The following is a 57671-nucleotide window of genomic DNA, read 5'->3' as shown; positions in this document are numbered from 1 at the left end:
TAAGTTCGGCTCGCGTGGAATCTAAAGATCAGATACCACGCCAGAGCATCATTCAAACTGGACTAGTACTTACGGTCATCCGAAAAGCGTGTGAAGAAAAATATCGGTTGTCAATTGTCGATTTTAAACGACGCAGAAAACACGCCCGTCACAAGCACAATCTTGCCGTGCGTATAGACGTCAAAACTGCTGAGCTTATTCTTAAACAACATGCGCACCAAGGGACTTGACAGTAAGTACTTGGCGAATCCCCGAACACGTGAAAAAATTTCACTCACAAACCGCACGCACCCTCTTCCTTGCAGGCTAGAAGGCGCGGCTTTTCTTAAAACTTCAGCTGCAGCCCCACATCAATCGACCTGCCCTCGGCCGGCAGCGCCTGCAGCGCGCCGCCGTTCGCCTTCAGGCCCGACAGGTAGACGCCGCCCAGCGGGTCCGCATACGCGCGGTTGAACAGGTTGCTGACGCCCGCGCTCAGGCTGGCCATCTTGCCCAGCGCGACGCTGCTGCGCAGGTTGACGAGCGCGTAGCCGCCCGTCTCCGGTTCCAGACGGCGCGCATCGACCTTGTCCTTGCGGGCAACGATCTTCGTTTCGATGCGGCTGCTCCAGGCGCCCAGCTTGTGTTCGAGGGCCAGCACGGCGTTGAGCGGCATCATGCGGTACAGGTCGCCGCCATCGCTGCGCTTGCCCCGCGTGTAGGCCGCATTGCCGCTGGCAATCAAGCTGCCCCACTGGCTGCTGCGCGCCAGCGGCAGCTGCCACGCCAGGTTCACGCCGTACAACCTGGCGTCATGGTTGGCAAAACGCAGCAAGTTGCCGTTGGCGCCCATCTTCATGTACGGATGGAAAGACGCCAGCACATCGGCATCGATGTAATTGTCGACCTTGCTGTAGTAGGGGTTGACGCGCAGGAACCAGCCCTCCTCGCCGCCGCCATGCCAGTCGGCCGTCAATGCCGCCGTGTAAGCCGTCTCGGGCTTGAGGTCGATATCGCCCACATAGCCGTTGCCGTCGCCAAACCAGTTGGTCATCGTCATGGCCATCGAGCCGCGGCCCCACGAGTAGCGCTCATACAGGTTGGGCGAACGCACCTTGCGCGCCAGTGCGAATTCATAGCTGCTGGCAGTGTCCGGCGTGAAAGTGGCTTGCGCCGAGGCGTCGATATTCGTGTCGCGCCGGCTGCGGCTGCGCGCATTGAAGGCGGCGGCCGCCATGGAATCGGCCATGTTCATCATGTTGGTACCGTACGATTGCACGGCGCCCGTGTCCATGCGCACGGATTCGCCACGCAAGCCCAGCACGCTGGTCCAGCGCGCATCGTGGCGCGTTTCCAGTTCACCAAACAGCACGGTGCGGTCACGCTTGCCGTCATTGATGTTCAGATAGGTGCGCGGCCCCATCATCATGGAACCGGGCACGGCCGGCCAGTAATCGTCGAGGTGGAAGCCGTGCCATTCCTGGCCCAGGCGCAACTCGCCCGCAGCCATCGGCAGGCTGGCCATCAGCGCATAGCCCGTATTGCGCCCGTGCGTGAGCATCGGCATCGTGCCCGTGCGCTCGCTGCTGAAAAAGCCCATTTCATGGTCCGTCTGCTGCCAGTAGGCACGCGCGTCGAGCACACCCCAGCCAAACTCGCCCCGGTAAGCGAGATTGGCGAACTGGCCGTGGTTGTCCGTCATGTCCATGTACTGGTTGGGAAAGCCCTGGTACGGGATGTACTGCACGCCCGCGCGTAAGGTCAGCTGCTGGCCCTGGCCTTTTGCCGCCAGCACGATGGCCTGGTTGATGCTCTCAAACATGCTGCCCAGCACCTTGTTGCCGTGGCCATCTTCATAGCTGTGCCCCCGCGTGTAGGCGCCGCTGTAGCCGATGCTGAACATGGCGCTGGCGGCCGACGCGTTCACGCTGGTCGCCACGCTGTTGTTGACGCTGCGTCCCGACACGGCAATGCTGCCTTGCGTCAGCAGCCCCGCGCCGGACTGGGCGAACACGGGCGCGTTGGATTGCACTTCGATGGTGCCGGCGATGCTGTCGCCGCCCGCGCTGACGGGTGTCACGCCCGCGATCAGGCGGATGCGCTGCACCTGTTGCGGGTCGATGTACGACAGGGGCGCATTCATGTGATTGGCGCAGGCCGACGTCAGTTCCATGCCATCGATGCGGATCTTGATGCGGTCATCCGCAAAGCCATTGACCACTGGCAAACCGGACACGCCGCCGCCGGCCGCCACGCTGTAGCCGGGCGTGCTCGACAGCATCAGCGCCGTGTCGGCGGCGGGACGGTAGCCGTCGCCTATGGCCGTGACGATGACTTTCATTTCGGGCAGGACATCTTCGCTGCGCGTTTGGGCTACGGCGGGCATGGCGATGGCGAGGGACATCAATAAGGAGATATGTTTCATGGTGCTGCTTTCAGATTCTGTATGGGCAAGACGAACGGCCGCCAGCGCACGACGGGTGCGACGCAAGGCAGTTCAGGGAATGGACAGGTCAGAAAGCGGCAGGCGGTCCGCGGGGCTGGACGGGCGTCCAGGCAAACAGGGGCGTGGCGGACTGGTAGAACAGCAGGGGCAGCAAGCCGGTGATCAGCTCGCCGGAAGCCAGCACGAGGGTCGTGGGCGCAATATCGAGGGTGGCCGCATGCATGCTGCAGCACGGGCAATCGCCCATGCGCATGCCGCCCTTGGCGGGATCGGACGCATCCGTGGACAACTTCACGGGCAGCATGTTCATGCCGCCCGCCACGGAACAGATCTCGAAGCTGGGCACGGCCTGGCCGCTGGCGACCGTGAACGCGCGCGACAGGGTGGGGGCGAGCGCAGCCATGAGGATGGCGAGGCACGCGATCCACAGGACGACGACGGCGCGGCCTTGGCGAATAAACATGGCGGCATTATAGCGGCCGCCCTGCCCTGCAGCCAGCCATGCGGTCAAAGAAACTTTACAAGGCGTCCAGTTTCTTGAGCTCGGCCTGCAAATCCTGTTCGCTGAGCGGCAAGTAGCCTTCTTCGCTATCCTGCTGGGCCAGAATGATCGCTTGTCCCTGCGGCGACAGGGCCAGTTGCAGGTACGCTTTCACCAGCGGATCGAGCCCCTTGCCCGGCGCGCGGTTCACGTACAGCTGCACGGGCATGGTCAGCGGGTAGTTGCCTGCGCGCACGGTCGCCTTGTCGGGACCGTAATATGGCGCGCCCTGGGCCGCCGCCAGCGGCAGCACGCGCACCTGGTCCGAAATGGGTGCCGCATTGACCCAGCCCAGCACGGCAATGCCGTAGCGGTCGGCGGCCACGGCGCGGATCACGGCTTCGCGCGAGGCCAGCGCTTCGTACCTGGCGGCAAACGGACGCTTGCCGAAACGCGCATGGCGCAAGCCCGTGGCGAAGCCGCCATCGTCGCGCAAGCCGTAGGCGTGGATGCGGCGCGGCGCCCAGTCCCCTGTCGCGCCCAGCTGCGACCACAGGTTGACGTCGCCTCTCGGTGCGCCTGCCGTGAATACCTGGCCCAGCTGCTCCATCGTCAAGCCCGCCAACGGGTTGTCGCGGTGCACGTACACGGCGGGCGGCGTCTTGGCCGGCGCACGGGGACCGTGGCCGTTGTAGCCGATGCGCACGGGCGTGGCGTCGTAGCCAAAGACTTGCCGGAAGGCAGCCTGGTCGCCCGGCCACATGTCGCGCGTCAGCGGCGCGAATGCCGTGGCGCCCGCCGTCAGCGCGGGCATGCCGGCCGACGAACCTTCCATGCGCAAGCTGAAGCGCACCTGCGGATGCTGGCGCGTAAACAGCGCGTTCAACTGCGTAATCACTTCTTCCAGGCCATCGTTGCCGACGATGGCCACCGTGCCGTCACGGTTCACATAGGTTTGCGCCGGATCAACGGCCAGGGGCGCGGCCTGCGCGGCGGCCGCCAGCACGCAGCAAGCGGCCAGCGCGGTCTTGTTCAACAGCGTCATTCGAGTTTCTCCAGTTCAGCCCTGGCTTGCGCGGCCGTCAGGGGCAGGTAGCCGCCCGGCTGCGCGGCGATGATCGCCTGTCCTTCGCGCGACAGCACCAGGCGCAGGTATTCCTTTGCCAGCGGATCGACGGCCTGGCCCGGCAAGCGGCGCACATACAAGTACACGTAGCGGCCGTACGGATAGCGGCCGGATACCACTTCCTCGTCCGTGCCCGTCGCCGGCTGGCCGTCCGCGCCCACGATGGCCAGCTGGCGCAGTTGCGGGTGCCGCACGCCGAGCGCGGCCACGCCGATGCCGGCCGGGTCTTGCGCGATGCGGCCCGTGATGGCGGCCGTGTTGCCCAGCTCTTCGTGATTGGGTGTCAGCGCGCGGCCCTGGAAATGTTCGCGCTGCAAGTAGTCGCCAAAGCCCGTCCAGGCAGCCGTGCCGTACGGGTGGATCGCGCGCTCGCGCCATTCGCCGCTCAAGCCCAGCTGTCCCCAGCGGCTGACATCGCCGCCGGGATTGCCGACAGATAGAATTTGCGACACTTGCCCCGCCGTCAGCTGCGTCAGGGGATTGGCCCGGTTCACGTACACGGCCAGGGACGTGGCCAAGCTGCCGTCCGGCGTGGACGCCGTGTGCGCGATGCGGATTTCCAGCGCGTCGCGCCCCACGATCTTCCGGTACGGCACCAGTTCAATGGCATTGATGGCGCGGCCCATGGCGCCGAACAGCACCTTGTCGTGCATCAATAGCGGCACGGCGCTGCTCGTGCCCTTGCCCTCGAAACCGAGGACGATGCCCGGATGGCTGGCCGCAAACAAGGCATTCCATTGGCCGACGACGGTGGCCACGTGCTCGGCGCCGCCTATCATGGCCGCGCCCGTCTTGCGGTCCAGGTAGCCAGCCGCGGCCGGCACCTTGACGGCCTGCGGCACGTAGGCGGGCAAGGCGGGATCGAGCGTGGCTGCGGCCGCCGCAGTTGCAGATGCGGACATGGCCAGCATCAATGCGGCCAGCGATGGCAAGAATGGACTACTTGCCATCGCTGGCCCAGTCCACGGCCGCGTCGAACAGGCGCAAGCCGGCCGGCGACAGATTCGTAAACGTTTCATTGTCGAGGAAGAAGCTGACCCGGCGCGCGGGTGCCAGGCTTTCGTAATCCATGGTGGCGCCCTTTTCATAGCCGAAGATCGCCGCTTTTTCCGGTTCGCCATAGATGGTGGCAATGGTCGTCGCGCCCAGGCCAGGCTTGCCCCAGCTCATGGTGGCTTGTTTCTGATAGATATCCACCGTGCCGGCCGGCAATCCGCCCGCCAGCGCATGGGGCGCATTGACCAGCCACACATAGCGCGACTTTTCCACCGTGCCATAGTCCACGCCGGCCCGCTTGCCCGTCATCGACATGTCGTCATACAAATCGTTTTCCCACGTCAGCACGGGCACGGTGACGTTGCGGTAAGCGCCCAGCAAGTCGCGGCCGCGGATGGTGGACGACAGGATCACCAGGTCCTTGCCCTGCGCGCCGGCCACGGGCGCATACTGGCTGTGCATGGTGACGGCATAGCCGCGCGATTCCAGGTGTTCCTTGATTTTCTGGTCGAAAGGCAGGCTCTTGCCTTCCAGACGCACCACCAGCAGCACTTGCTTGCCGGAGGCAGGCTCCGCCGCCTGCACGTGCATCGTTCCCGCCAGCAGGGCCGCCGCCAGCGCGGTCTTGGCCAAGCGCATCACAGATCCACCTTCATGCTCAGCTTGATGGCGCGCGGCGCGCCGGACGCCAGGCGCGTGCCGGCGCCAGCCCAGTAGCGCTTGTCCGCCGCGTTTTCCACGTTCAGCTGCCAGACGACGGATTTCTGCATCACCGTGCTCGCATAGCGGGCGCCGGCGCTGAACAAGGTCACGCCGCCGAGGAAGGCCTGGTTCAGGTCGTTGACGGGACGGGCGCTGTAGTAATACGCGCCGCCATTGACGGACAGGCCCGGCACGGCGTCAAACGCGTAGGCGAGGAAGGCGCTGCCCGTGCGCTTGGAAGCGTTTTCCGGCGCCTTGCCATTGTAGTCGGCGTTGATGTGCTCGAATTTCGGGTCGAGGAACTGGGCCGAGGTTTGCCACGACAGCTGGCGCGTGAGCTTGCCCTGGGTCGACAATTCCAGGCCACGGTAGCGCTGCTCGCCATCCGAGGTGAACACATTGCTGCTGTTCGTGTAGTAGCCGGGACGCGTGATATCGAACAGCGCGGCCGACACCAGGGTGCCGCCCGGCGTCAGCCAGCGCGCGCCCAGTTCCTTTTGTTTACTGACGCCGGGCGCCATCTTGACGTTCTGGTTGACGGTGCCCGTCGGGCCCGTTTCGCCCTCTTCCAGGCCCCGTGCCGACGAGGCATAGAACGAGATGGCCGGCGTCAGCTTGTAGACCAGCGACACCATGGGCGTCGTCTTGCTGACGTCGTAGTGGCTGGCGCCCTGGTCGCTTTGATAGCTGGTGCGGCGCACGCCGATGACGCTTTGCCATTGCGGGCTGAAGACCATGCGGTCGAGCGCATACAGGCCCGTGTCGCGCGTATCGAGCGCCGCCGTCGTGGGCGTGGTGGGCTTGGGACCGAACACGACATTCGTCACCGGCACGGGGTTGTACAGGTTTTGCGCGGCGATCGTGTAGTTGCTCTGGTAGATAGGATCTTGCGACTTGTCCGTGCGCGAGGCGCCCAGGGTCAGTTCATGGGCGATGAAGCCCGTGTTGAAATTGCCGGCCAGTTCCGCGCGCAGCAAGTCCGACGCCGTCACATGGTGCTGCATATTGCCCGTGATGCGGCCCGCGCCCGTTTCCACGGCGGCCGCATTGTTCAGGCGGAAGATCGCTAGGCGGCGGTCGCGCGCCGTTTCCGAGTGGCCAGCCTCGACCGTCAGGGCCCAGCCATCCGTGATGGCGTAGTCGGCGCGCAATTGCGCGTTTTTCGTCTGCGCTTCGAAGTTCGACCAGTCCGGGCCGATCAGCTTGCGGGGATCGACGGCGCGCGGCAAGGTGATCACGCCCTTCACGGCCGTGGGCAAGGCCACGCCCGCCTGCTCCGTCACCCGGCGGCGGTCGTATTCCAGGTCCGCTTTCAGCAGCAGCTTGTTCGTCACGCGCCAGTCCAGCGCGGCGGACACGAAGCTGCGGTTGCCGTTGCCCACCTTATCCAGGTAGGAGCCCAGGGTGCCGCCAGCGGCGTTGATGCGCACGCCGAATTCCTGTTCCGCGCCAAAGCGGCGGCCCAGGTCGATATTGGCCACGGCACTGCCCCGGTCATCGAGGCTCAAGCCCATGCTGGTGACGGGCTTGCTGCCGGCCCGCTTGGTGACGAAGTTGACCACGCCGGCTGGCGACGTAAAACCGTAGTACAGGGCCGAGGCGCCCTTCAGCACTTCCACCCGTTCCTTGTTTTCCATGGGCACTTGCGAGAAGTTCATGATAGGCATGGAACCGTTCAGGCGGTAATTCGTGCGGTTTTCCACGGCGATGCCGCGTATCACCAATTGATCCCAGGTTTCGCCGCCGTTTTGCTGGCGCGTCACGCCGGCCGTGTTACGCACGGCATCGTACAGGCCAGACACGGCTTGCTGTTCCAGCAACTCGCGCGTGATCACGTTGACGGTCGATGGCACGTCCATGATGTTAGCGCCACGGAAACTGCCCGCCTCCGTCGTGGTGGGCACCAGGCCTTGCGCACGCGCGCCCGTCACCTGCACGGCTTGCATGACTTTCTCATCGCCAGCCGTCAGGTCATCCTGGCCATTGGCCCCATTGGCGGCGCTGGCCGCGTGGGAAGCGAAGGCCAGTGACAAGGCGGCTGCCACTGGAAGTAGTTGCAAGGAAGGAAAAGTTGCGCGCATAAAGACCGGGCTTTCAACAGAAAATAGTAATAAAAGGAAACTCCAAGTTACGCGGCATGATATCCGTAACGAGAATCATTCGCAATGAATAAGTGATAATTGGTGAGAATATGCAAGTTTTCACCAAAGAAACAGTCTGCTGGGCGGCCTGTTATCACATGAACACGTTTGGATTTTGCAGACGAGGCCGCAAAGAGGCATACTGACAGTCACGGCGTGCAAGATGTGCCGCCCAACAAGATCAAAAGGTAAGTTCGTGAACACAATCGACAACAAAAGCGTGCAGACGAAAACATTTCGCTGGAAACGCTGGCAGCGCTGGGCCCTGGGCACAGGCTGCGCGCTGGCCGCCTACAGTGCGGCCGGCTTCTGGCTGGTGCCCTACGTCATCAAAAACCAGTTACCCAAATTTGCAGAGAAAGAACTCGCGCGCCAGGCCAGCATCGCGGACGTGCGCTTCAACCCGTTCACCTTGCGCCTGGAAGCAGACCAGATCGCCTTGAAGGAAGCGGCCAGCGCAGATGGCAAGGGCGGCGCGCCGCTGCTGTCCATCGGCGCGCTGGCCGTGCAGCTGGAATGGAAATCCATCGTGCGCCGCGCCTGGAGCCTGGCGGAAATCCGCATCACGGCACCGCAAGCGCAGCTGACCATTACGCCGGACGGCAAGTTCAACCTGGCCGAAGTGCTGGCCACCTGGCAACGCAATCACCCGGAAAAAAGCGACGGCGGCATGCCGCGCCTGATCATTGCCCACTTTGCGCTGGAGCAAGGCAAAGTGGACTGGCAAGACCAGAAGGCGGGCTATGCGGACAACTTCACGCCGATCAACTTTACGCTCGATAACATCTCGACCCTGCCCGACGCCAACGGCAGCTACAGCCTCAGCGCCGATGCGGCGCGCGGCGGCAAGCTGCACTGGCGCGGCACGGCCTCGCTCAGTCCGATCCGGGGCGAAGGCGAACTGATACTGAACGACGCTTCCCTGCCCGGCCTGGCCGCCTATCTGAAAGCCTACGCGCGCGCGCAAGTGACCAGCGGCAAGCTGTCGGCGCGCCTGCCCTACGCCTTCTCCTATGCGGACGGCAAACTGGAAGCCACGGTCAAGGGCGCGGGCCTGGCCTTGCGCGACCTGGCGCTGGTGCAAGATGGCAAGGGTGCACCGTTTACCGCGCTGAGCACCCTGGGCATCGCCGGCGTCAACGTGGATCTGGCGCACCAGAGCGTCACCGTGGATAAAGTCAATCTGTACGGCGGCAAGGTGGCCGTGCGCCGCGATGCCAAGGGCGAGATCGACGTGGCCAACCTGATGCGGACGGGCAATCCCACAGCGCCAGCGGCCGCACCTGCCGCAGCGGCTACGCCGGGCAAGTGGAAAGTGGACTTGCATCAGCTGGCCCTGGCCAACGTGGACGTGTCTGCCATCGATGAAACCGTCTCGCCGGCGCTGCAACTGAGCGCCAGGCAGCTGCAGCTGAACTTGCAACTGGCCTTGCAGCAAGGGCCATCGGGCATGGCCACCGTGATCGACGGCGCCAACTTCAGCCTGGCCGACCTGGCCATGCAGCGGGGCGCGCAAACGCCGTTCAAGCTGGCCCAATTGGGCTTTACGGAAGGCAAGATCGACCTGGCCGCGCGCAGCGTGCACCTGGGCGCCGTGACGGCCAGCGGCGCGCAGATCGACCTGGCGCGCAACCGCCAGGGCGATTTTGCGATTGCGCAAAAGCTGCCCGTGTTTGCGTCCGGCAAGGCTGATCCGGCCAAGGATGCGCCAGCCGCGCCCTGGTCCACCAAGGTAGACAAGGTAGAACTGAGCAAGTTCGGCGCCCGTTTCGACGATGCGGGCACCGGCATCAAGGGCAATCTGCAGGATGCCAGATTGTCCCTGCAAAACGTCAGCAACGATATGCAGCAGGCGCTGCCGTTCGAGCTGGGCGTGGGTTTGCGCGAAGGCGGCTTGCTCACTGCCAACGGCAAGTTCGTGCCGGGCACGGGCGCCGTGGATACGCAATTGAACTTGAAACAGCTGACCCTGGCGCCCGTGCAGCCCTTGCTGGCGCAGCATCTGAAACTGAAGCTGGCGGGCGGCGCGCTCTCCGGCAGCGGCCGCCTGACGACGGGCGGCGGCGCGCCGAAGGCGCCGAAAGTGCGCTATGTGGGCGGCATCGACATCGCGGGCCTCGTGCTCAATGAAACGGATGGCAAGCGCTTTGCCTCGTGGAAAAGCGTGCGCGCCGACAAGCTGACGGCCAGCGTGGGCCCCGATTTCGTCGACATTCCCGAACTGCGCGTGGTGGAACCGAACGCCCAGCTGATCATCGAAAACGACCGCAGCCTGAACGCGCAGCGCCTGCTGGTGAAAGCGCCCGAGCCGGCCGCCGCCCCTGCGCCATCGGCCGCCGCCACGCCGGCCGCCGACGCCGCCTTCCCCGTGCGGGTGCGCCGCGTGCGCCTGCAGAATGCCAAGCTGGACTTTGCCGACCTCAGCTTGCGACCCCAGTTCGCCGCCAAAATCTATGAATTGAATGGCGTCGTCACGGGCCTGTCGACGAAACGCGATGCGCGCAGCCAGATCGAGCTGGACGGCCGCATCGACGAGTTCGGCCTGGCCCGCGTGCGGGGACAACTGAATCCGTTCGCGCCCACGGACAATACGGACTTGAACGTGGTGTTCAAGAACGTCGACATGGTGTCCGCCTCGCCGTACACGATGAAGTTTGCCGGCTACAAAGTGGCTGAAGGCAAGATTTCGCTGGACTTGCAATACAAGGTGCGCAACCGCCAGCTCGACGGCACCAACCAGATCGTGCTCGACAAGCTAACCCTGGGCGAGCGCATCGACAGCCCCGACGCCTTGAAGCTGCCGCTGGAACTGGCGCTGGCCATCCTCAAGGATAGCGACGGGCGCATCGACCTGGGCTTGCCCGTGTCGGGCGACATGAACGACCCGCAATTCAGCTATGGCGCCCTGATCTGGAAAGCCGTGGGCAATGTGCTGACGAAAATCGTCACGGCGCCATTCCGCGCGCTGGGCAACCTGCTGGGCATCAGCGCCGACAAGCTCGAAGCCATCGACTTCGATGCGGGCAGCGCCGTGCTGCTGCCGCCGGAACGGGAAAAGCTCAAGCAAGTGGCGCAAATCCTCGCCAAGCGCGAACAGCTGAAGCTGGCCGTGCCGGGCCAGTACAGCGACACGGATGCGGCCGCCCTGCGCGCCCAGGCCGTGCGCCGCGCCGTGGCCGCCAAGGCCGGCATCAAGCTGGAAGCGGGCGAAGAACCGGGACCCTTGAACCTGGGCGAACGCAAGGTACGGGGCGCCCTGCGCGACCTGTATGGCGAACGCTTCGGCAAGGCCGAGCTGGACAAACAGAAGAAGGCGGCGGAGTCGGCAGCGCCTGCGGCCGCGGCAGCCTCGTCGGCCAGCGCCTCCGCTGCGGCGGCAGCCAAGATTCCTGTCTGGCAGCGCCTGGGCAAGCTGATCGAAGGCGAACCGCAAGTGGCCGATACGGGCGCCTTCTACAACGGCTTGCGCGAGCAGCTGGAAGCGAAGCAACCGCTGCCTGCCGATGCCTTGAGCAAACTGGGCAGCCAGCGCAGCGCAGCGATTCTGGCGGCATTGCAGCAGGACGGCACGCCGGCAGCCAGGGTCAGCGCGGGCGCGCCGGAAAAAACGCAGGCCGCACCGGGCAAGCTGGTGGGACTGAAGCTGGGATTGGCGGCGCAATAAAAGAGGCGTTGTCCGCAACAAACTTGCGGACAACGCCTTTCATCAGAAAACAACTTTATTTGAATTTATTTCTTGGGCAAGAATTTTTTCAGATCGAATGTGCCTACATCAAATTCAAATACAGGCGATCCTTCCTGATACATTTCCGCTGAAATGCGCAGTCTTTTTGCCTTTTGCAATTCCTTGAAAAATTTATCTCCATCGCGAAAATGGATCGTTGTCGTGCTTTGATCAGAGGAGCCAACGGCCTTGTAATAACCCGGCGGACTGTCGTCGAATCTCACCTGTACCAGGCAATCCTGATAGGATTGGCACAATATCTGGCCCTTCTCGATCGAGAACATCACACTCTTCTTCGGCCGGCTATCACTCGTCAGCGTCAGACTGGCAGTCTGCTCACCGTTATACGGGAAAGCAAAATCGACAGTATTACTACTATGCACATTGGCAAAGTAGACCATATCGCCGCTCATTTTATCTTCGTTGGTGAAGTAATACCATGGACTTTCCGGCTTGACTTCCGCAGCATCGGCAACAGGGCTGCTATTTGCCGCGGCCTGCGTATTGGCATCAGGTGCTTTGGGAGAACAGGCGATCAAGGAAAGGAGAATTGCTGTTATTGCGGAAAGCCGTTTCTTTGTCATTGAAATCATTCACACATTATTTAAAGTGAAATACCGAGTTGCAGTCTAACAAATGGCATCCCCACAAGCAACATGCAAATATAAAAACCTGCAGCGTCAATTAATCCCAGAAACGCTCGCCGATACAATGTGCGGCACCGTCAATTGACAGTGCCGCACCGGACTTGCTTACTTCCCTTTCCCCGCCTCCTTCACCGCCTCGTCCGGCAAGGCAAACGCCACCAGGCTATCGCCCATCTTCGTGCCCAGCGAACCATGGCCGCCGGCCATCACCACCACATATTGCTTGCCCGTCTTGTCGGAGACATAGCTCATCGGCGTCGCCTGGCCGCCGGCCGGCAGGCGGGCTTTCCACACGGTCTTGCCGTTGCGCACGTCGTAGCCGCGGATGTAGTAGTCGAGCGTGCTGCTGAGGAAGGCCACGCCGCCGCCCGTGGTGCTGATGCCGCCCAGGCTGGGCACTCCCAGCGGCAAGGCGATGGGCACGGGAGCGCTGTCGCGCGTGGTGCCGTTCTTGTGCATCCACACTTTTTTCATGGTGCGCAAGTCGACGGCGGCGATATAGCCCCACGGCGGCGCCTGGCATGGGAAGCCCAGCGGCGACAGGAAAGGCTTGATTTCCACGGCAAACGGTACGCCCGTCTGCGGCTGCAAGCCCATTTCCGTGCCCGTGCCGCCCGGCGCATTGGCTTGCGCGCGCGGCACGAGGCGTTCCAGGAAGCCCATGTAGTCGGGGTTGACCAGCAGCAATTGCCGGCCCGGATCGACGGCCGCCCCGCCCCACTCGAAGATGCCCAGCGGGCCCGGCGAGATGATGGCGCCCTTGATCTTGCCTTCGGCCACCGTTTGCGGCGTGAACGGCCCTTCATAGCGGTGCTGGCGGAAGATGATGCGGCAAGCCAGCTGGTCGAACGGCGTCGTGCCCCACATATCCGTTTCGCTGATGTTTTTCTCGGGCAGGAAAGTCAATGCCGAGAACGGCTGCGTGGGCGACAGGGTGTCGCCGGGGGCGGCATTGGCCGTCGGCACGGGTTTTTCCGGCGCCGGCACCACCAGGCTGCCATCGCGGCGGTCGATCACATAGATATCGCCCCGCTTGGTGGTGGCCACCACGGAGGGCACCTTGCCTTTCGGCGTGTCGATATCGACCAGGGTGGGCTGGCCGCCGATATCCATGTCCCAGATATCGTGGTGCACGGTCTGGTACACCCAGCGCACCTTGCCCGTCGCCAAGTCCAGCGCCACGATGGCGCTATTGTATTTCTCGCCATGGGGATTGCGGTTGCCGCCCCAGGTATCGGGGGTTTCATTGCCCATCGGGATATACACCATGCCCAGCTTTTCATCCACGCTGGACACGCCCCAGGAATTGGGCGAATTGTTGGTGTAGGTCTTGCCATCGGCGATAGGCGCCGTGTCGTCCGGATTCGACGCATCCCAGTTCCACATCAGCTTGCCGGTGACGGGATCGTAGCCGCGGATCACGCCCGACGGTTCTTCCGTGGAAAAGTTGTCGGTCACACTGGCAGCCATCACCACCACGTTCTGCGCCACGGCCGGCGGCGACGTGGGCATCAAAAAGCCCCGCTTTTTCATGCCCATGCCGTGGTACAGGCCGATCACGCCATTTTCGCCAAAGCTTTTGCACGCCTCGCCCGTATCGGCATTGACGGCGATCAGGGTCGCATCCATGGTGGGCGCGAAGATGCGGCGCGGACACTCCATGCTGGTCGCTTCCGGCAGCGGATTGTCCTTGGCACGGCCCGCGTTCACGTCCCAGTAGGCGACGCCGCGGCAAATCATGTGCTGGTAACTGGAGGCGTCGCGGTTGATCTTCGGATCGTGGCGCCAGAGTTCCTTGCCCGTGTCCGGGTCCAGCGCGATGACGATGTTATGGGGCGTGCACAGGTACAGCATGCCGTTGACCTTCAGCGGCGTGACTTCGTTGGCGATCTCGCCCGGGTCGCTCGGCCCCTTGAAGTCGCCCGTGTTGTACACCCACGCCTGTTTCAGCTGCGAGGCGTTGGCCGGCGTGATCTGCGCGGCCGGCGCGTAGCGGTCGCCATAGCCGGAACGCCCGTACGCGGCCCAGTCGTTGGGCGCCACGCCCGGCGCGTAGTCGCCTTGCGGCGCGGCAGCCATGTTTTCCGCCGGTACTTCGCCGTGCAGGGTGTAGTAATCCTGGAACAGCGAGAACACGCCCACGGCGGCCGTCAGCACCACGGCGGCAAGCAAGGCGCTCTTGCCCGCATCGCGCGGTTTCGCCCCGGCGGCCAGGGGCGGATCGAGGCGGCGGTCGATGAACGGCAGCAGCAGCCAGACGGCGGCGGCGAACCAGATATCGAGGCGCGGCAGCAATTGCCACCAGTCGAACTTCACTTCGATGACGGACCAGATCAGGGTGGCAAACAGCAGCAGCGCAAGAAACAGCTGGGCGCTGCGCCGTCCTTTCCACACGAGCGCACCGGCAACTATCATGCCGATACCCGCCACGACGTAATACCAGGAGCCGCCAAGGCTGATGAGCCAGGCGCCGCCGCCGGCAAGCGCCAGGCCCAGCAAGATGAAAATGACTGCGGTGATCGTAAGCAAGGGTCCAGGCCGGGCAGAGGCAGTCATGATGCTCCTTTACAAGAGTCAGTCGGCGGCACGCGCCAGCGCACCGTATTTGAGGGCGATCAAGGAAATTGCATTTTTTCACTAATTGCCAAAGCGTGGCACACGCGAGAGCGCAATATTTTTGCCGTGTTGCTTTTCGGGCCACATGTCAGGCGCAGCCGCCTGCCGAAAAAAACAAATTTCCCAAATAAAATAAATATTGATCTAAAATGAAGCAATCGTGATTTTTGTTAAAAACGTTTCCCAGGTTGCAAGAAAACCGCAGCCGGACGTATTGAACAGGAGTTCCACCATGCCGCACGCCCCCATCCGCCGCATCCGCCATTGGCAGCCGCTGCCATGAGCGCCTTCATCTACACCTACCTGCTGGCCCGCAGCGACGGCATGACGCTCGTGCGGCCGGGACTGGCCTTGACGGGCTTGCTGTTGCTGCTGGCCGCCCTGCTGTGGCGCCATCCGCGCCGGCAACGGCGCAACGGCGGCGAAGCGGCCGCTGCCGGCCTGTTTGAACTGTTGCAGGCGCGCAGTGCCGCCCCCACGGCGCCGGCAGCCACCGGCGACCGCGCCCCGCCGCCCATGCCCGCCGCCCCCGAGCGGCGCACGCCGCCCTTCGAGCAAGCGCGTCTCGATGCCCTGTTTGGCGAAGACCGCGTGGTGCAAGGCGAAATCCTGGCCCTGTTCGTGGCCGAGACGCGCGACCGCCTGGCCGGCATCGCGCATGCGCTGCGCTGCGGCCGCACTGCCCCGGCCCGCGTGCTGGCGCAAGAGATATTCGACGCCAGCACGGCCCTGGGACTGGTGCCGCTCAGGCGCTTGTCGGGCGCGGCCGTCCATGCCAGCTTCAGCAATGACATCGAGGCGCAGCGGTCCCTACATGCGGACCTGCTGGTGGCGCTGGAGGTGCTGTCGAGCGCCGTCACGCAGCTGCAGCAGCCCCAGTGGCGCGCGGAGCGGCGCAGGGGCGCGGAGAGCCTGCCCTGAATCAGATTCGCCAGATTTGATTAATTTGATTTACTGGCAGGCTCTGCGTATGATGCCCTCATCCCCAGCGACCTTGATCCCCCATGCAAGCAGCCGACGTCTGTACCACGCAAAAAGCCGCCGAGATCCTCGGCATTTCCGTCACCTCCGTGCAGCAGCTGGTGGAGGCAGGCGTGATCGAGGCGTGGAAAACCAAGGGCGGCCACCGGCGCATTCCCCTTGCCGCGGTGCATGCCTACAAGAGTAACTACGCACAACATAGCCAGGATGCACGCGCGCCACGCCCTGCCAGGCAGTCGGGCGCCATGCTTCCCGCCTCCATCCTCGTGATCGAGGATAATCCCATGGAACGCGCGCTGTATCAAAAACAGATCACGTCCTGGGGCTTGCAGGTGAGCCTGCGCTTTTGCGAAAATGGCTACCAGGCCTTGATGGAAATTGCCCGCGACCAACCCGACATCTTGCTGGCAGATATCATCATGGAAGGCATCGACGGTTACGAAGTCATCCGCACCATCCTGGACGACCCGCTGCTGGCTGACATGCATATCGCCATGCTGTCGAGCCTGTCGCCGGAAGAACTCGATGCGCGCGGCGGCGTGCCGCAGGGCGTGGTCTTCTTTGCCAAGCCCGTCAACTACGACGAACTGCGCGGCTACCTGCGGGCCTGTTGCGCGACCCACGCGCGGCGCGGCGCACCCGCCTGAGGCCATGCAGCCCTACCGCCACATCGACCCGCCCCAGCTGCTGCGCGCTGCCTGCCAGGACTTGCCGCTGTTCCGCTCGCTGTGCCAGACGTATCTCGATATGGCGCCCGCCATGCTCGCGCATCTGGCGCAAGCCGTGCGCAGCGGCACGCCGCAAGCCATCCTGCGCAGCAGCCATGACTTGCGCGGCAGCGTGGCGCTGCTGGGTGCCACGGCATTGGTGGCGCGCCTGACGGCGCTGGAACAGCTGGCGCGCCAGCAGGAACGGCCCGCGCCGGACTGGCTCGACGGCACCATGCACCTGCTGGCCCAGGTGGAAGCGGAAGTGCGGCGCGGCATGGCCGAGTATGCGGCGCCTGCCCCACAGGAACAACAAATTCCTGTGAGCAAGTGTTAAAATTACATCTAATCAAATTTGGGGAATGGGATGATCTGGTGCCGTGATCTGCTGCTGAAAGCCCTCATGCTGGGCATGCTGATCTTTATCGTCGGCGAATCGCTGTCCTACTGGCTACCCGACCTCAAGAAACTGCTGCTCTGGTGGCGCGCCTGAGGCGCGTCAGCCTTCGCGCCCGTCCACCCTGGCGCGCCACAGATAGGGCGCGTACACGACCGCATACAGGATAAAGGCCAGGGCCCAGCACAGCCCTGCCGCCAGCAAAAACGGCGGCACCAGCGATGCGGGACCGATGGCCGCCAGCAGGCGCGCCAGCGCCCCCAGCTGTATCAGCCAGTACATCGCCGCTTCCGCCCTGCCCGCCTTGAGCGGACGGCCCGTGTGGCCCAGGGTGGTGCGCGTCATCATGCCGATGATCAGGCCCGCCATCGAACCCACCGTCAGCGCGTGAAATGCGGCGCTGGCCGGCAGCAGGTCCAGGCTGGCCAGCGCCAGCAGCGCAAAGCCCACGCCTATCCACGCATACGACAGGTGCAAGATCCACAGCAACGGCACGCGCACGGTGCGCTGCGGCTGCCAGGCTAGCAAATTGGCCAGCGACACGCCTGCCGCGCAGCAGGCCAGCGGCGCCGTCAGCCAGGCCGGCGCGCCGGCCAGCCATGCGATGGCGGCCGCCGCCATGCAGGCCACGGCGGCCAGCGCCCGCTTCGGACTGGCCACGGGCGTGCTGCCCGGCGCGCCATTGCGGGTAAACATGGGGATCACGCGCGCGCCGATCACCGACTCGATCAGCACGATGATGAAGATGGCCGCCTGCACGGGCACGAACAGCGACAGCGGCAGCCAGCCCAGCACGGCCGCGTGGAACAGGCCGTTGGCCAGCGCCAGCAAGGCCAGCAGGCCGACGAGGAACAGGTTGCGCGTGTTGCCCGAGCGGCGCAGCACACTGTACAGTGGCCAGGCGGCCAGCGGCAGGAACAGCCACTCGACCAGCGCCGCCATGAAGCCCGGCCCGCACAGCATGGCGACGCGCCCCGCCAGCCACAGGCCCGCCAGCGCCATCAGCAGGACGCCGTGCGGCGTGGGCAAGCCCGTCCAGTTGCGCCCCGCCGTGTATAGGAATCCCACGACGACGGCCAGCGCAAAGCCGAACACCATCTCGTGCATATGCCAGCCCAGCCCCACCTGCAGGCCGCCCGTCAGCATGCCCGTATAGCTGGCCAGCCACAGGGGGATGCTGATGGCCGCAAACACGGCCGCCAGCAGGTAGAACGGGCGGAAGCCCAGTTGCCAGACGGCGTGACCGGCATGCCAGGGCGCGGCGCCGGAGGAAGCAGCCCGGGTGGATGGTTCGCTGATGGGAGTGATGGCCATGATGGACTCGCCTTTAAAGATATATTCAATATACTACTTTAAAAGTACAAATCTCACCATCGGCAAAAAGGACTAGAAGAATACATGGAGATGGCTGTGGGGTCTGGCCCGGCGGCCAGACCCCGGAAGGCTACTTGCCCTGGCGGTGCTCGACCGCGTACACAGCCGCCTGCACGCGGCTGGTGAGGTTGAGTTTTTTCAGCACGTTCTGCACGTGGATCTTGACCGTGCTTTCGGCCAGGTCGAGGGTGCGCGCGATGCCCTTGTTGCTCTCGCCGCGCGACAGGCAGTCGATGATTTCCTTTTCGCGCGGCGTCAGCTTGTCGAGTTCCGACACGGGTTCCTCGCGCCGCGTGCCCGCCTGCAGCTGCGCCACCAGCTTGCCCGTCATCGCCTCGGCGATGACCACTTCGCCGGCGGCCGCGCGGCGGATGGCGCGCACCAGGTAGTCGGCGTCGATATTCTTGATCAGGTAGCCGCAGGCGCCCGCGCGCAGGGCCGTCGCCAGGTCTTCCGCGTCTTCCGAGACGGTCAGCATGACGATGGCCGTGTCGGGACAGTCGTGCTGCATCAGCTGCAGCGCTTCCACGCCCGACATGCCGGCCATGTTCAGGTCCAGCAGCACCACGTCGGGCTGCAGCTGGATGGCGCGCTTGATGCCTTCCACGCCATCGGCCGCCTCGCCCACGACGGAAAAATCGGTATGCCGCTGCAGCAGCGAACGTATGCCGCTGCGGAACAGCGCGTGGTCGTCCACCAGCATGACGGTGATCGGTTTGACGGGAGTCTCCATTTTTATACTTTCAGGTAGTTGCTTAGGCGGCGCGGCGCTGCTCGCGCGACAGGTGCAGTTCGACCGTGGTGCCGCCGCCAGGACAGGCGTGCACGTCGAACGTGGCCTCGATGCGCTGCGCGCGCTCGCGCATGATATGGATGCCGACATGGCTGTCGCCCTTTTCCAGCACGGCCGCGGCGTCGAAGCCCACGCCATTGTCGCTGATCGTCAGGGTGAAATCCTGGTGGTCGGCCAGGCGCACCTCGACATGGCTGGCCTGGGCGTGCTTGCGGATGTTCGACAGCGCTTCCTGCACGATGAATAATAGCTGCAATTGCTGCTCGCGGGGGAATGGCGCGCCATCGACGTCGGCCAGCAGCTCCGCATCGATGCCCGTCTGGCGGCGAAACTTGTCCAGCGCCGCGCGCAGGGAGCCGATCAGGTCGTCCTCCATCAGGCGGCTGCGGAAGTTGGCCAGCAGTTCGCGCACGTCTTCATAGCTTTCCTTCACGCCCGCGTGCAGGGCCGGCACGATGCCCGCCACTTCCTCGAAACGGGCATGGCGCACGGAGTCGTCCAGCATCTGCACCTGCAGGTTGAGGAAATTGAGGCTTTGCGCAATGCTGTCGTGCAGACCCTGCGCCACCAGGTTGCGCTCTTCGGAGACGGCCATTTCGCGTTCGCGCTCAGCCAGGCGCAGGTTTTCCAGCGCAATGCCCAGCAGCTGGCCCAGGGTTTCCAGCAAGGCCAGCTCGCGCGCCGAGAACACGCGGGCCAGGCGGAAATGCAGGTTGAAAAAGCCCATGTGCTGTTCGTGCGCGTGAATCTGGAACACGGAGACGGTGGCAAAGCCCTCGCGGTGGCAGCGCAGCTCGTGCGCCTTGTCGATGCGGCGCATGTCGTGCACCTTCGCCACCTTCATCTCGACGGCCGTGCCGCACAGGCAGTCGCCCACCTTCAGGCAGTGCTCGGACGCCACCAGTTCTTCCGACAGGCCGTGGTGCACCACCATGTGCAGGTTGCCCCGCTCCGCGTCGAGCACGCGCACGGTGGAGCCGTCCGCCTCGAAATAATCGACGATGCGCTGCATGAAACCGCCGCAGATATCGGCCAAAGGCTGCGGGCGCTGCAAAAAAGCGGCGCTTTCGTACAGCAGCGCCAGTTCGCGGTTGCGGTACTCCAGGGTGGCCGTCTTGCTGCGCACGCCCTCCTCCAGGTTGCCGTACAGCGCCTGCAGGCGGTCGGCCATCTGGTTGAAGCCGCTGGCCAGCTGGCCGAATTCGTCATTGCTTTCCACGGCTAGGCGCACGCTGAAATCGCGCTCCTTCATGCGCTGCATGCCCAGGCGCAGGCGCGTCACGGGCTCGATGATGAGCATGAACATCAGGTAAATCATGCTGACGGTGCCGATGACGGCCATGCCCACCAGGATCAGCTGCGAGGCGCGCAGCCAGAAGGTGCGCTGTTCGCTATCGTGCTCGATCAGGCGCACCAGCTGGTCGACCTGGCCGACGAAGGTGTCGGCGTCATGCTCGAACTGGCGCGCGCGCGCCGTGCTGTCGGCGGCCAGCGCGGCCGGGCGCAAGGCGCCGCGCCAGGCGGCGCCGATGCGTTCGAATTCCCACTTGATGGCCGTGCTGGGCGGCAGGAACAAAGGGCGCTGCGGGTCGCCGTGGCCGATCTTGGCCAGGGTTTCGTCGATCAGCAGCGCCTGCTGGCGCGCCTGCTCGCGCGCGTCGCTGGCGATCAGCAGGGTCAAACGGTAGGTCTGCATGCGCAGCCGGCCCGTCTCGTTGATGGCGGCCGAGCTGCCCTCGAGCTGCCACGACAGGAACAGGGTGCAGCCGATGGCGCTCAGGGCCAGCACGAGCATGAGCAGCAGCGCACCGACGATCTTGGTCGACAGCTTCTGCCAGGAGGAAAACATCGCCTTGAATTTCATACCGCCCCTAATAAATGCCTGTTTGTGGTTCCTATGCCGTCAAGTCAGCGACATCGTTCCACCCACAAGCCAAGATCCGGGGTCAGACCCGGCGGGTCTGACCCCAGCATTGACACCGCCATTCATCCACCGGTCTGCGCCATGAACCGCACGATCTTGTCCGGCTGCGTATTGAAATCGTGCTGCTGCGGCTTGAGTTCGATGGCGGCGCGGATCGCCGCCTCGATCTCCGCATCCGTGGCCCCGCCGCGCAGCATGGGGCCGAAGGCGAATTTCTCTTCCTGGCCCAGGCACAGATACAGGGTACCATCGACGGACAGGCGCACGCGGTTGCAGGTGGCGCAAAAATGCTGCGACATGGGCGTAATAAAACCGATGCTCGCGCGCCCATCCCGGGTCGCCATGTAGCGCGCCGGCCCGCCGCCCAGTTCCGTTGCCTGCGGCACCAGGCCAAAGCGGGCCGCCAGGCGCTCGCGCACGGGGCCCAGCGGCATGTAGCAGGCATTGCGGCCCGTGCTGCCCATGGGCATGGCTTCAATCAGGCGCAGGATGAATTGCTGCTCGATGCAGAACGCGGCCATGGCCTCGATCTGGCCGTCATTGACGCCGCGCATGGCCACCATGTTGATCTTGATCGGATCGAAGCCGGCCGCCTTGCCCGCCATCAGGCCGTCGAGGATGGGCTGCAGGCTGTCGCGCCCCGTGATCTGCTGCATGCACGCGCGGTCCAACGAATCCAGGCTGACATTGATGCGGTCCACGCCCGCCGCGCGCAGGGCTGCAGCATGCTTGCCCAGCTGCGTGGCGTTGGTCGACAGCGACAGGTCCTGCAGGCCGGGCAGCGCGGACAGCCGCTGCGCCAGCTCCGGCAGCTTGCGCCGCAACAGGGGCTCGCCGCCCGTCAGGCGCACGCGGCGCGTGCCCAGGCGGACAAAAATACCCAGCAGGCGCTCGATCTCGTCGAACGTCAGCCAGTCCTTCGGTTCTTCGAAGCCGCGAAAGCCCTTGGGCATGCAATAGCTGCAGCGCAAATCGCAGCGGTCGGTGACGGACAGCCGCACATAATCGATAGCACGGCCAAAACGGTCCTGCAACTTGACGCTACCCATGACGCTACTCCTGTTTCTTCCTTGATTGTAAAGGCTGGGACACAATCTGGCTGTGCCCCAGAAGGCCTAGCGGCCTACGCCTTCCGGTCTATTGCACTAAAGGACTGGCTGTGCCTTCCAGCGCGATGCCCGCGATCTCGGCGCGGCCCACCAGCAAATGCAGATACTGGTGCACGGCGCGCTGCCACGCGGCGCGCGACAGGCGGTCGGCGATCTGCGCCTGCACCGCCTCGTAGGCGATGGCCTGGCCTTCGACCCGGCGCAGCACTTGCACGATGTGGTAGCCGAAGCGCGTTTCCAGCAAATGGCCGGCCAGCGCGCCCGCTTCCAGGCGGAACAGCAGCGCGTCGAACTCGGGCACGCTCTGGCCCGGCGACAGCTGGCCCAGATTGCCCCCCAGGGCGCCCGACGGGCAGTTCGAATACTGCGTCGCCAGTTCGCCGAAACGCTCGGGCGCCAGCTTCAATGCATCAAGCACGGCTTGCGCCGTGGCCCGCAGCAGCTCCAGGGGCGCTTCCGGCGTCACCTGGAACAGGATGTGGCGCGCCTCGACCAGCGCGCCGCTGCAGAACAGCTGCGGGCGCTGCGCATAAAAGGTGCGGCACGCCGCATCGTCGGCGGGCGGCACGCGCACTTCCTGCGCAAACAGCGCCTCGATGCGGTCGTCGTCGCTGCCGCCCTGCACGCCCAGGCGCTGCGCCTCGTCCAGCAGCAGCCGGCGCAGCACCAGTTCATGCACGGCCTGTTTCAGCGGATTGCCGGCGCCGTCGTGATGCGGCAGTTCGCGGGCGATGTCGGCATCGTCGATATCGATGCCATTGACGGAGATTCCCATGATGTAGCTCCTTTATTAACGGCGGCGCACCAGTTGCCAGGTGCGGCCAAGATAGCCGATGGCGCCAAAACCGCTCCACACGTGCACCAGGCGGGTGAACGGGAAGATGACGAACAGCGACATGCCCATGAACAGGTGCAGCTTGAAGACCAGCGGCGCATCGACGATGAAGCTGGCCGCATCGGCGCGGAACGTGACGATGTGCTGCGCCCATTGCATCAGCAAGACCATCATGTGGCCATCCATGTGCGAGGCGGAGACGAAGATCGACGACAGGCCCAGCAGCAAGGTCAGCAGGATCCACGCCATCACCAGCTTGTCGCCGGCCGTGGTGACGGCGCGCAGGCGGTCGTTGGAAAAGCGGCGCACCAGCAGGATCAGGATGCCGGCCAGGCACAGGCTGCCCATCACGCCGCCGGCCGCCATGGCCACGCCCTGCTTCAGGCTATGCGACACGCCCAGGGTATCCCACACCCAGACGGGCGTGAGCAGCCCGGCCGCATGGCCGAACAGCAGGCCGATGATGCCGATGTGGAACAAAATATTGCCCAGGCGCAGGCTGCCGCGGTGCAGCAGCTGGCTGGAATCGGACTTCCACGTGTATTGCTCGCGGTCGAAGCGGATCAGGCTACCGAGAAAAAAGATGGCCAGCGCGATGTACGGGTAGATGCCGTAGACGAATTGATGCAGATAATGACTCATGATGTACTCCTCTTCATGCGGATGCCGGGCGCCGCTCAGGCGGCGCGCCGCGGCTGCGGGTGAAAATGCACGGGATGGACGCCGCCCGCGACCTGGCCCGGGCCCTGGCGCAGCAGCGGCTCGACGCCGTCCGCGCCGGGACCGAAGGTTTCCAGCGCTTCATCCATGTCGCGCACCGGCGGTTCGGCCAGCATTTCGGCCGCCACGGGGCTCAGGCGTTCGAGCAAGGTGAAGACAGGCGCGTACGGGCTGCCGTTGGCCGCCAGCTTGCGGCCGATGTGCGCCAGCACGTGGACGGCGTCGCCCAGCAGCGGCGCCGAAACCGACTCGTCGAGCTGCGCCAGGAATTCCAGGAACAGGGGCACGAAGTCGGGCAAGTCGTCGCCCACCATTTGCAGGCCGTGGCGCTTGTATTCCTCCATCAGGTCGACCATGGCCTGGCCCCGGTCGCGCGATTCGCCGTGGATATGCTCGAACAGATGCAGCGAGTGCGACGGATTGCGGTCGAAGGTGGCCACGTACTGCTGCTGCAGGTCGATCAGGCTGCTGCTTTCCAGGTGCGCCAGCAAGGGCCGCAGCAGCGCATGCTGTTCCGGCACGGCCGCCAGCGCCGCGTCCAGCTGCGGCAGGTGGGCGATCAGCTCGGGCTCCGGGTACAGCAGCAGGCGAGAAAGGACTTGGTAATGATGCATAGCGTGTTCCATATGAGCTCCTTAAGCGCCTGGCGCCGTTTTGCGCGACTTCGGCATCTGCATGAAGATGGCCGAACCGTGTTTTTTCTTGCCGAACAAGGTAGGCTCGCTGACCCCGTCCGAACAGCCATTGCCGAAGCTGAAGCCGCAGCTGCCCTTCTCGTTGAAGCTGTCCTCCGCCATTTCCTTGTGGCTGCTGGGGATGACGAAGCGGTCTTCATAGTTGGCGATGGCCATGATGTGGTACATGTCCTCCACCTGCGCTTTGGTGAGACCCACTTGCTTGAGGACCGTGAGGTTTTCCACCTTCTCCACCGTCTTGCTGCGCATGTAGGCGCGCATGGCCAGCATGCGGTCCAGCGCCGAGACGATGGGCGGCTGGTCGCCGGCCGTCAGCAGATTGGCCAGGTACTGCACGGGAATGCGCAGGCTTTGCGTATCCGGCAGCATGCCGTTCACGCCCAGCTTGCCCGATTCGGCGGCTGCCTGGATCGGCGACAGGGGCGGCACGTACCACACCATCGGCAAGGTGCGGTATTCGGGGTGCAGCGGGAACGCCACCTTCCACTCGACGGCCATCTTGTACACGGGCGACTTGACGGCCGCATCGAGCCACAGGTCGGGGATGCCCTGGCGGCGCGCCTCGGCGATGATGGCCGGGTCGTGCGGATCGAGGAACAGGCCGAGCTGCGCCTGGTACAGGTCCTGCTCCTGCGGCACGGAGGCAGCCGCCTCGATCCTGTCGGCGTCGTACAGCAGCACGCCCAGATAGCGGATGCGGCCCACGCACGTTTCCGAGCACACGGTAGGCTGGCCCGCTTCGATGCGGGGGAAGCAGAACGTGCACTTCTCCGCCTTGCCGGACGACCAATTGTAGTAAATCTTCTTGTACGGGCAACCGGAGATGCACATGCGCCAGCCGCGGCACTTGTCCTGGTCGATCAGCACGATGCCGTCGTCTTCGCGCTTGTACACGGAGCCGGATGGGCAGGACGCCACGCACGTCGGATTGAGGCAATGCTCGCACAGGCGCGGCAAATACATCATGAAGGTGTTTTCGAAGGTGCCGTACATCTCCTTCTGCATGTTGTCGAACAGTTTATCCTTGCTGCGCTGGGCAAATTCGCCGCCCAGGTCATCTTCCCAGTTCGGGCCCCACTCGATCTTCTCCATCTTTTTCCCCGTCAGCACGGAGATGGGACGGGCCGTCGGCGGCGTCTGCGACAGCGGCGCGCTTTGCAGGTGCTCGTAGTCGTAGGTGAACGGCTCGTAGTACTCGTCGATGGCGGGCAGGTTGGGGTTGGCGAAGATGTTCGCCAGGATTTTCAGACGGCTGCCCTGGCGCGGCTCGATCTTGCCTGCATCCGTGCGGCGCCAGCCGCCATTCCACTTGTCCTGGTTTTCCCACTGCTTCGGATAGCCGATGCCCGGCTTGGTTTCAACGTTGTTGAACCACGCGTACTCGACGCCGTCGCGGCTCGTCCACACGTTCTTGCACGTGACGGAACAGGTGTGGCAGCCGATGCACTTGTCCAGGTTCAGCACCATGCCGATTTGCGCTCTGATTTTCATACTATGCTCCTTCTTCCTGCAACGGGCCTTCCAGCCAGTCGACCTTGTTCATCTTGCGCACCAATACGAATTCATCGCGGTTGGAGCCCACCGTGCCGTAGTAATTGAAGCCGTAGGCCAGCTGGGCGTAGCCGCCTATCATGTGCGTGGGCTTGGGCACGGCGCGCGTCACGGAGTTGTGGATGCCGCCCCGCTTGCCCGTCATCTCCGCGCCAGGCACGTTGATGATCTTTTCCTGCGCGTGGTACATCATCGTCATGCCGGCCGGGATGCGCTGGCTGACGATGGCGCGCGCCGTCAGGGTGCCGTTCACGTTGAAGACTTCGATCCAGTCGTTGTCGACGATGCCGGCCGCCTTCGCGTCGATTTCCGACAGCCACACGTGGGGACCGCCGCGCGACAGGGTCAGCATGCGCAGGTTGTCCGAATACGTGGAGTGGATGCCCCACTTCTGGTGCGGCGTCAAAAAGTTCAGCGCCAGTTCCTTGTTGCCGTTCGGCCGGGTGCCCAGCAGCGCTTCCGTCGTCTTCGTGTTGATGGCCGGCTTGTACACGCACAGCCCTTCGCCGAAGTCGCGCATCCACAAATGATCCTGGTAGAACTGCTGGCGGCCCGTCAGGGTGCGCCACGGGATCAGTTCATGCACGTTGGTATAGCCGGCCGTGTAGCTCACTTCCTCGCTTTCCAGGCCCGACCAGGTGGGCGAGGAAATGATCTTGCGCGGCTGCGCCTGCACGTCGCGGAAGCGGATGCTGTCATGCTCGCGCGGCAGCGCCAGATGCGTGTGGTCGCGTCCCGTGATGCTTGACAGCGCGGCCCAGGCTTTCACGGCCACGTGGCCATTCGTTTCCGGCGCCAGCGACAGGATCATCTCGGCCGCATCGATGGCCGTGTCGAGGCGCGGCTGGCCCTGCGACACGCCTTCGTCGAGTACCGTGCGGTTCACGCCCCGCAGCACGTCCACTTCATGGCCCGTTTTCCAGGAAATGCCCTTGCCGCCGTTGCCGATGGTTTCCAGCAGCGGGCCGATCGAAGTGAACTTCTTGTAGACGTCGCGGTAATTGCGTTCGACCACCGTCATGTTCGGCATGGTCTTGCCGGGAATGGCCTCGCATTCGCCGGCGCGCCAGTCCTTGGGATCGAAAGGCTGGCCCAGTTCGCCGGGCGTGTCATGCATCAGCGGCGTCAGGATGATATCTTGCTGGGTGCCCAGCAGCTCGCCGCCGATTTCCGAGAATTTCTCGGCGATGCCCTTGTAGATTTCCCAGTCCGACTTCGATTGCCACAGCGGCTGCACGGCTTCCGACAGCGGGTGGATGAACGGATGCATGTCCGACGTATTCAAGTCATCCTTTTCATACCAGGTAGCCGTCGGCAGCACCACGTCGCCGTACAGACACGTGGTCGACATGCGGAAGTCCAGCACCACCAGCAGATCGAGCTTGCCTTCGGCCGCCGGGCGCACTTTCACCTGTTTCGGCGTGAGGCAGTCGTCCTCGTCGCTGAGCAAGCCGTTCTGCGTGCCCAGCAGGTATTTCAGGAAGTACTCGTGGCCCTTGCCCGAGCTGCCCAGGATGTTCGAGCGCCAGACGAACATATTGCGGGGGAAGTTGGCCGGGTTATCCGGGTCGTCGCACGAGAACTGCAGCTGGCCCGCCTTGATCTGGTCGAGCGCATATGCGGCCGGCGCCTGCCCCGCCGCCTTGGCGGCCTTCGCCACTTCCAGCGGATTAGTCTGCAGCTGCGGCGCCGATGGCAGCCAGCCCATGCGCTCGGCCTTGGCGTTGTAGTCGAGCAGGGTCAGGTCGCCCGTGGTGCCGGCGGCCGAGGGCGAGGCGATGTCGCCCGTTTCCAGCTTTTCATGGCGCCACTGGCTAGTGTGGGCATAGAAGAACGAGGTGCCGTTCATCTGGCGCATCGGGCGTACCCAGTCCTGGGCGAAGGCCAGCGGCGTCCAGCCCGTTTGCGGACGCAGCTTTTCCTGGCCCACGTAATGGGCCCAGCCGCCGCCCGACTGACCGATACAGCCGCACATCATCAGCATGTTGATGATGCCCCGATACGTCATGTCCATGTGGTACCAGTGATTCAGGCCGGCGCCCACGATGACCATGCTCTTGCCGCGCGTCTGGTCCGCGTTTTCCGCGAACTGGCGCGCCACCGTGATGACGTCGGCGCGTTTCACGCCCGTGTGCTTTTCCTGCCACGCGGGGGTGTACGGCACGTCGTCGTCATAGCTTTCCGCCACGTTTTCGCCACCGAGGCCCCGGTCGATGCCGTAGTTGGCCAGGGTCAGGTCGAACACGGTGGTCACCAGGCCCGTACTGCCATCGGCCAGGCGGATGGTTTTCACGGGTACTTTGCGCAGCAGCATGTCGGCCGCGTCCTTGCCGCCGAAGTAGGCGAAGCCCACTTCCGTGACGGCGTCGCTGTCGTTGATCATGGAGAGCATCGGCACGATGGGCGCGCCGCTGCCGCCCGCCTTCTGTTCCAGGTTCCACTTGCCCGACTCGCCCCAGCGGAAGCCGATGGAGCCGGCCGGCGCCGTGATCGCCCCCGTGCTCTCGTCGATGACGAGGGTTTTCCATTCCGGATTGTTGGTTTCGTCGAGGTTGTTGTCCAGGTGCGAAGCGCGCAGGAAGTAATCGGGCACCAGGGTGCCGTTGTGCTCCTTGAGCAGCACCAGCATGGGGAAGTCCGTGTACTGGCGCGCATAGTCGCGGAAGTAGGCGCTCTGCCCTTCCGCATGGAATTCCTTGAGGATCACATGGCCCATGGCCAGCGCCAGCGCGGCATCCGTGCCCTGCTTCGGCGCCAGCCAGATGTCGCCGAACTTCACCATTTCGCCGTAGTCGGGCGAGATGGCCACGGTTTTCGTGCCCTTGTAGCGCACTTCCGTGTAGAAGTGGGCGTCCGGCGTGCGCGTCATCGGCACGTTCGAGCCCCACACCATCAGATAGGTCGAGTTATACCAGTCGGCCGATTCCGGCACGTCCGTCTGCTCGCCCCACACTTGCGGGCTGGCCGGCGGCAAGTCGCAGTACCAGTCATAAAAGCTCAGGGCCACGCCGCCGATCAGCGACAGGTAGCGCGTGCCGGAAGCATAGCTGACCATGGACATGGCGGGAATCGGCGAAAAGCCGACGACGCGGTCCGGGCCGTATTTCTTGATCGTCAGCGCATTCGCGGCGGCGATGATCTCGTTCGATTCATCCCACGTGGCGCGCACGAAGCCGCCCAGGCCGCGGATGGATTTGTACTGCTGCGAGCGCACGGGGTCCTGGCTGATCCAGTCCCAGGCCGTGACGGGGTCCATGGTCTTGCGCGCTTCGCGCCACATTTCCATCAGGCGGCCGCGCACCATCGGGTATTTCACGCGCTGCGCCGAATACACGTACCAGGAATAGCTGGCGCCGCGGGGGCAGCCGCGCGGCTCGTGATTGGGCAGGTCGGGACGCGTGCGCGGGTAATCGGTTTGCTGGGTTTCCCAGGTGATCAGGCCATTCTTGACATACACCTTCCAGCTGCACGAGCCGGTGCAGTTCACGCCATGCGTGGAACGGACAATCTTGTCGTGCTGCCAGCGCTGGCGGTAGGCGTTTTCCCAGGTACGGTCTTCATCGACCACGGTGCCATGGCCGTTGGAAAACGGCTCGGCGGGCTTGCTAAAAAATTTCAGGCGGTCCAGAAAGTGACTCATGCTACCTCCACATTGCGCCGCGGACAGCGGCGCCAGGTCTTAAAAAACGCTGCAAGCACGATGGCTCAAGCGTCGATACAAACAGTCTAGCGATGCGTCCCGCGCGGCGGTATTGGCAAGAAGTCGGTTTCCGGCACCAGGAATGCATAGGCGCGTAGTCACCCGGATAGTCACTATTGCCTATGGGCGCCGCAGCCACGCTGCGGTATACCTGTCGCCATCGTTCAACTGTGAGAAAGAGCACCATGCCGATTACCGATTACGCCAGCCTGCTGCGCAGCGCCCGCAACCAGGAGCAGCCGCAACGCCTGCTGTTCACCTTTACCCAGGCGCAGGCCCAGCCTGGCGGCCAGGGCAAGTCCCTCACGCCCGTGATGTGCGCCGACAAGCTGCCCGAGGAACTGGGCAGCTTCGAGACATTGAAAGAGGAGTCGAAACAGATGCAGACGCACTGGGACGTGGTCTTCGTGGCGGGACTGGCAGGCCAGCACGGCCAGCCGCCCGCGCCGCACGATTGCGAGGCGCCCCTGCGCGCCATGGTGACGGCCATCGAGCAAGGCCGCATCGACAGCCTGCTGGCGTTCGACCGCAGCGGGGATTTGTTACGTTTTAGCTGAATCCGGCCAGGGGCGCTCGTGCAAATGCCGCGCGCGCTCTATCGGACAGACGAGGGGCAAAAACTGCTGCTGGCGCGCCGAATACGCCATCAGCGCCCCGCTGTCGATGTCGAAATACCATCCGTGCAATTTCAATAAGCCCTGTTCCACCCTGCGCTTGAGCCATGGGTAGGTGAGCAGGTTGTCCAGCGACTGCAATATGCTGGCCAGCTCGCACGCATGGCGCTGCTCTTCCGATGAACGGTGCGCCAGCTCGCGCCGCACGCGCTGCGCCACCGGTTCGGCGATGCGCATCCACTGTCCCACGAAGTCCGTTTCCTGGTCTTGCGCGCGCGGCTGCGGCTGCAGCAGCGCACGGATGCCGCCGCAGCGCGCATGCCCCAGCACGATGACCCTGGCCACTTCGAGCTTGCAGACGGCGAACTCGATGGCCGAACTAACGCCGGGCGGCGCGTCGGGCGTGCACGGCGGCACCAGGTTGGCGATATTGCGCACGACGAACATGTCGCCCGGGTCGCTGCCCGTCAGCAGCATGGGATCGACCCGTGAATCGCAGCAGCCGATCAGCAGGGTCGAAGGCCGCTGGCCGTCGCGCAGGCTGTCGTACAGGGTCTGCGGCTCGCTGAAGTACTGCTGCTGAAACAGGCTGAAGCCGTTGACGAATTTTTCCAGTTCTTCCATCACATACTCTCATTTCCTCAACGCCTGGCAAGACCGGCTTGCCAGGCATGCCAACTTTAGCAAGGCATAGGCGCATTCTTGCGCGCATAGCACCACCAGGTAATCGCGATGCAGCTGACATAGAAGCCGATGAAGCACCACAGGGCCGCGTCGGGGCTGCCCGTCAGCGCAATCGAGGTGCCGTAGCTTTTCGGGATGAAGAAGGCGCCGTACGCCGCCACGGCCGAAGTGAAGCCCAGCACGGCCGCGCCTTCCTTGTTGGCGTCGACGATGGCTTGCTCCTGCGCCGCCTTGTCCTTGCCGGCCGCCGCGCGCTGGTGCTCCGTCAAAAAGATCACGGGGATCATGCGGAAGGTCGACGCATTGCCGATGCCCGTGCCCGCAAACAGCAGCATGAACATCCAGAAGAAGCCGTTGAAATTGCCACCAGTGCCGCCTTGCGGCATGAAGTACAGCACGCCCAGCACGGCGCCTATCATCAAGAGGAACGACCACAGGGTGACCCTGGCGCCGCCCAGCTTGTCCGAGATCACGCCGCCGGCCACCCGCGCCAAGGCACCGACGAGGGGGCCCAAAAACGCGTAGTCGAGCGGATTAACGTCGGGGAACTGGATCTTGATCAGCAGCGGGAATGCGGCCGAATAACCGATGAAGGAGCCGAAGGTGCCCGTGTACAGCCAGCACATGAGCCAGTTGTGCTTGCGCTTGAAGATCACGGCCTGTTCGGAAAACGAGGCCTTGGCCGAGGCCAGGTCGTTCATGCCGAACCAGGCCAGCAAGGTGGAAAGCGCAATGAACGGCACCCAGATGAAGCCCGCGTTCTGCAGCCACATGTCCTTGCTCACGCCATTCTTGACCCAGGTGAGCGAATCGCCGCCCCAGGCGCCGAAGACGGCAAAGGTGATCACCAGCGGCACGACGAACTGCACCACCGATACGCCCAGATTGCCCAGGCCCGCGTTCATGCCCAGCGCGAAGCCCTTGCTGGCCTTCGGGTAGAAAAAGCTGATGTTGGCCATCGACGAGGCAAAATTGCCGCCGCCAAAGCCGCACAGCAGGGCCAGGATCAGCATGGTCGGGTAGCCCGTGTTCACATCCTGCACGGCCAGGCCGATGCCGATGGCGGGAATCAGCAGCGAGCCCGTGGAAATGGCCGTCCAGCGCCGGCCGCCGAAGATCGGCACCATGAACGAATAAAAGATGCGCAGGGTGGCGCCGGACAGGCCGGGCAAGGCCGTCAGCCAGAACAGCTGGTTGTTACTGTAAGTAAAACCGATGTTGGGCAGGTTGACCACCACCACGCTCCACACCATCCACACGGCAAACGCCAGCAGCAGCGCGGGGATCGAGATCCACAGATTGCGCGCGGCCGTGGCCTTGCCTGTCGTTTGCCAGAAACTGGGAGTCTCGGGCTCCCACGTATTGATCATGTAGCGGCTCATGCTTGTGCTCCTGCAGGTTGATTGGCGGGCGCCGCGCGCAGCGGCTTGAACGAAAAATGCATCCAGACGAGGGAAACGCAGACGGTGCCGTACAAGAGCATGAAGGCGCTCGAGCGCACGCCCGTGAAGTCCACCAGGGCGCCGAACATCACGGGCAGGATGAAGCCGCCCAAGCCGCCGGCCAGGCCCACCACGCCCGACACGGCGCCGATGTTGTGCGAAAAATCATCGCCGATGAACTTGAAGACGGACGCCTTGCCCACGGCCATGGCGATGCCGACGATGAACAGCAGCACGGTGAACCACAGCGGCGACAGGCCGATATGGAAGGCCAGCGGCCCCGTGACGGTTTCCACCACCATCTGCGTCTGCGGATACGACAGCAGGAAGAAGCACACCCAGCACACCCACATCACGGCCCATGTCACCCTGGCGGCGCCGTACTTGTCGGAGATCCAGCCGCCCACGGCGCGCAGCACGCCGCCCGGCAGCGAGAAGCAAGCAGCCAGCAGCGCCGCGTGTTTCAGGTCGAAGCCGTATTCAGCCACGTAGTACTTCGTCATCCACAGCGCCAGCGCCACATAGCCGCCGAACACCACCGAGTAGTACTGGCAGTAGCGCCACACGCGCGGGTCCTTCAGTACCTTCATCTGCTCGGTAAAGCTCTCGCCCGATGGCGCCAGGTGCGATTTGTCCGTGTACGAAAACAGCCAGAAGAGGATGGCCGTGGCCAGCATGGCCACCGCATACACCTTGGGCAGCATCTGCCAGCCGAAGGCGGCGACGATGCCGGGCGCGACGAACTTGGTCAGCGCGGAACCGGAATTCCCCGCGCCGAAGATGCCCATGGCCAGGCCGCGGCGCTCCTTCTCGTACCAGCGCGCCACGTACGGCGTGCCGACGGAAAACGAGCCGCCCGCCAGACCCACGAACATGCCCAGCAAGAGGAAGTGCCAGTAGGCGGTGGCGTAGGCGATCAGGTAGATCGGCACCACGCTGGCCAGCATCAGCAGGAAGAAGACGCGGCGTCCGCCGTATTTGTCCGTCCAGATGCCCAATGGCACGCGCACGAGGGAGCCCGTCAGCACGGGCATGGCGGCCAGCAGGCCGAATTGCGTTTCAGTCAAGCCCAGGCTGGTCTTGATGGGGATGCCCAGTACGGCAAACATCATCCATACCGCGAAGCAGATCGTGAAGGCGAAGGTACTGCTGACCAGCACGGACGCCTGCTTGCGCCGCATGCCCGGTTCGACTGCCGTGTTACTGCTGTTACTGTTCTTGTTAGTGCCATCTAGGGTAGCCACGATGTTTCTCCATGAATGCACTGGCCGTCTGGCCAGCCGTCCCGACCAGCTTACGTGCCGGCCGCGAAAGGCACTATCGGCCACAGGGTGATTTTGGGAAGGCAATCTGGATAGCCGCATCGGCAAAAGTGACTAGATGGCGCAGGCCGGACCTAGCCTGGATGGCGGGTGTTTTACAAACGGACGCATTTTTGGCACACTCGGCACCGGTACAACAGGGAGCGGCATGGACAAGGAAACAGAAGCAGACGACATCATCACCCGCGTGGCCAGGCCAGGCGACGTGGCGGCCATGCTGGCCTGCGACGCCTATGCGCAATCGCACGCCAGCCGCGGCGACGCCGTGCGCGCCGCCGTCGGCAAGGGGCAGTGCCAGGTGGCCATGCGGGCGAGCCAGGTCGCCGGCTATGTCCTCACGCACGACGACTTCTTCGGCTACGGTTTTGTCCCGCTGGTGGTGGTGGCGCCCGCGCAGCAGCGGCGCGGCGTGGGCTTGCGCCTGCTGGCGGCTGCGGCAAACGCCTGCCCGACGGCGAAACTGTTCACTTCGACGAACCAATCCAACGTGGCCGCGCAACGGCTGTTCGCCAGTGCGGGCTTCGTGCGCAGCGGCCGGATCGACCATCTCGATGAGGGCGATCCGGAGCTGGTGTACGTGAAATGGTGCCGCTGATCGATCGCGCCTCATCCCAACGACGTATGGCGCGGCGCGGCAAAGGCGGCTATGCTGGCGCCACCGTCAATCAACGCCCACCACATCACGCATGGATTATCTGAGCCTCAAGCATTTCCACATGGGTTGCGCCGCCGCCAGCGGCTTTCTTTTCTTGTTGCGCGGCGCCTGGATGCTGCGCGCCTCGCCCGCATTGCAGCAGCGCTGGGTAAAAATCCTGCCGCACCTAGTCGACACGGCCTTGCTGGCCAGCGCCATCGCCCTGGCCGTGTGGAGCGGCCAGTCGCCGGGCGGCCAGCCATGGCTGGCCGCCAAGCTGTGCGCGCTCGTGGCCTACATCGTGCTGGGCACCATCGCCCTGAAACGGGGCAAGACGCCGGCCGTGCGCGGCACCGCGTTCGCGCTGGCCGTGCTGGTCTTCGCCTACATCGTGGCCGTGGCCGTCACCAAGCAGGCCTGGCCACTCTGATGCATCAGAAGACGTAGCGCAAGGTGACGCTGGCATTACGCGGCGCGCCCCAGTAAGCCTGGTTATACATGCCGACCTGGCTGTAGTAGCGCTTGTCGAACAGGTTGTTGACGTTTGCCTGCAGCGACAGCTGACGCGACAGCGCATATTTCGCCATCAGGCTGGCCACGGCGTAGCCGCCCTGCGCCACGCGCTCCGTGCCGTTCGGCCCCGTGGCGTCGCGGTAGGCGCCGCTTTGCCAGTTCACCCCGCCGCCCACCGACAAGGCGCGCCAGTCGCCGGGCAGCTGGTACGTGGAAAACACGCGCGCCAGGGTTTGCGGCACATAGCTGTTCAGGCGCGCGCCCTGCTTGTCTTCGGCCGCCGCATGCGACACGCTGGCCGACACATTCCAGCCCTTGGCCAGCTCGCCCGAGACATCCAGTTCCACGCCCTTGCTGGTGGTGCCCGCCGCCGCGTAATACGCCTGCGTCAGTGAATTGCCGACAAAATGGCCCGTATCTTCCTGCGCCAGGCCGTCTTGCGCGATGCGGAACACGGCCAGCGCCGCGTTCAATCGGCCGCCGAAATACTCGCCCTTCACGCCCGCTTCCACATTCTTGCCCTGCACGGGATCGAGATAGCGGCCAAAGCGGTCCTGGTTACCCTGCGGCTTGAAGATCTTGCTGTAGCTGGTGTACAGCGCATGCCGCGCGTCGATGTCCCACACCAGGCCCGCATACGGCGTGACGGCATGCTTGGCATAGGCGTAGCTGCCGCCCCAGTCGTCGACGTGATCCGCCTTGTAGCGGCTGTAGCGCGCGCCGACGATCAGTTTCAAGGGGTCGGCCAGCGAAAAGCGCGCCGTGCCGTAGATGCCGCGCTGCTGCACCGTGTCGAGCAGCTGCCAGCGCGAGAAATTCGCGTCGTTCCAGTCCGGCTCCGGCGTCACGCCCTGCCATTGATGGAAATTGCCATAGTCGACGCTGCCGCCCGAGATGCCCGGATTGCTGGCGAACTGGTTGCTGCCCGAGACGCCGAACGCCAGGTCGTGCGTGCGGCCCAGCAGCTGCACGGGACCCTGCACATAGGCGTCCACGCTGTCCTGGCGCCGCGTGCCCGAGTAAAACCCGGTGTAGCCCGTCACGCCCTGGCCCGTGGCCTTGTCCGGCCAGGTATTGGCGAAAAGCTCGGCCGCCGAATAATTGCCCCAGCCGTGATTCAGCATGGCCGTCAGGTTCCAGCCCTTGCCCAGGTCCTGCTCCAGGCGCAGAAAAGCCGTCTGGCTGGTGCTGAACCAGCGGCTCCAGGTGGTTGCCGTGGTGGCGGAACGGGGCAAGGTGGCCCGTTCGCCATCCGCATACCACAGCGGCAAGCCGCCATACATGCCGCCGCGCGGGCGGTTGTCCTGGTATTCATAGCCGGCGATCAGCACGCTGCCGGGCGCCAGGTCCGCTTCCACGGTGGCGTAGGCCATCGCTTTCTTGCCATGATACAGGCGCACATACGATTCGCTGTCCTGGTAGCTGGCCACGACGCGCCCGCGCACCTTGCCGTCCGCGGTGAGCGGCGTGGAGACGTCCGCGCTAGCGCGCGCATTGTTCCAGGACCCCAGGCTCAGGGCCGCCGCGCCGGCCAGCTGCCTCGACGACGCGCGCTTGCGCACCAGGTTGATGGTGGCCGACGGTTCGCCCGCGCCCGTCAGCAGGCCCGTGGCGCCGCGCACAATTTCGACCCTGTCGTAGGCCGTCATGTCCAGGGTGCTGTCGCCCACGTTGTAGGCATTGTCGACCGTGGTGGGTATGCCGTCGTACTGGTAGCTGGCGATGGAAAAACCGCGCGCGAAGAACGAGGTGCGGTCGCTGTCGTAGCGGTTGATGGCCACGCCGGCCGCATTTTGCAGCACCTCTTCCACCGTCTGCAGGTTCTGGTCATCCATCTGCTGGCGCGTGACCACGCTGACGGCTTGCGGCGTCTCGCGCACGGACAGGCCCAGGCGCGTGGCCGAGCGCATGGTCTGCGTCGTATAGGAACCGCTGCCTTCCGTCGCGCCATTCGCATCAAAGCTGGCGGTGACCTTCATCTCGGGCATGGTCTGGCCGCCATCGGCCGGCGCCGCGTCGAGCACATAGCCGCCATTTACCTGCGGCACGGCGCGCAAGCCCGAGCCGGCGACGATGGCGCCCAGCCCTTCGGGCACGCTGTAGCGGCCCGCCAGGCCGGCGCTGCGCTTGCCCGCCACGCTGGCCGCCTGATAGGAAATCATGGTGCCCGTCTGCTGGCCGAAGCGCACCAGCACCTGTTCCAGGGTGCCGGCCGGTATCGCCAGCTCGATGCGCGCCGCACTGGCTGCCTGGGCAACGGGTGCGGCAGCCGAGGCGCCGCCGGCGGCGAGCAGCCACAGGGCCTGGCTGACGGCCAGCGCCGCCACGCTGCGGCGGCATGCGGTGGAAGCGGAAGAAGCGTAAATGTGTGTTGTACTAGGCATGCGGACTGTTTTCCTGAAAGTGAATGAAGGGTTCACTCGCTATGTCACGCGAAAATCGCAAACCCCTCACTTTTTCGGAAAATATTCATGGACGCTGCCGATGCGGCACCACGGTCACCCAGAAACGCGTGGTCTGGCGCACGTCGACGGGCAAGGTGCGCGCCAGCATGTCGAGCACTTGCGCGGTATCGGCCAGCGGGTAGATGCCGGACACGCGCAGGTCCGCGATGGCTGGATCGCAGGCGAGGCGCCCATGGCGGTAGCGGGCCAGTTCGCCGATAAAGTCGGCCAGCGGCATGTCGTGCGCCACCAGCATGCCGGCCGTCCAGGCATCCGCGCCGGCAGGCAAAGCCCCGGCGGCGCCGATGCGCTCCGCCGTGAACACCGCTTGCTGGCCGGCCTGCAGCCTGCGCGCCGCATCGGCTGGCTGTTGCGGCCGGAGGAGCGCGATATCGACAGCGCCCGCAAACACGCCCAGGCGCGTGGCCTCGCTGCCGGCGCGCACGGCAAAGCGCGTGCCCACCGGTTGCAAGCGGCCCTGGGACGTCTGCACAAAGAAGGGCCGGCCGGCAGGATCGCGCGCCGTGGCCACCATGATCTCGCCTTTCAATAAGGTCACCAGGCGCTGGTCCCCCGTGTAGCGCACGTCGATGGAGGTGGCCGTATTCAAGGCGATGCGCGTGCCGTCCGGCAGCTCAATATGGCGCAGCTCACCGGTGCCCGTGCGGTAATCGGCCAGCCAGAAGCGCGCCTGTTCTTCGCCGCCGGCCAGCCAGGCGCCGCCGCCCACGGCCAGCAGCGCCAGGAGCTTGAGGGACTGGCGCCGCGCGGCGCTGGCCTGCGCATGCACGGGTTTGCGCGCCAGCGTGCCGTGCGCCAGCGGCGCGGGCAAGGCACGCATGCGCGCCATGCAGCCTTCCACATGCAGCCACGCCTGCTCGTTTTCCGGATCGCTGTCGCGCCAGGCGCGCCAGGCCTGCTCCACTTCGGGCGCGCAATCGCCCGCCTGCAGGCGCACCAGCCATTCCACGGCCTGCAGGCTGGCCGCTGCCGGCGTCAGGGCGTCCGTCACGGCGCCGGATGGGAAAAGAAACACTGGTGCATGGCCTTGACCAGGTAGCGCTGCACGGTGGCCAGCGAGACATTCAGCTCCAGCGCGATGGCGGCCTGCGGCATGCCGTCGAGCTGCGACAGCAGGAACGCGCGGCGCACGGCCGGCGCCAGGCCGTCGAGGCGGCGGTCGATGTCGAACAGGGCTTCGAGCAGGATGGCCTGCGCCTCGGGATCGGGCGCGCACTGCGCGGGCAGGCTGGCCAGGGTTTCCAGGTAGGCCGCTTCCAGGTCGCGGCGGCGGTACAGATTGCCCAGCACGCCCTTGGCCACGGTGGTGAGGAAGGCGCGCGGCTCGCGCGCGGCGATGGCCTCGTCGCGGTTCAGCAGGCGCATGAAGGTGTCGTGCGCCACGTCGGCCGCGTCAAACGCGTTGCCCAGCTTGTGCCGCAGCCAGCCTTGCAGCCAGCGGTGATGATCGTGATACAGGCTGCCCACCTCCTGGTGAACGCCGGGTTGGGCTGCCGACACGTCGCATGCTCCCTGAGTTGCAAATAATAATGATTCGCATTCTAACTGGCCCGGCACGTCCGGCGCAACCGCCGTCTTCGGCGTGGCAAGGCAGCAACGGTGCTCTTGCCGCGCATGTGCTGCAGCCGCCCCGTACCGCGGCCACCAGCCGATAGTCCCGATCCGGGCGGTAAACCGCATTCGCCATCCCGAAGCGGGTAGCGGCGCCCGCCCGGTGCCGCTACGCTGGCCTTCCCGCACAATCAAGGAAGGCCGCCATGGCGCCGCAGCAGTCGCACACTTTCCCTTCCGTTTCCACGCCTGTCGCCGCGCGCGCCAGCCTGCTGTGGATGACGGCCCTGCTCTACCTGGTGCAGGGCATACCGATCGGCCTGGCCTTCCAGGCCTATCCCGTGCTGCTGCGCCAGGGCGGCGCGCCGCTGGAGCTGATCGCGCTGGTGCCGCTGGCCAGCCTGCCCTGGGCCTTCAAGTTCTTCTGGTCGCCGCTGGTGGAAAACCGCTGGTCGGCGGCCATGGGCAGGCGCCGCAGCTGGATCGTGCCCATGCAGCTGCTGCTGGCCCTGTGCCTGGCGGCGATGGCCTTCCAGCGCTTCGATGCGGCGCATGCGCCGGCCTTGCTGTGGCTGATCGCGGCCGCCTCGCTGGCCAGCGCCACGCAGGACATCGCCACCGATGGCCTGGCAGCCGACGTGCTGCATGGCAGCGGCATCGCGCACATCAATGTACTGCAGGTGGGCGGTTTCATGCTGGGCATGCTGGTGGGCGGCCCGGCCGTACTGCTGGGCGCCGAGCTGCTGGGACAGACGGCCAGCATGCTGGCCCTGGCCGCCATCGTCGTGCTGTGCGGCATGCCCGTGTGGCGCTGGCGCGAAGGCGCGGCGGCGGTCGTCACCCGGCAGCGGGCCAGCTTGCGGGGCTTTTTCCGCCGGCCGCTGGCGCTGCGCCTGATGGTGGCGGGCATGCTGGCCACCCTGACCGGCTCGGTGCTGTTCGGCCTGGCCAAGCTGGTGCTCATCGACGCAGGCTGGAGCGCCGCCAGCGTGGCCGGCCTGTCCGGCGCGGGCAATTCCGTGATGGTGCTGGCCGGTTGCGCGCTGGCCGCCCTGCTGCTCAAATGGATGACGCGCTGGCATGCGCTGCTGGGCGGCCTGGCCATCCTGGCCTGCGCCAGCGTCCTGTGGCTACGCATCAGCAGCGCCCCCGCCGGCGCGGGCACGCCCCTCGTGTGGCTGGCCACCATCCTGATCGGCCTGGGCATCGGCGTGACCAGCGTCTGCCTGTACACCCTGCTGATGCGCTACGCGCAGCTGGGCCGGCAGGCGGCCACCGATTTTTCCATTTTCCAGAGCACGCAAACGCTGGGCGAAATCGTCATCGCGTCCGCCGCCACGGCGCTGGCCGCCCGCGCCGGCTATGGCGCCGGCATGCTGGTGGGCGTGGCCAGCGCGCTGCTGGCCATCGCCGTGCTGCTGTGGGTACGCCGCGGCGCGGCCCACCTGGACGACGCACATGACTGAAGCATCGCCATCGCAGCAACTGCGCCGTCTGCTGCACGGCCAGTCCGGGAGACTGGCGCTGGCCATCGTGCTGGCCGTGGCGGCAGCCAGCGCCGAACTGTGGCCCTACTGGCTGCTGGGCACGGCGGCGGGCGTGGCTGTCGCGTCGCCCGGCCCCGGCGCCGAGCTGTTCCGGCTGGCCGGCTGGCTGGCACTGACCCTGCTGTTCAAGTATCTGCTGTACAGCGCCGCATATTACTGCAGCCACGTCAGCGCCTTCCAGGTGCTGCTCGATACGCGGCGCGGGCTGGTGCGCCAGCTGGCGGGCGCGCCCTTGCGCTGGCTGAACCAGGCGGGCAGCGGCGAACTGAAACGGCTGGTGCTGCAGGACGTGGACCGGCTGGAGCAGTTCATCGCCCACCACACGGTGGAACTGGCGGCGGCCCTGGCCAGTCCCGTGCTGGTTGCCGGCCTGCTGCTGGCCATCGACTGGCGCCTGGCGCTGGCCGCGCTGGCCACCGTGCCCTTTGCGCTGCTGCTGCAAGCGATGATGATGCGCGGTTTCGGCGTACACATGGCGCAGTACGGCACGGCCCTCGACGAACTGCACGGCACCACCATCGAATATGTGCGCAGCATGCCCGTGATGAAAGCGTACCGCCAGGACGCCACCTCATTCCAGCGCATGCGCGACAGCCTGCATGCCTATCAGGCGCTGATGAGCCGCATCACGCGCCAGACGGTGCCCGCCTGGTCCGTCTTCATGGTGCTGCTGAGCGCGAACATCGCCACCCTGCTGCCGGCGGGCCTGTGGCTGTACCAGGCGGCGCATGTCACCCTGCCGCAACTGGTGCTGGCCCTCGTGCTCGGTTCCGGCATGCTGAAACCGCTGTTCAAGGTCATCAAGCTGTCGACGGAGCTGCGCGAAGTGCAGGCCAGCCTGCAGCGCATGGCCAGCTTGCCGGCACCGGCGCCCGCGGCGCAGCAGGCGCCAGCCTGCCTGCCGGACCTGCCCGAAGTGCGCTTCGAGCACGTCTTCTTCGCGTATGCCAACGCGCCCGTGCTGCACGACGTCAGCCTGCACCTGCCGGCCGGCAGCCTGACGGCGCTGGTGGGGCCATCGGGCGCCGGCAAGAGCACCGTGGCCGCGCTGCTGGCGGGCCTGCTGCAAGCCGATGCGGGCCGCATCCGCATTGGCGGCGTGGCGCTGGACGCGCTCGACGAGGGCGCCCGCACGGCGCTGATCGCCCTGGCCACGCAGGATGCCTTCCTGTTTCGCGGCAGCCTGCTCGACAACCTGCGCCTGGGCCGGCCCGGTGCCAGCGACGCGCAGGTACGCCAGGCGCTGCGCGTGGCGCAGGCAGACGGCTGCATCGACGCCCTGCCGGCCGGCTGGCACACGCACGTCGAGGAACGGGGGGTACGCCTGTCCGGCGGCGAGCGCCAGCGCATCGCCATCGCGCGCGCCCTGCTGGCCGACACGCCCATTTTGCTGCTCGATGAAGCGACGGCCTTTGCCGACAGCCGCACGGAGCGGCGCTTTTACCAGGCCTTGCGCGCGGCCTATCCGCACAAGACGGTGCTGGTGATCGCACATCGGCTGAGCTCCATCGCCAGCGCCGCGCAAATTCTCGTTATGGACCAGGGCCGCCTGGTCGCGCACGGCGCGCATGCCGACCTGCTGCTGCGCTGCCCCCTGTACCACGACTTGTGGCAACGCCAATTCGACAGCGAACAGTGGCATATCACGGAAAAGAAAACCCATGCAGACCATTGAACTGATGCGCCGCGTGATGCGGCGCAGCCACCGCGCAACGGCACGCATGCTGGCCGGCCTGGCCCTGCGCGTGGCCGAACGGGCCTGCGCGATCGCGCCCTTCTTCCTCGCCTGGTGGTGGCTGGACGACCTGCTGCGCACAGGCCAATTGCGCTCGCTGCCCCTGCTTTGCCTGCTGCTGGCCTGCCTGCTGGCCGGGCAGATGCTGTGTTCCTGGCTGGGCCAGCTGTACTGCTTCCTGGGCAGCTATGAGGTGATGGGCGGCTACCGCGAACACGCGATTGCCCACCTGGGACGCTTGCCGCTGGGCGCCGTGCAGGGCAAGCGCAGCGGCCAGCTGGCGTCGCTGCTGACGGACGACGTCAAGCGCGTGGAGGATATTTTCACGCACCTGAGCGGGGAACTGGTAGCCGCCTGCGCCGTGCCGCTGCTGTATTTCGCCATCCTGCTGGCGGTGGACTGGCGCCTCGCTTGCATCCTGGTGTCCACCTTGCCGCTGGCCCTGTGGCTGCTCAGCCTGGGCCGGCGCCGCTTTGCCGCCGCCGGGCGCCACAAGCAGGAACTGCTGCAGGAGACGGCCGGCATGCTGGTGGAATTTGCGGCCGGCCTGCGCACCCTGCGCCTGTATGGCCGCGCGGCGCACTGGGTGGAAAAGCTCGACCGCCGCTTTGCCGCCTTGCGCAGCGCCAGCTTCGGCGTGGAAGCCTGGGGCGCGGGCCCCATCCAGGCCTACCGCCTGGTCCTGGAACTGGGCCTGGTGCTGCTCCTGCTGCTGGCGGGCGCGCTGGCGCGCCACGGCGAGCTTGCCGGGCCGGCATGGCTGCTGTTCGCGCTGGTGGCCTATAAACTGCTCGACCCGCTGCACGATATCGCCGCCCACCTGCAGGAACTGCGTTTCATGGCCCTGAGCGAAGCGCGCATCGAAGCCATGCTGGCCGAACCGGCACTGCCGCAAGGCGACGCCGCCGCGCAGCCGCACGGCCATGCGCTGCGCTTCGAGCAGGTGGGCTTGCAGTATGCGGGCAGCGAGACCTGGGCCCTGCGCGATATCAGTTTCGACGCGGCGCCGGGCAGCGTCACGGCCATCATCGGACCATCGGGCGCCGGCAAGAGCAGCCTGCTGCATCTGCTGGCCCGCTTCGACGATCCGCAGCACGGCGCCGTCCTGCTGGGCGGCGTGGACTTGCGCGCGCTGGGCAGCGAGCGCCTGTACGCCCAGCTGAGCTTTGTCTTCCAGGAGGTGCAGCTGTTCGACGGCACGGTGCTGGACAATGTGCGCATCGGCCGCCCCGGCGCCAGCGACGAGGAAGTGATGGCCGCCTGCCGCGAAGCCTACTGCGACGCGTTCGTGCGCAAGCTGCCGCACGGCTACGCCAGCCGCATCGGCGAAAATGGCCAGCGCCTGTCCGGCGGCGAGCGCCAGCGCCTGTCGATCGCGCGCGCGCTGCTGAAGGATGCCCCGCTGCTGCTGCTCGACGAAGCGACGGCCAGCGTCGACCCGCAGGCGCAGCGTGAAATCGAACGGGCGCTGGGCCGGCTGGCGCAAGGCCGCACCGTGATCATGATCGCCCACCGCTTGCGCAGCGTGCGGCACGCACAGCAGATCCTCGTGCTCGACGGCGGCCGCATAGTGGAACGCGGCACGCACGCCACGCTGCTGGAAGAACAGGGGCTGTATGCCGCCCTGTGGCGGGCGCAGGACCTAGACTAGCCTGGCGCGCCGCGCCTCGCTGGGCAGCACGCCATGCTGCTTGCGGAAGGCGGCGCTGAAATGGCTCATGTTGCTGTAGCCGAGCATGACGGCCGTGTCGCTGACGCCGTGCCGGTCCAGCAGCGCCTTGGCGCGGCCCATGCGTTCGCGCTGGAACAGCGCGTAGATACTGAGGCCAAACATGGCCTTGAAGCCGCGCTTCAGTTTCAGCTGGTTCAAGCCCACTTCGCGCGACAGCTGCTCGATGGTGGGCGGCGCGCTCAGGTCCGCCAGCAGGCGCTCGTGCGCGGCCAGCAGCAGCTTTTGCTCGCGGCGCGGCGGCTGGCCCGCGCTGCCGTCCTCCCCCTGCAGCGATTGCAAATGCCAGGCGAGGAATTCCAGGGTGGCCGCGTGCACCAGCAGGCCTGGCGGCTGTTCGCACGTCAGCAACTGCTCCAGCCGCAAGGCCGCTTCGCGGGCGCGCGCATGGCCTGCCTGCTGATGCAGGAAGCAGGCGCTTTGCAGGCGCGGGACGATGCGTTCATAGTCGTCGCCCGCCAGCGCGCACAGGAGCTGGGGACGGATGCGCAGCTCGATGTTGGCATAGCCGGCCGGGTAGAAATTGAGCCGGAAGCGCTCGCCGGGCGCGCAGCTGGCGACCAGGCTGTTGGCCTGCAGGCTGCGCGTCTCGCCACCGCCCTGCACCACTTCCGTCGTACCGCGCAGCTGGCAGCTGAAATGCAGGTGGTCGCTGTCATTGAGCGCCGCCATCTGGAACGCCTGCTGCGGCTGGAGCGAGACGAGCGAGACGGCCAGTCCCGGCTGCACGTCGACCGTGCGCACCAGGGTGCCCGGCGGCGTGACGGCGCTGGCCGGCGGCGCATCAAAGAATTCGGACGATTTCAGCTCGTACATCACACTCCCGGTCGGCTAGCCATGCGATCTTGCATCAGCTCATTTTAATGATAATGATTCCTATTTACAATAAGAATCATGCAGCCCCGCAAAACAGTCCCGCCTGGGATGGTGGCGGACCGGATCGGGGCGGCGCGCGCGCCGGCGCCTCGCTACGATGGCGGCATCATCCACACACGCCAAGAAAGCCGCCATGTCCGCAACCCTGCCCCGCAAACTGACCCTGTGCCTGCTGCTGTCCTCCCCCGCCTTCGCCGTGGCGCAAACGGCCGATTCCCCTGCGCCTGCCGATGCCGGCCTGCCGTCCGTGCTGGTCAGCGCCAGCAAGGCGGGCCGCACGGTGATGGAAACGCCCGCCAGCGTCAGCGTCATCAAGGGCGACGCCATCGAACAGGCGCACCTGGAAACCCTGGGCGACGTGGCCCAGCAGCTGCCCAACGTCTACCTGACCAATTTCACGCGCAGCACGCCGTCGCTGACCATCCGCGGCCTGGGCTTTTCCGACGATGAATCGGACAGCACCAGCACCAGCGTGCTGCTCGACGGCGTGCCCATGTACAGCCTGGTACTGGGCCAGCTGTTCGACCTGCAGCAGCTGGAAGTGCTGCGCGGACCGCAAAGCACCCTGTATGGCCAGAGCAGCATGGGCGGCGTGGTGGCGCTGCGCTCGCGCGACCCGGGCCAGGTGCTGGGCGGCAGCGCGCAAGTGGACTACGGCTCGGGCAAGCGCCGCCGCGCCAGCCTGGCCATGGACGTGCCCCTCGGTGAAAAAACGGCCGTGCGCATCGTCGCCGGCGGCGAAAAGGCCGACGGCTTCATCGACAATACGCGCCTGCAGCGCAGCGATACGGGCGGCTGGGACAGCGCGTTCGCCCGCATCAAGCTGCTGCACCGCGACGACATGGGCGGCACGTGGCGATTCGGCCTGCACCATGCCAATCTGCGCGGCGGCAACGACTACTTCGCCGACGCGTCGCTGGCGCGCGAACACCGGTCGACGGCCAGCGATGCGGGCGTGAACAACGTCAAGTACACCCTGCTGTCGGGCGAATACGAGCGCGCGCTGGCGCATGGCACACGGCTGGCCGTGACCATGGGCGCCAACCGGACCGAGTGGAATTACTGGCTGCCCCGCTCGACCTTCCAGGCCCGCAGCGGCTACGACATGAAGAATGAACAGGTCAGCCTGGAAGCGCGCCTGTCCGGCGCGGCGGGCGCATACGACTGGCTGGCAGGCGCCTATGGCTCGCACATCACGCGCGATTCGCCTTACCTGTTCGACTCCAGCCCCTATTACTTGAGCGCCACCACGGCCGGCGTGAAAGGCGGCACCGTGGCCGCCTTCGGCGAACTGGGTTGGCGGGTTTCGCACACCTGGCGCGTCGCCGGTGCGCTGCGCCTGGAACACGATACGCGCAAGCTGGACTGGAGCAGCCGCCAGGCGGGCCTGTTCGACAGCAATGGCGACGGCATGCCCGATGCGCCGTTCGACGCCACCACCGTCCGCAACGGCAACAAGGTCAGCGACACGGTAGCCCTGCCGCGCCTGACCGTGGAATACCGGCCCGACGCGGCGCAATTCGGCTGGCTGACCGTGGCGCGCGGCTACAAGGCTTCCGGCTTCAACCTGTATGCGACGGCGCCCGACGCTGCCAGCACGGCGTACCGTCCCGAATATGGCACGCATGGCGAAATCGGCTACCGCCTGCGCGGCGCGCAGCGGGCCTGGGACCTGGCCGCCACCGTGTTCTACACGCGGCTGCGCGACCAGCAAGTGACGGTGACGGATACGAATGGCCAGAGCCGCATCGACAATGCCGGCCGCTCGCACAGCCAGGGCCTGGAATTGACGGGCACCGTGCGCCCCCTGCCTACGCTGGAACTGACGGCGTTCGCCGGCATCGTGCACGCCGAATACGATGACTACGTCAAGGGCGGCGTCGATTTCGCCGGCAAGCAGTTCGCCAATACGCCGCGCCACAGCGTGGGCATGGGCTTGCACTGGCAACCCACGCCGCAATGGGATGCGGGCCTGGACGCCACGCGCCAGGGCGCATCGAATCTGTACCCGGCCAGCAGCACCGTCAACCCCGCCTACACCCTGGTTAACGCCCACCTGAGCTACCGCGTGCAACGCTGGACCTTCGGCCTGTATGGCAAGAACCTGGGCGACGCGCAGTACTACACGCGGGCGCTGGCCAACAACATCGTCGTGGCCAGCCAGCCCCGCACCTGGGGCGTGCGCGCGGGGCTGGACTTTTAAGCGCGCTCCGGCGCCGCAAGCGGCTTTATTGCATCGGCAAGGCCGTTACATCGACGGCTGGCGCCTGCCCCGTCGCGGGCCGCGTGAAGTTCTGGCTGGTTTTCACGTAGTCGGCAAAGAAGCCGCCGTTATGCAGGTAGAACTTGCCGTTTTCCAGGCCGCCCGCGTAATCCATGCGCTGCCCATTGGTGGCCGTGGCGTCGCCCGTGAACCGCCCCGCCGTCACTTCCGACCACGTGCCCGACACATTGCGCGCCCACTGGTTGCCGAACTGGACGCGGCGCTCCGTGTAGCCCAGGGTATCGATGAAGTTCTCGAGGAAGGAATGCACGCCCGTCAGATACGTGGAAATCGCCGGGCGCTTCCACGTGGCGATGTAGCGCCACTTGCCCGTCTCGGGCGCGTAGAACCAGGCGGAATAATCGCTGCCGCCGTTGCCGTCGGGCCGCGCGCGCGTGATGAAGCGGTAGGTGGTGCCGGCCGCCCAGTTATACGACAGATAGGTCTGGCCGCCCGTGCCTTCGCCGCCGAATGCATTGTCGACCACGCCGGCGCCCTTGCTGACCAGGGTGGTCTTGGCGCCATTGTCGGCATCCCATACGGAGAACAGGACCCAGCGCTCGCTCGGCGATTTCACCTGGATGCCCATGTAGCCCTGGCCAAAGCCGTTGGCCATGAAGTAGGAGCCGATGGCGTCCTGGCCCACGGGGATCGTCATCTCGTTATAGAAATACTCGGTATTGGCCGGCACCGTATAGCCCATGTGCACGGACGGCCCGCGCCGCGACCAGTAGTAGTTGGCGGGGTCGCTGGCGTAACTGAGCGCGGCGTTCGACGTCACCTTCAGCGCCGAGACGTCGCCAAAATAGCCGCCCGCCTTGCTCACGCCGCGCAAGTCCACCTTCACATAGCCAGGCGCGGCCACGTTGACGGTGCCCACCGCATACGTCTTGCTGGCCGTGCCCGCCAGCGCCACGTCGAAGGGCTGGCCGTCGACCGTCACGCGCACCACGCTGCTGGTGCTGCCGGCCAGCCGGGCATCGAGCGCCACCGTCACGGGACCGGCCGCGCCGACGCGGAAGTACGCGCTCGTCACCGTGTTCGGGCTGGTCCAGTTGGCCAGGCCATTGTCATTGATGACTTCCTGCGCGCTGGCGTCGGCGCTGGTGATGAAGGCATTGCCTGCCAGGGCCACGGTGGCGGGTGCGCCCGCCACGGGCGCCAGGCCCGTTTCGGCCTGGATCACGCTGGCGCCGGCACTGCTGCCGCCACCGCTGCCGCAAGCGGCCAGCAGCAGCGGTGCGCTGGAAAGGACTGCGTAGAGTACTGCACTTCTGTGTTTCATCGACGTCTCCTGGTGGTACAGCTTGCGGCAGGCAACAGGCGCAAAGCGTCCTGCGGCGTGCGCCGCGGTTGAAAAACGGATAGGGACAGAAAAAACCCGCTACGGCGGCAGGCGCGGTAGCGGGTTCCGAAGGCTTAGTACTTGCCGTCGAGGGCGAAGATCGGCTTGCGCGATTTCCACTGTCCGCCCGTGAAGTCCGGGAAGTCCAGGGTCTGGAAGTTGGCGGCGATCGACTGCTCGGACAGCGGCGTGATGGCGCTCCACGTCACGGCATCGTAGATATCGATCGGCATCGGCGCATTGGCCTTGAGCGCTTCGACAAAGGCGTGGATGACGAAGAAGTCCATGCCGCCGTGGCCCGCGCCTTCGGCCTTGGCCGCATATTTGCGCCACACGGGATGGTCATACTTGTCCTGGTAAGCCTTGAAGTCATCCCACTGGTGCGGCTTGCTGACGCCTTCGATGTGGATCGAGTTGTTCAAGTCCATCCACAGGCCGTCCGTGCCTTGCACGCGGAAGCCCAGCGAGTACGGGCGCGGCAGGCTCGTGTCGTGCTGCAGGATGATGGTTTCGCCGTTCTCGCACGCCAGGGTGGTGGTAACCACGTCGCCCAGCTTGAATTTCACCTTGGCGTTCGCATGCTGCGCGCCGCCCGGCTGCTTGACGATGTAGTCGTGCAAGCCGCGCGCCTTGGTGGCGAAGGCGTTGATGCGCGTGAAACGGTTGCCGCGGTTGATGTTCGTGTACATGGCGCATGGGCCGATGCCGTGGCTGGGATACAGTTCGCCATTGCGCTCGACCGAGTGCTGCGTGCGCCAATGGGCTTCCGACCAGCCTTTTTCGCCGAATTCCACGCCGCCGCCATACGGCTTGGCCGGATTGCCGCTGTTGAATTTCACGGCGCGCAGATCGTGCTGATAGCCGCCCTGCAGGTGCAGCAGTTCGCCGAACAGGCCCGCGCGCACCATCTGCAGCGCCGCCATCACGTCGCGGCGGTAGCACACGTTTTCCAGCAACATGTAAGGCGTCCCCGTTTTCAGCTGGGTATTGAGCACGTCCCAGTGGTCTTGCAGGGTGATGCCGGCCACCACTTCGCAACCGACGGGTATCTTCGCCTGCATGGCGGCAATCGCCATGGGCGCGTGGAATTCCCACGGCGTGGCGATGATCACGCCATCGAGGCCGCCCGCGTCGAGCATGCGCTTGTAGGCTTTCTGGTCGCGGTCTTCGCCATACGTGCGCGGACGGGGCTTGCCCGCCTTTTCCACCTGGCCCAGCGCGTGTTTCAGCATGATCGGCTCGATATCGCACAGGGCCACCACTTCCACGTCGTCGCGGCGCACCAGTTCAGCCAGCAGCACCTGGCCGCGCATGCCCGTGCCAATCACGCCCAGGCGGACCTTGTCGCGGCCGCCGGCAGTTGCGGCGTTCGCTTCGCCAGGCAGCAAGGTGCTGCCGGCCATGGCGCCACCGGCCAGCGCGGCGCTGGCGGACAGGAAATTGCGTCGATTGAATTGTGTCGTCATTGGTCTCTTCTCGCTCCATTGGTAATCATCGTCACCGGCCCGCCATGCGACAGGCCGGCTGCAGTTTAATAGGTGTATTCCGCCGTAAAGCGCACGGAACGCGGTGCCGTGCGGCCAGCCACCTGCAGGTAGTTGCGGGCGATGGCGCCATGGTCTTCGCGCGTTTCGTTATAGCGGGTCACCGTCTGGCTGTTGAACACGTTGAACACGTCCACTTTCAGGCTCAGGCCTTTGACGGCGCTGGGAGTATAGGCCACATTCATGTCCAGCTGGGCTTGCCATGGCAGGCGGCCCTGGCTGCCGCGCGGCGCCGGCTTGCCATTGCAGTAGAAATAGGAATCGCCGTAATCGTTCTCGAACTTCAGGTTGTCCGGCAGCGCGCCGATGCAGTTGCGCGGTGCGCCCGAGGTCAGCGACAGGTTGGCGCCCACCATTACGTCCGGAATGACCTGCATGAAACCGTAGGCCTTGAAGGCATGGCGGTGGTCGCCCGGCAGGTAGCCATACGCGTTGTACATCAGTTCCTTGTGGTCGTCGCTGACCGTCAGGCCCACGTCGCCGCCGCCGATGCTGTCCGTCTGGCCTTCCATATTGCCCTTCAGCGCAGACAGGGTGTAGGTCAGCTTGCCGTACCAGCCGTTCGTGTACGGGTGCTCGACGAACATGTTCAAGGCGCGGTAGGTGCGCGATGGCAGCGGGTTGCCCCACTCGGCCGCCGAAATGTCCACGCGGCGCAGGCCCTTGCCATCGTCGAAGTCCACCATCAGGCTGTTGTCGCGGCCCGGGTTGATGATGGCGCACTGGAAGCCGCCCCAGTTGCTCGTGTCGACGCTGTTGCGCGTGGCCCAGGCTTGCAGCGGACGGGCGTCGCAGACATCGTCGTTGGTGTCGTTCAGCTTGCGGTACAGGACGCTGGCGCCCACCACCAGCTTCTTGCTCAGCGCACGTTCGAAGCCCAGCGAGAATTCATCCTGCGACAAGGGCTTGAGGCCAATGGCCGTCACTTCGCGCGCATCGCGACTCTGGCCATACGCATTGTTGGCCGAATACGGCTTGCTGATGGCGTGCAGGCCCGTTGGCGCGCCCGTGACGGGATCGACGCCCGTGTAGGTGTACATCTCGCTGGTGGCCAGGAAAGGACTGGCCATATTGCTCGACAAATTCGATGGCACCGGCAGGTGGTAGCGGCCGCCGTTGGCGAAGAATTTCAGGGTGCCGTCGCCCAGGTAATCCCAGGTGGCGCCCACGCGGGGAGCGATCATGTTGCGCTGCGAAATGAAGGCCACGCCGTCGGTGCTGTAGTTGGTGAACTGTTCGCGGCGCAGGCCCAGGTCCAGCAGCACCCGTTCCGTGACCTGGTAATGGTCCTGGATGTACTGCGCCGACTGCACGCTGGTAGGACGGGCCAGGTTGGCGTTCAGGTCCTTGCTGACGTAATAGCCCTGCGCGCCGTAGCCGCCACCCTGGGCCGGCGTCTCAAACGCGCCGTTGATAGGCCGGTTCGGATCGTCCGCCTTCAGATAGCTCCAGCGGTAGCCGCCCGCCAGGCTCAGGCCCACCTTCGATTCCACGTCGATGCGGTCGATGCCGCCGCGCAGCGAGTGCTTGCCCAGCTTGTATTCGAGGTCCAGGCGCTTGGCCTTCTGGCGGTCTTCCGACGACGGGTCGACCAGGGTGCCCGTCACCGTCTGCGGATTGGCATAGCTCAGGCCCGGCACCTGGGTCGAGGTATTCGACGACGTCTGCGCCAGCAGCGGATTGTAGCCATTCGGCGTGCGGGTGTGCGACGTGCGCGATTCGCCCATCATGGCCGTCACCGTCAGGTTGTCCGTCAGGTAGCCCGTGTACTTGAAGATGTCGATGTTCGCCCCTGGCGCGGCCGATGAACCGCAGCAGTTGACCGTCGTCTCGCCCTTGCCCGCCTGTACGCCATTGCTCGCATGCGTGGCGTAGCTGTAGCCATACGCCTGGCTGTCCGTCTTGGTGCGGTCATACAGCTTGGTGTATTCGAAGTGGTGGTCGTCCGTCAGGTTGTAGTCCAGCTTGGCCATCATGCGGTCCACCTTGCTCTGGCTGGTGCTCCAGCCGCGCGCCAGGGCCGTGCCCGAGTCGGCGGTAGCGGCAACGGCCTGGCTGTCCGTGCGCGTCTGCTCCAGCGCCACGAAGGCGAACAGCTTGTTCTTGATCAGCGGACCGCTGCCATACAGACCCACGACCTTGCTGGTGCTGCCGTTGTCGCGGTTCCAGTACAGCAGATTGCCGTCCGTCTTGGGATTGGCGCCCGTGTTCGGGTAATACGTGTTTTCCGGCTCGCCCTTGAGCGAACGGGGAATGATGGAAACCTTGCCGCCGAATTCGACCTTGTTGCCGCCGCTCTTGGTGGTGATGTTGATCACGCCGCCCGTGGAACGGCCGAATTCCGAACCGTAGCCGCCCGACAGCACCTGCAGGTTCGAGATGGCGCCGAACGGCAGTTCCGACGCGCCCACCTGGGTCAGGATATTCGTGATGGGGAAGCCGTTGACGTAGAACGCGTTTTCCGACTGGCCCGAGCCGCCGATCGATGGCGCATTGCCGTACACGCTGTTGGTGCCGCGCGAGACGCCCGGCGTCAGCTGCACGATGGAAGCGACGTCATTGCCGACCGGCAGCGCCTTCAATTCCTTGGCCGTGAAGATCACGCCATTGTTGGTGTTCGATACGTCGATCGGATTGCGCGACGCTTTTACCACGACGGTCTGCTCCTGGCCCACGGGACCTGCCGCGCTGGCAGGGCCGAAGTTGGCTTCCGCGCCCGCGCCGATCAGGGCCTCGACTTCCTGCGTCGCTTCAACCGCACCGGCGCGCAGCACGCGCACTGCATAGCGGCCGGGCGGCATGGAGTTGGCCACATAGCGGCCCGAGGTATCCGGCGTCAAGCTGCGCTGCACGCCCGTCGCCAGGTTTTCCAGCACCACGGTGGCGCCGGCCGGTGCGCTCACTTCGCCGAAAATGGTGCTGGTGGCGTTCGACTGCGCCCAGGCCTGGCCTGGCACGCCGGCCGCCAGTGCGATCACGATCGCGGCGGCGCGGCTGATGTCGCGCAATTTGAGTCGGGTGGTATGCATGATGTCTCTCCGTCTATTTCGAGGGTTATCAGCGCCCTTCCCGCTCCAGGGCGAAGCTAAAAGGGGCGCCATTTTTATGGTGTTCGCCGGAAGGCGCGGCCAGGCAGCCGCTCCTTTCGAGAAATCAGTCCATATCGGCTGATTTTCGTTTTCTTGGGATTACTTTAAAAAGAAAAATAAATATCGTCAACAAAAAGAAAGTTATAACGCAAATTTATCGTGAATTTCATCCAATAAGCAGAATTTATCTTTCGATTCACGGGATTGCGCGGCGAATAACTTTCGTTATCGTGGTGCGACAGATACACATAACGACAAGCAGGTGGAGAGAAATGCGCAATACGGACACCGACCGGCAAGAAAAAACGCGAAAGACGACATGCTCATCATCTTTCGCTTACGTTTATCTTTCGTATTGCGCATTTCGGAATGTTGTCATTTTCTTTTCATGGCGCAACGCCGTCCCGCCCGGCGCAAGCCGTGCCGGCGGGACGGGGCATGTCGCGGCTTAGAAGAACTTGTAACTGGCCGAGAGCGCAAACTGGCGGCCGAACAGGTCCTGGCTGTGGTTGTAGCCTTCCCAGCCATTCGGGTCGTAGTACGGCCGCTTGTTGAACGCGTTTTTCACGTTCAGGCCCACGTCCAGGTGCTTGATCGGCTTCCAGCTGAAGGCCAGGTTGACCGTGGTGTAGGACGGCGCGCCCTTGCACTGCCCCGCTGGCAGGGACACGGAAGCGGCCGTGCAGTTTTCCGGCGTGTTGTCCTTGTCCCAGGGGCCATACGCCCAGCGCGTCTTGCCCGAGTAGTTGATGAAGACGCTGCTGACGAAGTTACGGTAGCTCCAGTCGGCATTGACGGTGGCGCGGTAGCGCGGCGAATCGTAGTAGCCGACGGTATTGCCCTTGATGTCGCTGCCGTCTTCGCCGTCATGGGTGTCGCGCTTGCGGATGGTGGCCGCGATGCCCGTGCTCAGCTTGCCCCAGTCGCCCAGCGAAAAGCGCGTGCGCGCGTCGATGTCCACGCCGTCCATCAGGGTGCGACCCCGGTTCGAATACGAGTTGATCAAGCCGCCCAGGTTGCCCACCGAGTAGCCGGGCACGCCGCCCGCGCACACGCCCGCATTGGCCGGATTGGCGCACATGGCCGCCACCGCCGCCATATTGCCCCGGTCCGTGTCCGTCAGGTCGTTGCGGATGGCGCTGGCGGTGCCGGCCAGGGTCGGGCCATATTTGGCCACCAGTTCCGTAAACAGCTCGTTGAAGTCCTGGCGCACGATTTCGTCGCGGCGGTTGATGAACCAGTAATCGACGGAGATGCTCACGTCCTTGGCCGGCTGCAGGACCAGGCCCACGGTGGAAATCTTGGCCTTTTCCGGGCGCAGGTTCTGGTTCGGCGGCGTCAGGCCGCCCACCGTCGTCGAGCAGTTCGAATTGAGCAGGCTCTTGCCCAGGTCCGCATCCGTCGCCACCTTGGACTTCATCAGGGCGCGCGCCATGGCATTCGTTTCATCGCAGCGCACCGTGTCGCGGATGCCGCCCACCTGCGCAAAGACGCCGCCCGTGCCCGATTCGGCCAGGTTGGGCGCGCGGAAGCCTTCCGAATACGTCCCGCGCAGCATCAGGTCGGGCCGCGCGCGCCAGATCACGCCCAGCTTGGGCGCCAGGTTGGCGGCGAAATGCGGATATTTGTCCAGGCGCGCAGCCGCATTGACTTCCAGGGTGTCGGAAAGCGGCACCACCACTTCGCCAAACACGGCGCCGATGGTACGGCGGCCGTCGAACCACGACCCGCCCTGCTGCGTGATCAAGCCATTGGCCGCATCCGCATTGCCGGGCGTGAGGAAGCTTTCGCGCATGATGCTGGTGCCCACGGCGGCGCGCACTTCGCGCTCGCCCAGCTTGAACAGGGTGCCTTCCAGCTTCGCGTCCCAGGTCATCAGCTTGGTCCACGATTCGATGGCGAAGGTGGGATAGGCGGCGCGCAGCAGCGCCGCATTGGCTTCGCTGATTTCGCCGAACTTGTAGGCGGGATTGTCCGAAATGAACGTGCGGCCGCTGACGGGGTCCTTCGTGAACGGGCCGAACGCCTGTTCGAAGCCCTTGATGTTGATGTTCGCCGTCTGGAACAGGGTGGAATGGCTGCCCGCCACGCTGAGCGCCGTTTCAAAATCCCAGCCGCCGCCGATGCTGCCGCGCAGGCCCACCAGCGCGCGGTAGTTTTCATCGACATTCTTCTGGCCGAAGTGGCCCGTCGCGTCCTGCAGCAGGTAGTTCAGGCCGGCCGCGCCGCCCATCTTAGCCACCATGTCGGCATCGAGCTTGCCTTTCAGGTAGACGTTGTTGGGGCTCAGGAAAGGTGTGGCAAAGGTGTTCAGGGTATTGCCCGTATTGCGCGCGAACCAGTTGTTCGTACTGCCGCTGTTGAAGCTGGACGGGCCGTTCTCGCCGCGCATCTTGATGTGCGTGAACGCCCCTTCCGCGAACCCTTCCAGGTCGCCGCCCAGTTTCAGCCGGCCGCTCAGGTAGGCCGTGGCGCGCTCCGACGTGGGGCCCGTGTCGAGCTGGTTGGGCAGCGCATTCCACACGCAGCGCGTGCCCGACGCCTCGGTGATGCTGGTGTTGCAGCCGGGCGCGGCGCGCTGGGTGCGCGCATTATTGTTGGCCTTGTCGAAGACAAAGAAGGTCCCCGGGTTCATCACGCCCGGCTCGCTGCCCACGCCCACGCGCATGTTGGGAATGAAATTGGGATTGTTCGCATAAAAATACGAGGGGCGCTTCTGCCAGGTATCGGCCAGCGCGATGCGGTCGCGCTGGTAGACATTCACGGAGCCGTAGACGTTGTAGCCGTCGCTGGCCAGGTCGCCCACGCCATACAGCACGCTGGCCTGGCGTTCGCCATAGGCTTTCACGCTGGGCGAAAACTCGCCGTTGGCGCGCGCTTCCAGGCCCTGATACGACTTCTTGGTGATCACGTTGATGACGCCGGCCACGGCGTCGGAGCCATACACGGCCGATGCGCCGTCCGTGAGGATTTCCATGCGCTCGATGGCGGCGGCCGGAATCGCGTCGATATTGACGAACATGGTCTGGAAACCGGCCGGCGCCCCATAGAACGACAGGCGGCGGCCATTGAGCAGCACCAGGGTGCCCTGCGCACCTATGCCGCGCAGGTTTGCCTGCGAGCCGCCATCGGAACCCGTAAACATCGAGCGGAAATCCTGCTGCGCGGGACGAGCTGCAGGCAGGTTGTCGAGCACCTGCAGGAGGGTGAGCGCGCCCATGTTCTCGATCTGCTTGGCGTTGATCACCTGCACGGGCGACGCCGTTTCCGCATTGATGCGCTTCAGGCTAGATCCCGTCACTTCCACGCGCGCCAGCTTCTCTTCTTCCGCTGCCAGCGCCGTTGACGCCAATCCTACCGCCACCATGGCGGCCATCAGTTTTTTCAAGTGCATTCCCATCTCCCTTTTTATAAGTGATTTGTTTTCGTCAGGCTGCAAGAGCCCCTCCCCGGTCCGATGAGGGGCTCGTTCTTAGTGAAATAATTGAAGGGTGCTTAGCGCGGCTTGACGGTCGCGCCCTCCGTGCCCGTGAGTACGGCATTGGCCCAGTTGCCGCAGACCTGGGCTGGCTGGGCGCCGCGCGCACCCAGGGTGCGCAGACTGAGCTGGCTCAGGCCGCGCACGTCGATTTCGGGTTTGACCACCCCGGGAGCCGTGACCAGGCCGCTGTCATACAGCAGCCGCTCGCCGCTCCAGACCTGGAATTGCAGGCCGCCCGCGCTGCGGCAGCTATCGTCCACGCCCAGGTCGGCGCGCAGCAGATTCCAGTTGCCCGCCAGCTGCAAGTCGATGCGGCTGGCAGGTCCCACGCCGAGGCCCTTGCGGAACCACAGCCCGTTCATGCGCATCTCGGCCGCCTTGCCGGCCGGCCGGTCGCGCGCAATATGCTTCGGCAGCGCCAGGTCCGACAGGTAGCGCTGCACTTCCGCCCCTTCGGCCACGCGGTGCTCGAGCACGCGGAACTCGGACAGGGTCACGGGCGCCACGTCGGTCGCCAGCGCCGCGTCGAACGCGCGCGCCACCGGTGCGCCTTGCGCCGCCGTGACCATCGGGTCGGTGGTCGCCGCGCCGTCGCCTTCCGGATTTTGCGTGCTCATCACGCGGAAGCGCAGCAAACGCCCCGCCGTCGCGGGGAAGTTGATGGTCTGCGTGCCCTCCTGCAGTTTCAGGGTGCCCCGCTGCAGGGGTGCGCCCCATTCGCCGTTGTTATCGCCGATATAGATTTCATAGTCGCGCACCTGGCCATGCCTCCAGTGCTGGTCGTTGCGCGGCGCCAGTTCGATGCCGTCCACCAGGCGCCGTTCCGTAAAGCCGATCACCCATTCGTGCGGCCCGCTCTTCACGGAAGGGCTGCGCACGGTGCGGAACCACGTCTCCGGCTTGCCGTCGAAGGCGTTTTCCAGCGGATAGCCGCTTTCTTCAAACGGACGCGCCACCACCTGCATGGCGTCGGCCGGCAAGGCGCGACCCGGCACGGGCGCGGCCGGGAAGTCCGCGTCCAGCCGCGCCACGGCCAGCGCGCCGGCGACCTGCAAGGCCAAGGGCTGGCGGATATCCTGCGCCGCCACCTTCACGTGCAGGGTGCCCTGCCGGTCGGCGCCATCGAAGAACCAGCCCTCTGCCGCCTTGTCGTAGGCGGCGCGGTCGCCGGACGCCGCGATCACGCGCTCGCC

41 protein-coding genes are annotated in these 57671 nt (G+C 65.2%); 12 read left to right on the top strand and 29 right to left on the bottom strand.

Going from position 1 to position 57671, the window contains the following annotated elements; translation table 11 throughout:
- Positions 1 to 325 precede the first annotated feature (325 nt).
- The 6 genes from GCN75_RS20845 to GCN75_RS20820 all read right to left on the bottom strand — a co-directional run bounded on the left by GCN75_RS20845 (position 326) and on the right by GCN75_RS20820 (position 7811).
- Complete coding sequence (locus tag GCN75_RS20845; protein WP_152284109.1) at positions 326 to 2404, bottom strand: TonB-dependent receptor; 2079 nt, start codon at positions 2402 to 2404, stop codon at positions 326 to 328.
- An 88-nt stretch (positions 2405 to 2492) separates the two neighbouring features.
- On the bottom strand, positions 2493 to 2888 hold the full coding sequence (locus tag GCN75_RS20840; protein ID WP_152284108.1) for a DUF2946 domain-containing protein: 396 nt from the start codon (positions 2886 to 2888) through the stop codon (positions 2493 to 2495).
- A gap of 55 nt (positions 2889 to 2943) precedes the next feature.
- Positions 2944 to 3951, bottom strand: a complete 1008-nt coding sequence (locus GCN75_RS20835; protein WP_152284107.1) for a PstS family phosphate ABC transporter substrate-binding protein — start codon at positions 3949 to 3951, stop codon at positions 2944 to 2946.
- Entirely contained in the window at positions 3948 to 4982 is a 1035-nt protein-coding gene (locus GCN75_RS20830) for a PstS family phosphate ABC transporter substrate-binding protein (protein WP_152284106.1), read from the bottom strand. The genes GCN75_RS20835 and GCN75_RS20830 overlap by 4 nt, the downstream gene beginning before the upstream one ends.
- Positions 4972 to 5667 (bottom strand): hypothetical protein, encoded by a 696-nt coding sequence (locus GCN75_RS20825; RefSeq protein WP_405002831.1) that lies wholly within the window; start codon positions 5665 to 5667, stop codon positions 4972 to 4974. The genes GCN75_RS20830 and GCN75_RS20825 overlap by 11 nt, the downstream gene beginning before the upstream one ends.
- Entirely contained in the window at positions 5667 to 7811 is a 2145-nt protein-coding gene (locus tag GCN75_RS20820) for a TonB-dependent siderophore receptor (RefSeq protein WP_152284105.1), read from the bottom strand. Before GCN75_RS20820 ends, GCN75_RS20825 begins: the two co-directional genes overlap by 1 nt.
- A gap of 256 nt (positions 7812 to 8067) precedes the next feature.
- Here GCN75_RS20820 and GCN75_RS20815 point away from each other — a divergent pair, with 256 nt between their 5' ends.
- The gene (locus GCN75_RS20815; protein ID WP_226941498.1) at positions 8068 to 11535 is read left to right on the top strand and encodes a DUF748 domain-containing protein; all 3468 of its coding nucleotides are present in this window, start codon (positions 8068 to 8070) and stop codon (positions 11533 to 11535) included.
- A gap of 65 nt (positions 11536 to 11600) precedes the next feature.
- On the opposite strand, the gene GCN75_RS20810 is transcribed toward GCN75_RS20815, so the two are convergent.
- On the bottom strand, positions 11601 to 12179 hold the full coding sequence (locus tag GCN75_RS20810) for a hypothetical protein (RefSeq protein ID WP_152257330.1): 579 nt from the start codon (positions 12177 to 12179) through the stop codon (positions 11601 to 11603).
- A gap of 168 nt (positions 12180 to 12347) precedes the next feature.
- Positions 12348 to 14798, bottom strand: a complete 2451-nt coding sequence (locus GCN75_RS20805; protein ID WP_152284103.1) for a membrane-bound PQQ-dependent dehydrogenase, glucose/quinate/shikimate family — start codon at positions 14796 to 14798, stop codon at positions 12348 to 12350.
- 339 nt (positions 14799 to 15137) lie between these two features.
- Between GCN75_RS20805 and GCN75_RS20800 the strand changes: the two genes are divergently transcribed.
- The 4 genes from GCN75_RS20800 to GCN75_RS29855 all read left to right on the top strand — a co-directional run bounded on the left by GCN75_RS20800 (position 15138) and on the right by GCN75_RS29855 (position 17039).
- The gene (locus GCN75_RS20800) at positions 15138 to 15779 is read left to right on the top strand and encodes a hypothetical protein (RefSeq protein WP_152284102.1); all 642 of its coding nucleotides are present in this window, start codon (positions 15138 to 15140) and stop codon (positions 15777 to 15779) included.
- A gap of 83 nt (positions 15780 to 15862) precedes the next feature.
- Positions 15863 to 16486, top strand: a complete 624-nt coding sequence (locus tag GCN75_RS20795) for a response regulator (RefSeq protein ID WP_152284101.1) — start codon at positions 15863 to 15865, stop codon at positions 16484 to 16486.
- A gap of 4 nt (positions 16487 to 16490) precedes the next feature.
- Positions 16491 to 16883, top strand: a complete 393-nt coding sequence (locus GCN75_RS20790) for an Hpt domain-containing protein (protein WP_193317586.1) — start codon at positions 16491 to 16493, stop codon at positions 16881 to 16883.
- A 30-nt stretch (positions 16884 to 16913) separates the two neighbouring features.
- Positions 16914 to 17039, top strand: coding sequence for a hypothetical protein (locus GCN75_RS29855; RefSeq protein WP_264372554.1), 126 nt, complete (start codon positions 16914 to 16916; stop codon positions 17037 to 17039).
- Positions 17040 to 17045: 6 nt separating this feature from the next.
- Here the strand turns inward: GCN75_RS29855 and GCN75_RS20785 are convergent, their stop codons facing one another.
- The 9 genes from GCN75_RS20785 to GCN75_RS20745 form a co-directional block, all read right to left on the bottom strand.
- On the bottom strand, positions 17046 to 18257 hold the full coding sequence (locus GCN75_RS20785) for an NnrS family protein (RefSeq protein ID WP_152284099.1): 1212 nt from the start codon (positions 18255 to 18257) through the stop codon (positions 17046 to 17048).
- A 130-nt stretch (positions 18258 to 18387) separates the two neighbouring features.
- The gene (locus GCN75_RS20780; RefSeq protein ID WP_071323820.1) at positions 18388 to 19050 is read right to left on the bottom strand and encodes a response regulator; all 663 of its coding nucleotides are present in this window, start codon (positions 19048 to 19050) and stop codon (positions 18388 to 18390) included.
- 22 nt (positions 19051 to 19072) lie between these two features.
- Positions 19073 to 20974 (bottom strand): type IV pili methyl-accepting chemotaxis transducer N-terminal domain-containing protein, encoded by a 1902-nt coding sequence (locus GCN75_RS20775; protein WP_152284098.1) that lies wholly within the window; start codon positions 20972 to 20974, stop codon positions 19073 to 19075.
- A 122-nt stretch (positions 20975 to 21096) separates the two neighbouring features.
- On the bottom strand, positions 21097 to 22083 hold the full coding sequence (gene moaA / locus GCN75_RS20770) for a GTP 3',8-cyclase MoaA (protein WP_152284097.1): 987 nt from the start codon (positions 22081 to 22083) through the stop codon (positions 21097 to 21099).
- An 88-nt stretch (positions 22084 to 22171) separates the two neighbouring features.
- The gene (locus tag GCN75_RS20765; RefSeq protein ID WP_152284096.1) at positions 22172 to 22918 is read right to left on the bottom strand and encodes a peptidylprolyl isomerase; all 747 of its coding nucleotides are present in this window, start codon (positions 22916 to 22918) and stop codon (positions 22172 to 22174) included.
- Between the two features lie 15 nt (positions 22919 to 22933).
- Entirely contained in the window at positions 22934 to 23620 is a 687-nt protein-coding gene (narI, locus tag GCN75_RS20760; protein WP_152284095.1) for a respiratory nitrate reductase subunit gamma, read from the bottom strand.
- A gap of 35 nt (positions 23621 to 23655) precedes the next feature.
- The gene (narJ, locus tag GCN75_RS20755) at positions 23656 to 24312 is read right to left on the bottom strand and encodes a nitrate reductase molybdenum cofactor assembly chaperone (RefSeq protein ID WP_152284094.1); all 657 of its coding nucleotides are present in this window, start codon (positions 24310 to 24312) and stop codon (positions 23656 to 23658) included.
- Between the two features lie 21 nt (positions 24313 to 24333).
- Positions 24334 to 25884 (bottom strand): nitrate reductase subunit beta, encoded by a 1551-nt coding sequence (gene narH / locus GCN75_RS20750; protein ID WP_152284093.1) that lies wholly within the window; start codon positions 25882 to 25884, stop codon positions 24334 to 24336.
- A gap of 1 nt (position 25885) precedes the next feature.
- Positions 25886 to 29584, bottom strand: a complete 3699-nt coding sequence (locus GCN75_RS20745) for a nitrate reductase subunit alpha (protein ID WP_152284092.1) — start codon at positions 29582 to 29584, stop codon at positions 25886 to 25888.
- Between the two features lie 245 nt (positions 29585 to 29829).
- Here GCN75_RS20745 and GCN75_RS20740 point away from each other — a divergent pair, with 245 nt between their 5' ends.
- Complete coding sequence (locus tag GCN75_RS20740) at positions 29830 to 30201, top strand: ribonucleotide reductase subunit alpha (RefSeq protein WP_152284091.1); 372 nt, start codon at positions 29830 to 29832, stop codon at positions 30199 to 30201.
- Here the strand turns inward: GCN75_RS20740 and GCN75_RS20735 are convergent.
- The 3 genes from GCN75_RS20735 to GCN75_RS20725 are packed head-to-tail and all read right to left on the bottom strand — an operon-like array spanning position 30187 to position 33565.
- On the bottom strand, positions 30187 to 30882 hold the full coding sequence (locus tag GCN75_RS20735; protein ID WP_152284090.1) for a carbonic anhydrase: 696 nt from the start codon (positions 30880 to 30882) through the stop codon (positions 30187 to 30189). The genes GCN75_RS20740 and GCN75_RS20735 overlap by 15 nt on opposite strands.
- 56 nt (positions 30883 to 30938) lie before the next feature.
- Positions 30939 to 32324, bottom strand: a complete 1386-nt coding sequence (locus GCN75_RS20730; RefSeq protein WP_152284089.1) for a NarK family nitrate/nitrite MFS transporter — start codon at positions 32322 to 32324, stop codon at positions 30939 to 30941.
- Positions 32321 to 33565: an MFS transporter gene (locus GCN75_RS20725; protein ID WP_152284130.1), complete on the bottom strand. Its 1245-nt coding sequence runs from the start codon at positions 33563 to 33565 to the stop codon at positions 32321 to 32323. The genes GCN75_RS20730 and GCN75_RS20725 overlap by 4 nt, the downstream gene beginning before the upstream one ends.
- 289 nt (positions 33566 to 33854) lie before the next feature.
- Between GCN75_RS20725 and GCN75_RS20720 the strand changes: the two genes are divergently transcribed.
- Positions 33855 to 34301 carry a GNAT family N-acetyltransferase gene (locus GCN75_RS20720; RefSeq protein ID WP_152284088.1) on the top strand — a complete coding sequence of 149 codons (447 nt, stop codon included), beginning with the start codon at positions 33855 to 33857 and terminating at the stop codon, positions 34299 to 34301.
- Positions 34302 to 34392: 91 nt separating this feature from the next.
- Positions 34393 to 34770, top strand: a complete 378-nt coding sequence (locus GCN75_RS20715) for a SirB2 family protein (RefSeq protein WP_152284087.1) — start codon at positions 34393 to 34395, stop codon at positions 34768 to 34770.
- Between the two features lie 4 nt (positions 34771 to 34774).
- On the opposite strand, the gene GCN75_RS20710 is transcribed toward GCN75_RS20715, so the two are convergent.
- The 3 genes from GCN75_RS20710 to GCN75_RS20700 form a co-directional block, all read right to left on the bottom strand.
- Positions 34775 to 37237 (bottom strand): TonB-dependent siderophore receptor, encoded by a 2463-nt coding sequence (locus tag GCN75_RS20710; protein WP_226941497.1) that lies wholly within the window; start codon positions 37235 to 37237, stop codon positions 34775 to 34777.
- 85 nt (positions 37238 to 37322) lie between these two features.
- Complete coding sequence (locus tag GCN75_RS20705) at positions 37323 to 38333, bottom strand: FecR domain-containing protein (protein ID WP_226941496.1); 1011 nt, start codon at positions 38331 to 38333, stop codon at positions 37323 to 37325.
- Positions 38306 to 38818, bottom strand: coding sequence for a sigma-70 family RNA polymerase sigma factor (locus GCN75_RS20700; protein ID WP_152284086.1), 513 nt, complete (start codon positions 38816 to 38818; stop codon positions 38306 to 38308). The genes GCN75_RS20705 and GCN75_RS20700 overlap by 28 nt, the downstream gene beginning before the upstream one ends.
- Before the next feature lie 257 nt (positions 38819 to 39075).
- Between GCN75_RS20700 and GCN75_RS20695 the strand changes: the two genes are divergently transcribed.
- The 3 genes from GCN75_RS20695 to GCN75_RS20685 are packed head-to-tail and all read left to right on the top strand — an operon-like array spanning position 39076 to position 43802.
- Positions 39076 to 40335, top strand: a complete 1260-nt coding sequence (locus tag GCN75_RS20695) for an MFS transporter (RefSeq protein WP_226941495.1) — start codon at positions 39076 to 39078, stop codon at positions 40333 to 40335.
- A complete protein-coding gene (locus GCN75_RS20690; protein WP_152284085.1) occupies positions 40328 to 42091 on the top strand; it encodes an ABC transporter ATP-binding protein in 1764 nt (587 codons plus the stop codon). Before GCN75_RS20695 ends, GCN75_RS20690 begins: the two co-directional genes overlap by 8 nt.
- Positions 42078 to 43802 carry an ABC transporter ATP-binding protein gene (locus GCN75_RS20685; RefSeq protein WP_226941494.1) on the top strand — a complete coding sequence of 575 codons (1725 nt, stop codon included), beginning with the start codon at positions 42078 to 42080 and terminating at the stop codon, positions 43800 to 43802. The genes GCN75_RS20690 and GCN75_RS20685 overlap by 14 nt, the downstream gene beginning before the upstream one ends.
- Here the strand turns inward: GCN75_RS20685 and GCN75_RS20680 are convergent.
- A complete protein-coding gene (locus GCN75_RS20680) occupies positions 43794 to 44696 on the bottom strand; it encodes a helix-turn-helix transcriptional regulator (RefSeq protein WP_152284084.1) in 903 nt (300 codons plus the stop codon). The two genes, GCN75_RS20685 and GCN75_RS20680, sit on opposite strands and share 9 nt — an antisense overlap.
- 193 nt (positions 44697 to 44889) lie before the next feature.
- On the opposite strand from GCN75_RS20680, the gene GCN75_RS20675 reads away from it, so the two are divergent.
- Positions 44890 to 46959, top strand: a complete 2070-nt coding sequence (locus GCN75_RS20675; protein WP_193317585.1) for a TonB-dependent receptor — start codon at positions 44890 to 44892, stop codon at positions 46957 to 46959.
- 25 nt (positions 46960 to 46984) lie between these two features.
- Here GCN75_RS20675 and GCN75_RS20670 read toward each other — a convergent pair whose 3' ends face one another.
- From GCN75_RS20670 to GCN75_RS20650, 5 genes are all read right to left on the bottom strand, one after another.
- Positions 46985 to 48304 carry a DUF3472 domain-containing protein gene (locus GCN75_RS20670; RefSeq protein WP_152284082.1) on the bottom strand — a complete coding sequence of 440 codons (1320 nt, stop codon included), beginning with the start codon at positions 48302 to 48304 and terminating at the stop codon, positions 46985 to 46987.
- 134 nt (positions 48305 to 48438) lie between these two features.
- A complete protein-coding gene (locus GCN75_RS20665; protein WP_152284081.1) occupies positions 48439 to 49830 on the bottom strand; it encodes a Gfo/Idh/MocA family protein in 1392 nt (463 codons plus the stop codon).
- A 65-nt stretch (positions 49831 to 49895) separates the two neighbouring features.
- Positions 49896 to 52937: a TonB-dependent receptor gene (locus GCN75_RS20660; protein ID WP_152284080.1), complete on the bottom strand. Its 3042-nt coding sequence runs from the start codon at positions 52935 to 52937 to the stop codon at positions 49896 to 49898.
- A 508-nt stretch (positions 52938 to 53445) separates the two neighbouring features.
- Complete coding sequence (locus GCN75_RS20655) at positions 53446 to 56391, bottom strand: TonB-dependent receptor plug domain-containing protein (protein WP_152284079.1); 2946 nt, start codon at positions 56389 to 56391, stop codon at positions 53446 to 53448.
- Positions 56392 to 56492: 101 nt separating this feature from the next.
- Positions 56493 to 57671, bottom strand: a 1179-nt coding sequence (locus tag GCN75_RS20650; protein ID WP_193317584.1) for an NPCBM/NEW2 domain-containing protein, incomplete at its 5' end; no start/stop codon positions are given.

The sequence above is a fragment of the Janthinobacterium violaceinigrum genome, assembly GCF_009208555.1.
GTDB lineage: Bacteria > Pseudomonadota > Gammaproteobacteria > Burkholderiales > Burkholderiaceae_D > Janthinobacterium > Janthinobacterium violaceinigrum.
The sequence above is the reverse complement of the archived record's forward strand: the minus strand, read 5'-3'. Positions and strand labels throughout refer to the sequence as shown.

Bases quoted from the DNA above. Each gene is read 5' to 3' on its own strand.
- GCN75_RS20790 (WP_193317586.1), top strand. From the start codon at position 16,491: ATGCAGCCCTACCGCCACATCGACCCGCCCCAGCTGCTGCGCGCTGCC.
- GCN75_RS20800 (WP_152284102.1), top strand. From the start codon at position 15,138: ATGAGCGCCTTCATCTACACCTACCTGCTGGCCCGCAGCGACGGCATG.
- GCN75_RS20805 (WP_152284103.1), bottom strand. From the start codon at position 14,798: ATGACTGCCTCTGCCCGGCCTGGACCCTTGCTTACGATCACCGCAGTC.
- GCN75_RS20685 (WP_226941494.1), top strand. From the start codon at position 42,078: ATGCAGACCATTGAACTGATGCGCCGCGTGATGCGGCGCAGCCACCGC.
- GCN75_RS20695 (WP_226941495.1), top strand. From the start codon at position 39,076: ATGGCGCCGCAGCAGTCGCACACTTTCCCTTCCGTTTCCACGCCTGTC.
- GCN75_RS20710 (WP_226941497.1), bottom strand. From the start codon at position 37,237: ATGCCTAGTACAACACACATTTACGCTTCTTCCGCTTCCACCGCATGC.
- GCN75_RS20830 (WP_152284106.1), bottom strand. From the start codon at position 4,982: ATGGCAAGTAGTCCATTCTTGCCATCGCTGGCCGCATTGATGCTGGCC.
- GCN75_RS20675 (WP_193317585.1), top strand. From the start codon at position 44,890: ATGTCCGCAACCCTGCCCCGCAAACTGACCCTGTGCCTGCTGCTGTCC.
- GCN75_RS20810 (WP_152257330.1), bottom strand. From the start codon at position 12,179: ATGACAAAGAAACGGCTTTCCGCAATAACAGCAATTCTCCTTTCCTTG.
- GCN75_RS20655 (WP_152284079.1), bottom strand. From the start codon at position 56,391: ATGCACTTGAAAAAACTGATGGCCGCCATGGTGGCGGTAGGATTGGCG.
- moaA (WP_152284097.1), bottom strand. From the start codon at position 22,083: ATGGGTAGCGTCAAGTTGCAGGACCGTTTTGGCCGTGCTATCGATTAT.
- GCN75_RS20735 (WP_152284090.1), bottom strand. From the start codon at position 30,882: ATGGAAGAACTGGAAAAATTCGTCAACGGCTTCAGCCTGTTTCAGCAG.
- GCN75_RS20740 (WP_152284091.1), top strand. From the start codon at position 29,830: ATGCCGATTACCGATTACGCCAGCCTGCTGCGCAGCGCCCGCAACCAG.
- GCN75_RS20775 (WP_152284098.1), bottom strand. From the start codon at position 20,974: ATGAAATTCAAGGCGATGTTTTCCTCCTGGCAGAAGCTGTCGACCAAG.
- GCN75_RS20690 (WP_152284085.1), top strand. From the start codon at position 40,328: ATGACTGAAGCATCGCCATCGCAGCAACTGCGCCGTCTGCTGCACGGC.
- GCN75_RS20820 (WP_152284105.1), bottom strand. From the start codon at position 7,811: ATGCGCGCAACTTTTCCTTCCTTGCAACTACTTCCAGTGGCAGCCGCC.
- GCN75_RS20835 (WP_152284107.1), bottom strand. From the start codon at position 3,951: ATGACGCTGTTGAACAAGACCGCGCTGGCCGCTTGCTGCGTGCTGGCG.
- GCN75_RS20840 (WP_152284108.1), bottom strand. From the start codon at position 2,888: ATGTTTATTCGCCAAGGCCGCGCCGTCGTCGTCCTGTGGATCGCGTGC.
- GCN75_RS20720 (WP_152284088.1), top strand. From the start codon at position 33,855: ATGGACAAGGAAACAGAAGCAGACGACATCATCACCCGCGTGGCCAGG.
- GCN75_RS20725 (WP_152284130.1), bottom strand. From the start codon at position 33,565: ATGCGGCGCAAGCAGGCGTCCGTGCTGGTCAGCAGTACCTTCGCCTTC.
- GCN75_RS20780 (WP_071323820.1), bottom strand. From the start codon at position 19,050: ATGGAGACTCCCGTCAAACCGATCACCGTCATGCTGGTGGACGACCAC.
- narH (WP_152284093.1), bottom strand. From the start codon at position 25,884: ATGAAAATCAGAGCGCAAATCGGCATGGTGCTGAACCTGGACAAGTGC.
- GCN75_RS29855 (WP_264372554.1), top strand. From the start codon at position 16,914: ATGATCTGGTGCCGTGATCTGCTGCTGAAAGCCCTCATGCTGGGCATG.
- GCN75_RS20660 (WP_152284080.1), bottom strand. From the start codon at position 52,937: ATGCATACCACCCGACTCAAATTGCGCGACATCAGCCGCGCCGCCGCG.
- narI (WP_152284095.1), bottom strand. From the start codon at position 23,620: ATGAGTCATTATCTGCATCAATTCGTCTACGGCATCTACCCGTACATC.
- GCN75_RS20715 (WP_152284087.1), top strand. From the start codon at position 34,393: ATGGATTATCTGAGCCTCAAGCATTTCCACATGGGTTGCGCCGCCGCC.
- GCN75_RS20845 (WP_152284109.1), bottom strand. From the start codon at position 2,404: ATGAAACATATCTCCTTATTGATGTCCCTCGCCATCGCCATGCCCGCC.
- GCN75_RS20825 (WP_405002831.1), bottom strand. From the start codon at position 5,667: ATGCGCTTGGCCAAGACCGCGCTGGCGGCGGCCCTGCTGGCGGGAACG.
- GCN75_RS20795 (WP_152284101.1), top strand. From the start codon at position 15,863: ATGCAAGCAGCCGACGTCTGTACCACGCAAAAAGCCGCCGAGATCCTC.
- GCN75_RS20785 (WP_152284099.1), bottom strand. From the start codon at position 18,257: ATGGCCATCACTCCCATCAGCGAACCATCCACCCGGGCTGCTTCCTCC.
- GCN75_RS20745 (WP_152284092.1), bottom strand. From the start codon at position 29,584: ATGAGTCACTTTCTGGACCGCCTGAAATTTTTTAGCAAGCCCGCCGAG.
- GCN75_RS20765 (WP_152284096.1), bottom strand. From the start codon at position 22,918: ATGGGAATCTCCGTCAATGGCATCGATATCGACGATGCCGACATCGCC.
- GCN75_RS20730 (WP_152284089.1), bottom strand. From the start codon at position 32,324: ATGAGCCGCTACATGATCAATACGTGGGAGCCCGAGACTCCCAGTTTC.
- GCN75_RS20665 (WP_152284081.1), bottom strand. From the start codon at position 49,830: ATGACGACACAATTCAATCGACGCAATTTCCTGTCCGCCAGCGCCGCG.
- narJ (WP_152284094.1), bottom strand. From the start codon at position 24,312: ATGCATCATTACCAAGTCCTTTCTCGCCTGCTGCTGTACCCGGAGCCC.
- GCN75_RS20680 (WP_152284084.1), bottom strand. From the start codon at position 44,696: ATGTACGAGCTGAAATCGTCCGAATTCTTTGATGCGCCGCCGGCCAGC.
- GCN75_RS20670 (WP_152284082.1), bottom strand. From the start codon at position 48,304: ATGAAACACAGAAGTGCAGTACTCTACGCAGTCCTTTCCAGCGCACCG.